General features: G+C 54.9%; 31 protein-coding genes (2 of these 31 only partly in view). 16 read left to right on the top strand and 15 right to left on the bottom strand.

Annotated features, from left to right (window positions below; all coding sequences use genetic code 11):
* Together VN12_RS00705 and metH are read left to right on the top strand one after the other, a co-directional pair.
* Nucleotides 1-1,218 carry the 3' portion of a hypothetical protein gene (locus VN12_RS00705; RefSeq protein WP_240491278.1) on the top strand. It extends 1,050 nt beyond the left edge of the window, so only the last 1,218 of its 2,268 coding nucleotides appear in the window; the start codon falls outside the window, past its left edge; the stop codon is at nt 1,216-1,218.
* 117 nt (nt 1,219-1,335) lie between these two features.
* The gene (gene metH, locus VN12_RS00700; protein ID WP_146675025.1) at nt 1,336-5,040 is read left to right on the top strand and encodes a methionine synthase; all 3,705 of its coding nucleotides are present in this window, start codon (nt 1,336-1,338) and stop codon (nt 5,038-5,040) included.
* Here the strand turns inward: metH and VN12_RS00695 are convergent.
* A complete protein-coding gene (locus tag VN12_RS00695) occupies nt 5,037-5,468 on the bottom strand; it encodes a YciI family protein (RefSeq protein WP_146675024.1) in 432 nt (143 codons plus the stop codon). The two genes, metH and VN12_RS00695, sit on opposite strands and share 4 nt — an antisense overlap.
* A gap of 272 nt (nt 5,469-5,740) precedes the next feature.
* Here VN12_RS00695 and VN12_RS00690 point away from each other — a divergent pair, with 272 nt between their 5' ends.
* The 4 genes from VN12_RS00690 to VN12_RS00675 all read left to right on the top strand — a co-directional run bounded on the left by VN12_RS00690 (nt 5,741) and on the right by VN12_RS00675 (nt 18,259).
* Nucleotides 5,741-7,816 carry a hypothetical protein gene (locus VN12_RS00690; protein WP_146675023.1) on the top strand — a complete coding sequence of 692 codons (2,076 nt, stop codon included), beginning with the start codon at nt 5,741-5,743 and terminating at the stop codon, nt 7,814-7,816.
* A gap of 9 nt (nt 7,817-7,825) precedes the next feature.
* Complete coding sequence (locus VN12_RS00685) at nt 7,826-10,801, top strand: DUF1553 domain-containing protein (RefSeq protein ID WP_146675022.1); 2,976 nt, start codon at nt 7,826-7,828, stop codon at nt 10,799-10,801.
* A 728-nt stretch (nt 10,802-11,529) separates the two neighbouring features.
* Nucleotides 11,530-15,513, top strand: a complete 3,984-nt coding sequence (locus VN12_RS00680; RefSeq protein WP_146675021.1) for an FtsK/SpoIIIE domain-containing protein — start codon at nt 11,530-11,532, stop codon at nt 15,511-15,513.
* A gap of 394 nt (nt 15,514-15,907) precedes the next feature.
* A complete protein-coding gene (locus VN12_RS00675) occupies nt 15,908-18,259 on the top strand; it encodes a KUP/HAK/KT family potassium transporter (RefSeq protein WP_146675020.1) in 2,352 nt (783 codons plus the stop codon).
* Nucleotides 18,260-18,265: 6 nt separating this feature from the next.
* On the opposite strand, the gene VN12_RS25580 is transcribed toward VN12_RS00675, so the two are convergent.
* Nucleotides 18,266-18,409: a hypothetical protein gene (locus VN12_RS25580; RefSeq protein WP_168164123.1), complete on the bottom strand. Its 144-nt coding sequence runs from the start codon at nt 18,407-18,409 to the stop codon at nt 18,266-18,268.
* Nucleotides 18,410-18,425: 16 nt separating this feature from the next.
* Here VN12_RS25580 and VN12_RS00670 point away from each other — a divergent pair, with 16 nt between their 5' ends.
* The 3 genes from VN12_RS00670 (at nt 18,426) to VN12_RS00660 (ending at nt 23,783) form a co-directional block, all read left to right on the top strand.
* Complete coding sequence (locus tag VN12_RS00670) at nt 18,426-20,027, top strand: sulfatase (protein WP_146675019.1); 1,602 nt, start codon at nt 18,426-18,428, stop codon at nt 20,025-20,027.
* Between the two features lie 137 nt (nt 20,028-20,164).
* Entirely contained in the window at nt 20,165-22,126 is a 1,962-nt protein-coding gene (gene acs, locus VN12_RS00665; protein WP_146675018.1) for an acetate--CoA ligase, read from the top strand.
* Between the two features lie 85 nt (nt 22,127-22,211).
* Complete coding sequence (locus VN12_RS00660; RefSeq protein WP_146675017.1) at nt 22,212-23,783, top strand: ThuA domain-containing protein; 1,572 nt, start codon at nt 22,212-22,214, stop codon at nt 23,781-23,783.
* Between the two features lie 661 nt (nt 23,784-24,444).
* Here the strand turns inward: VN12_RS00660 and VN12_RS00655 are convergent.
* From VN12_RS00655 to VN12_RS00630, 6 genes are all read right to left on the bottom strand, one after another.
* Nucleotides 24,445-25,536: an efflux RND transporter permease subunit gene (locus tag VN12_RS00655; RefSeq protein ID WP_146675016.1), complete on the bottom strand. Its 1,092-nt coding sequence runs from the start codon at nt 25,534-25,536 to the stop codon at nt 24,445-24,447.
* A complete protein-coding gene (locus tag VN12_RS00650) occupies nt 25,537-27,870 on the bottom strand; it encodes an efflux RND transporter permease subunit (RefSeq protein WP_168164122.1) in 2,334 nt (777 codons plus the stop codon).
* A gap of 6 nt (nt 27,871-27,876) precedes the next feature.
* Nucleotides 27,877-30,135: an efflux RND transporter periplasmic adaptor subunit gene (locus VN12_RS00645; protein ID WP_146675014.1), complete on the bottom strand. Its 2,259-nt coding sequence runs from the start codon at nt 30,133-30,135 to the stop codon at nt 27,877-27,879.
* Between the two features lie 26 nt (nt 30,136-30,161).
* Complete coding sequence (locus VN12_RS00640; protein WP_168164121.1) at nt 30,162-30,947, bottom strand: hypothetical protein; 786 nt, start codon at nt 30,945-30,947, stop codon at nt 30,162-30,164.
* Nucleotides 30,948-31,125: 178 nt separating this feature from the next.
* Complete coding sequence (locus VN12_RS00635) at nt 31,126-31,992, bottom strand: zf-HC2 domain-containing protein (protein ID WP_168164120.1); 867 nt, start codon at nt 31,990-31,992, stop codon at nt 31,126-31,128.
* A complete protein-coding gene (locus VN12_RS00630; RefSeq protein ID WP_146675011.1) occupies nt 31,989-32,597 on the bottom strand; it encodes an RNA polymerase sigma factor in 609 nt (202 codons plus the stop codon). The genes VN12_RS00635 and VN12_RS00630 overlap by 4 nt, the downstream gene beginning before the upstream one ends.
* A gap of 883 nt (nt 32,598-33,480) precedes the next feature.
* On the opposite strand from VN12_RS00630, the gene VN12_RS00625 reads away from it, so the two are divergent.
* Both VN12_RS00625 and VN12_RS00620 read left to right on the top strand, forming a co-directional pair.
* A complete protein-coding gene (locus VN12_RS00625) occupies nt 33,481-33,702 on the top strand; it encodes a heavy-metal-associated domain-containing protein (protein WP_146675010.1) in 222 nt (73 codons plus the stop codon).
* A 42-nt stretch (nt 33,703-33,744) separates the two neighbouring features.
* The gene (locus VN12_RS00620; RefSeq protein WP_146675009.1) at nt 33,745-36,006 is read left to right on the top strand and encodes a heavy metal translocating P-type ATPase; all 2,262 of its coding nucleotides are present in this window, start codon (nt 33,745-33,747) and stop codon (nt 36,004-36,006) included.
* A gap of 46 nt (nt 36,007-36,052) precedes the next feature.
* Here the strand turns inward: VN12_RS00620 and VN12_RS00615 are convergent, their stop codons facing one another.
* On the bottom strand, nt 36,053-37,489 hold the full coding sequence (locus tag VN12_RS00615) for a terpene cyclase/mutase family protein (protein WP_146675008.1): 1,437 nt from the start codon (nt 37,487-37,489) through the stop codon (nt 36,053-36,055).
* A gap of 193 nt (nt 37,490-37,682) precedes the next feature.
* Here VN12_RS00615 and VN12_RS00610 point away from each other — a divergent pair, with 193 nt between their 5' ends.
* On the top strand, nt 37,683-38,621 hold the full coding sequence (locus tag VN12_RS00610) for a YgfZ/GcvT domain-containing protein (RefSeq protein WP_146675007.1): 939 nt from the start codon (nt 37,683-37,685) through the stop codon (nt 38,619-38,621).
* 31 nt (nt 38,622-38,652) lie between these two features.
* Here VN12_RS00610 and VN12_RS00605 read toward each other — a convergent pair whose 3' ends face one another.
* Nucleotides 38,653-41,523 carry a glycoside hydrolase domain-containing protein gene (locus tag VN12_RS00605; protein ID WP_146675006.1) on the bottom strand — a complete coding sequence of 957 codons (2,871 nt, stop codon included), beginning with the start codon at nt 41,521-41,523 and terminating at the stop codon, nt 38,653-38,655.
* Nucleotides 41,524-41,837: 314 nt separating this feature from the next.
* Here VN12_RS00605 and VN12_RS00600 point away from each other — a divergent pair, with 314 nt between their 5' ends.
* From VN12_RS00600 to VN12_RS00585, 4 genes are all read left to right on the top strand, one after another.
* Nucleotides 41,838-46,007, top strand: coding sequence for a discoidin domain-containing protein (locus VN12_RS00600; protein WP_146675005.1), 4,170 nt, complete (start codon nt 41,838-41,840; stop codon nt 46,005-46,007).
* Between the two features lie 609 nt (nt 46,008-46,616).
* The gene (locus VN12_RS00595; RefSeq protein WP_240491277.1) at nt 46,617-46,943 is read left to right on the top strand and encodes a hypothetical protein; all 327 of its coding nucleotides are present in this window, start codon (nt 46,617-46,619) and stop codon (nt 46,941-46,943) included.
* A gap of 156 nt (nt 46,944-47,099) precedes the next feature.
* Complete coding sequence (locus VN12_RS00590; protein WP_168164119.1) at nt 47,100-50,051, top strand: hypothetical protein; 2,952 nt, start codon at nt 47,100-47,102, stop codon at nt 50,049-50,051.
* Between the two features lie 547 nt (nt 50,052-50,598).
* Nucleotides 50,599-53,751, top strand: a complete 3,153-nt coding sequence (locus VN12_RS00585) for a c-type cytochrome (protein ID WP_168164118.1) — start codon at nt 50,599-50,601, stop codon at nt 53,749-53,751.
* Between the two features lie 78 nt (nt 53,752-53,829).
* On the opposite strand, the gene VN12_RS00580 is transcribed toward VN12_RS00585, so the two are convergent.
* The 5 genes in view from VN12_RS00580 to VN12_RS00560 are tightly spaced (at most 42 nt apart) and all read right to left on the bottom strand, a layout consistent with a single transcriptional unit that may run on beyond the window.
* A complete protein-coding gene (locus VN12_RS00580; RefSeq protein ID WP_146675002.1) occupies nt 53,830-54,144 on the bottom strand; it encodes a hypothetical protein in 315 nt (104 codons plus the stop codon).
* A complete protein-coding gene (locus tag VN12_RS00575; RefSeq protein WP_146675001.1) occupies nt 54,141-55,142 on the bottom strand; it encodes a CheR family methyltransferase in 1,002 nt (333 codons plus the stop codon). The genes VN12_RS00580 and VN12_RS00575 overlap by 4 nt, the downstream gene beginning before the upstream one ends.
* Nucleotides 55,139-56,293, bottom strand: a complete 1,155-nt coding sequence (locus VN12_RS00570; protein WP_146675000.1) for a chemotaxis response regulator protein-glutamate methylesterase — start codon at nt 56,291-56,293, stop codon at nt 55,139-55,141. The genes VN12_RS00575 and VN12_RS00570 overlap by 4 nt, the downstream gene beginning before the upstream one ends.
* 31 nt (nt 56,294-56,324) lie before the next feature.
* Nucleotides 56,325-56,798 carry a chemotaxis protein CheW gene (locus VN12_RS00565; protein ID WP_146674999.1) on the bottom strand — a complete coding sequence of 158 codons (474 nt, stop codon included), beginning with the start codon at nt 56,796-56,798 and terminating at the stop codon, nt 56,325-56,327.
* Nucleotides 56,799-56,840: 42 nt separating this feature from the next.
* Nucleotides 56,841-57,671: the 3' end of a chemotaxis protein CheW gene (locus tag VN12_RS00560; RefSeq protein ID WP_146674998.1), read on the bottom strand. 1,812 nt of this gene lie beyond the right edge of the window; 831 of the gene's 2,643 nt are visible here — the last part of the coding sequence; its start codon lies off the right edge, out of view; the stop codon is at nt 56,841-56,843.

Here is a 57,671-nt window from a genome sequence, read left to right as displayed (position 1 = left end):
CCTGGAGTCGAGGTCGCTTGTTTGTTATTGCACCCATTGCTTGAGAAGCCGGGGGGAGGGAATCGGGATTACATCAGTGAATTTCCGTCGGATCCCGAGGAGCTAGCGCAGTTCGACGTCGTTTTTTTGGGAGACATCGGGATCGCCGAAAAGCAATTGACGGAGGAGCAGTGTCAGCAGTTAAAGGGGTTGGTCGAGTACCAAGCCACGGGGCTTGTTTTTTTACCGGGTAGCATGGGGTATCAGTCGACATTCTTGTCATCGCCGCTGGATCCGTTGCTGCCTGTTGTCCTCGACGAAACGAATCCAACGGGTACGGGCTCGAAGCTAGCGATGCACTTGGAGTTGACCGAGTCGGGACGCAGAAGCTTGCTCACGAAGCTGGCGGACACCGAGGAGGACAATCTACAAGTCTGGTCTGGTTTGCCGGGGTTTCAGTGGTTCGCTCCGGTATTGCGAGCCAAGGCGGGGACAGAGACATTGGCGGTGCATCAAGAGTCCGCGAATGAGTTTGGGCGCATACCGTTGATCGTGACCAAGACCTTCGGTGCAGGGAAGGTCCTTTATATGGGGACCGATGGAGCGTGGCGATGGCGCCGTGGAGTCGAGGACCGTTACCACTATCGATTCTGGGGGCAAGTTGTCCGGTGGATGGCTTATCAGAGAAACATGGCCAAAGGGGAGACGATTCGTTTTTATTACAGTCCCGATTCACCGTCTTTGGGTCAGCGATTGATGTTGAAAGCAAACGTCATGAGCGATGCGGGGGAGCCCTTGTCCAAGGGGACGGTCACCACGAAGATCGATACACCGACAGGGAGATCGACCGCGCTGACGCTTCAGAGCGCGGGGACGGATAGTTGGGGGTTGTTCGAAGGAAGCTATGATGTGCGGGAAGCCGGAAAGCATCGCGTTTTGATCGCATCGTCCGAGTCGTCCAAGACGTTGGAGGCGGAGTTTTTTGTCCAAGGGAGCGCCGAGGAGCGAGTCGGTTTGGCGGCCAAGCCGAAAGTGCTCCAGGAGCTGTCGAAAGTCACGCAGGGAGAGTCCATCTCCATCGATCGAGTAGGGGAACTTGGCGAGCTACTGCTGCGTGTACCAGATCCCCCCTTGGTGACCAAACGTTGGCAGCTTTGGGCTCATCCAATCGTTATGACCCTTTTGATCGGGTTGCTCAGCGCGTTCTGGATCGGCAGAAAGTGGCTTGGAATGCTCTAGTTTTAGGTGAATGGCGTAGCTCCTTCGCGGGTTGGGGATATCAAAGCAAGGCTTTTGCACTAAAATTGTGGCACACTTTGATGGCCCATTTGATCCCTTGAAGATCCATTCCTTCCGATGCTTCGTTCTGAAAACCCAGCGCAGATTCTTCCCAGCCTTATTCGCCAGCGCATCCACATTCTCGACGGAGCGATGGGGACCATGATCCAGCAACTCAAGCTGGATGAGGCGGCGGTACGCGGTAAACGGTTTGCTGGTCATCACAAAGACCTTGCTCGGTTTTCGGACATCCTCAACCTCACCCGTCCCGACGACATCTCCAACATTCACTACGCGTACTTCGAGGCGGGTGCGGATATCGTCGAGACCAACTCGTTTGGTGCCAGCCCGATCGGAATGATCGAATTCGATCTCCCGCTTGAGCTGGTTCGCGATCTGAACTACGCGGCGGTCGATTGCGCGCGGAAGGCTGCAGACCGGATGATGAAGGTCGATCCATCCCGTCGACGATTTGTGGCAGGGAGTATTGGTCCGACCACGAAGCAGCTTGCGATCAGTACGAAGGTGGATGACGCGGCCAATCGAGATGTCACCTACCGCGAGATGGTGGACAGCTACAAGGAGCAAGTAAAGCATTTGGTCGAGGCGGGGGTGGATTTGCTGTTGCCCGAGACAGCGATCGACACGTTGAACTTGAAGACCTGTCTTTTCGCGATCAGCGAGTACTTTAACGAGACCGGGCGGTTGGTTCCGGTGATGGTGAGCGCGACCTTCAGCAACGGGGGAAGAACCTTCGTAAGCGGTCAGACCGTGGAAGGATTTTGGAACGCCATCAGTCACTTTCCGATGTTGTCGGTTGGGATGAACTGCGCGTTGGGGCCTGATGTCATGCGTCCGCATATCGAAGAGCTGGCCAAGGTTTCGAATATCCCTCTTTCCTGCCATCCCAATGCGGGGCTTCCCAATGCGTTTGGGGAGTACGATCTTACCCCTGCGAAGATGGCGGATTACATCGAGGACTTTGTCGATAACGGCTGGCTCAACATCGTCGGAGGTTGTTGTGGTTCCTCGCCTGCTCACATTCGGGAGATCGCCAAGCGCGTGGGCCACAAGACGCCACGTCAGGATCAGGAGCCGATCGTATGGACTCGTCTCTCCGGCCAACAAGCTTGCACGCTTCGTCCGGAAACCCAGTTCACCATGGTGGGGGAGCGAACGAACGTTACCGGTTCGAAAGCGTTTGCCAAGCTTATTCGGAACAACCAATTCGACGAAGCGGTCGAGGTCGCACGGCAGCAGGTCGAAAATGGCGCGGTGATTATCGATATCAATATGGACGACGCGTTGCTCGATGGCGTCGAGGCCATGACCCGGTACTTGCGATTGATCGCTGGGGATTCCGTAGCGGCGAGCGTCCCTGTAATGATCGATTCGTCCAAATGGGAAGTGCTCGAGGCGGGGCTTCAGAACGTTCAAGGGAAAGCGATCGTCAACAGTATCAGCTTGAAGGATGGCGAAGCGGAATTCCTGCGGCGAGCCCGGTTGATACGTCAATATGGAGCGGCCGCCGTCGTGATGGCCTTTGACGAGCAAGGGCAAGCGACCGAGACATCCGAGAAAGCTCGGATTTGCAAACGAGCCTACGATCTTCTGGTGAACGAGGCAGGTTTCCCGCCGCAAGACATCATCTTCGACCCGAACATCCTCACCGTCGCGACGGGTATTGAGGAGCACGACAACTATGCAGTGAACTTCATCGACGCCTGCCGTTTGATCAAGCGAGAATGTCCGGGTGTAAAGATCTCTGGAGGGGTCAGCAATATTTCGTTCTCGTTCCGAGGGAACGACGTCGTGCGGGAGGCGATGCATTCTGCATTTCTGTACCATGCCATCCAAGCGGGGATGGATATGGGGATCGTCAACGCGGGACAATTGGCTGTCTACGAAGACATTCCGAAGGATTTGCTCGAGCGCGTGGAAGATGTGCTGCTCAATCGCCGGTCCGATGCCACCGAACGCTTGTTGGGTTTTGCGGAATCGGTGAAGGGAACTGGCGGCAAGAAAGCGGCTGGCGAGAATTTGGAATGGCGGAACAAACCGGTCGTCGAGCGGCTGCAATACGCCCTCATTCAGGGGATCGATAAGTTCATCGAAGAAGATACCGAAGAGGCTCGTCAGCAATTCGATCGATGCCTGCAGGTGATCGAAGGCCCGTTGATGAGCGGCATGAGTATCGTTGGGGATCTGTTCGGTGCAGGAAAGATGTTCTTGCCTCAGGTCGTCAAGAGTGCTCGGGTGATGAAGAAGGCAGTCGGATATCTGCAGCCTTTCATGGAGAAGGAAAAGCGGGATGCCGGGCTTTCCGAGCAATCGTTCCGAGGCAAGGTACTCATGGCGACGGTGAAGGGGGATGTTCACGACATCGGAAAGAACATTGTCGGCGTCGTGCTCGGGTGCAACAACTATCAAGTCATCGATTTGGGGGTTATGTGTTCGGCTGAGAAGATCATCGAAGAGGCCGTCAAGAACTCCGTCGATGTGATTGGTTTGTCCGGCTTGATCACCCCGAGTCTCGACGAAATGACCCACGTCGCCAAAGAGATGAAGCGACAGGGGTTGTCGATTCCGCTTTTGATCGGAGGAGCGACGACTTCGGCAAAGCATACGGCCGTGAAGATTGCCCCCTATTACAACGAACCCGTGGTACACGTTCTCGACGCATCGCGAAGTGTGGGAGTGGTCGAGAGTCTTTGCGGCGGCTCGAAGAAGGATGTGTTCGTTACCGACAATCTCAAGCTGCAAGCGGAGTTGCGGGCGAGTTATGAGAATCGGCAGGTGAAGCTATTGCCATATGCCGATGCGAAGGCACGGAAGTTCCAAACCGATTGGTCGAGCGCTCGAATCGATCGCCCTTCGTTCCTCGGTGAAAAGGTGCTGCGAGATTACCCGCTTCAGGAAATAGCCAAATACATCGACTGGTCTCCCTTCTTTATGGCTTGGGAGTTGAAGGGTAAGTATCCGAAGATTTTCCAAGACGAATACGTCGGTGGGGAAGCAAAGAAGTTGTTTAACGATGCGCAGGAGATGTTGCACGACGTCATTGCAAAGAAATCGCTGCAGGCACATGCCGTGTATGGATTCTGGCCTGCTGCATCCGATGGGGACGATGTCATTCTTTACACCGACGAGACGCGCAAACACGAGAAGACACGTTTCCACTTTTTGCGTCAGCAGTGGGAGCGGAAGGGGCAGAACGATTTTCGATCGCTCGCCGATTACATTGCCCCCGTCGACTCTGGCAGGGAGGATTACCTCGGTGCGTTCGTGGTGACTGCGGGACACAATGCAGAGGAGTTGGCACAGGCCTACGTCGCTCAGCATGACGACTACAATTCGATCATGGTCAAAGCCATCGCGGATCGACTCGCGGAAGCTTTCGCAGAGTTACTCCACGCCAAAGCGCGTCAGGATTGGGGCTTCGGAAAAGAAGAAAATCTCACCAATGAGCAATTGATCGATGAAGAGTATCGTGGGATTCGCCCGGCCCCAGGCTATCCCGCTTGCCCGGACCACACAGAAAAGCGAATCCTATTCGAACTTCTCGATGCACTTAACCAAGTCGGCGTTCAATTAACGGAATCGTTTGCTATGTGGCCTGCAGCGAGTGTGAGCGGGTTTTATTTCGGTCATCCCGAATCGCGATACTTTGCAGTTGATCGTTTGACTCAGGATCAAGTGGTCGATTATGCCAGACGCAAGGGAGCTTCCTTGCGTGAAGTCGAACGATGGCTTGCACCGAACTTGGGATACGAGACCGCTTAGTTTCCGCCCCTCGATTCCAGCTCCATACGGAGTTGTTCCTCTCGGGCTTGAAGTTCCGGCGTGAATTCAGGCCCGAAGTCGGCGGCATCGAAGATCTTGCGGATTTCGAGTTCGGAGTCCGAGGGCATCGGATTGGGGCATTTCTTCGCCCATTCGATCGCGTGTTCGAGCGAATCCACTTCCCAGATCCAAAAGCCAGCCACAAGTTCTTTCGTTTCGGCGAACGGGCCGTCGATGACAGTGCGTTGATCGCCGGAGAATCGGATGCGAAATCCTCGCGAGGAGGGATGGAGTCCGTCTCCGCTTACCAGGATTCCAGCTTGATGGAGCGCTTCGTTGTAGGCCGTCATTGCAGCCAACAGTTTTTCGTCCGGCATGATTCCCGCTTCGGATTCGGGAGTGGCTTTGACCAAGACAGCGACGCGCATAGGTGTTTCCTTAGAAGGTATTGGGTTGGAGTGGATTCGTATCGGGGTTCGATTGTGATCGAACGGGGGCGATTGAATTCGACACATGCGGGAGAAAAATCCCGTTTTCAATGTGATTCTTGCGGTGGGTGAGTTTGAGCTTTTCGCCTGGAGAAAGAAAGAGAGGAAAGGAGTGGTGAGGGGTGGTTGCGTAGTGTGGACATTTGGTTTGCGACGACGGATAATGGGAGCTTGCCGCGGAAGGTTTTCAGCAAATCACGGGAGTTAACGCCATGCATCGTTCATGGGCTTGGATCGCAACGTTTGGGTTGGGGATGTTGTCGACGGGATGTGGGAGCAGTCCTACTCCCCCAGCTCCTGCCACTTCGACCGCGGCGAGTGGTTCGACGCCTACCGAATCGAGTTCGAGTGGGGGGGCTGCTTCCGGAGGCAGCGAAACGGCTTCCTTGGAAATTTCCTCGTCTGGGTCGGGATACGGCAGCGAGTCGGCGAGCAGCTCCGCGGGGTATCCGGGCGGCTCCTCGGCGGGCGCACAGTCAGGAGGTTCTCAGTCTGGCAGTTCCTCCTATGGGAGTGAAGAGACGGCCTACAACGGAGGTGGGAGCTACGGCGGCGAGTCCGAATACATTCCTCCCGGTAGCGATCAGCCTGGATATGGTGCTCCTGGTTTTGGCAGCGCGGGTGGTGCGGGATATGGAGCGCAAGGGAATCGCGCGGGTGGGGGGCTCTTACCCGGAATGGGAGGAGCTGAGGCAGCGATGTTATCCCGTTTGATGGGGGGAGGTTCTGCGAATGCGGCGAAGAAGCTGTCGTTCCAGGAAAGATCGAAGCTAACCTTTGAGGCAGGGAATTGGAATCGCGCGTACGATTTGCTCAGCGCTCAGTCTCTCTTATCCGATGACGCAGAGTCGATGAATATTGCGGACCTTTACCGTTGGTCCACGGCGAACAAACGTCCAGTGCTAGGGATGAAGATCGCAGTCGGGTTGGTGCTTGACAACCCGAGCAATGCGACCAGCCTGAAGCCGATCGGTACCGATTTGCAATCCATCATGAGCGGTGGTGGAGCAGGCGGTGCAGCAGGTGGTTCAGGGCCAGGATCCATCGGTAGCGAAGGAGGAAGCAGTGGAGGATATGGGGCGGAGGGGGGCATCGCGCCTCCTGGTGCCGCCAAACCTTCCTTGGCTGTGGGTGCCAAACCGCTTACCGATGCAGCAGGAGAGCTTGCGACCCGCGTGATCGAAGCGTTTGGGTCGCACCATTCGGAAGGAAAGTGGACCGTCGCGTTTCAAGAGAGTTCGTACAAAGGGAAACCTCGCATGCCGGGTAACAATATGCCAGGAAGCAATGGTTTCGGAGCTCCAGGCTCCTTTGGCAACTCAGGCAGTGATCTATATGGCGAGTCGGGTAGCGGACCAGGCATCGGCGAGAACAGTGCTTTCGGAGGAGGAGACTTGGGCGGCAGTCAAAGCGGCACCCCAACCCTTCAGCCATTCCGCTTTCAACAGGGGGGTGGGGGACCTGGCGTCGGGTCTATCGCGAGTGGCCTCAGCGGGTTCACAGGCTCAGCCGAGCAAGATTCTGGAGGCGGGAACTTTGGTCAAAGCGCACCGGGCCAGTTTGGCTCCGGCGAGGAGCTACCGGTGGGATCTGGATTTGGCCCCGGTGCACCGAATGGTTTCGGAGGTCCCGGGTTCAATGGCTCCATGCCGGGAGGGCAAGGCTCGAGGATGCCGTCCCCTCAGTGGGTTGCTGAAGATTTCGAGCTTCCAGGGGATGTGACGCCTCTTGGACCATGCTTGGAATACATCGGCTCGGATACGCAAGCGAACTTGATCGCCCGTTCGAAGGAAGGTGGATACGATGCTCTCATGGTCTTTGATGTCGAGATCGTATTGAATCGCAGAACGGGAATCGTCAACAACACGGCCCGAGTCAAAGTCCTTCACATGGCAGAGGATCCGAAAGAAATCAAAGTCATCGCGTCTTCCAAACCGCTGGTGAGTGTCTCAGTTGCGAGGGCGAGATTGAAGAAAGAGGAGGATGGGGTAGAAGACGCGGCGGATTCGGTTGCCAAGAAGTCGGCGGAAATCATCTCCCTCCAGCCTATGCCCGATCGCTTGACCCAGGATGCGGTGGTGAAGAACCGGATGCCGAAGTTGCTGGCCGACACAAAGATCTCGCAGCTTGGAAAACTAGGTGAAGTGAATTTCTATTATCAAAAGGGATTCATCGATGATGCTCAGAGACGGGAATTCTTTGAGGCTATCGCTGGGGCGGAGGCATCCAAGCTTCTTTCCAGCCGTCGAACTGAAAAAGTCGAAGCCATTGAATCTCTTCTCAAGTAGCGGCGAAGCATGAGTGTTCGAGTTCCAAGGGCGGCGTCCAGGTACGGCGCCGTCGCTTTGGCATCGATTGCCATTGTCCTTTTCCCTTGCGATCTCGCGTTGGCGCAGGTTGTAGATCCGCCTGCGTCCGAACCCGTGAAGGTTGATGCGAAGGAGGCTGAGGCCTTTTTCGAGTCGAAAGTAAGGCCGCTGCTGATCGAGAAGTGCCTCGACTGCCATTCTCATGAAACCGAGGTGAGCGGGGGATTGAGTTTGGATTCGAAATTGGATTGGGCGAAGGGAGGCGACTCCGGGCCCGCCATCGATGAGAAATCTCCCGAGAAGAGTTTGTTCCTCGAAGCGATTGCCTATCGAAATCCCAAGCTTCGGATGCCGCCCGATGGAAAGCTAAGCGAGTCCGAACTTGCGATTTTGCAACGTTGGATCAACTCGGGGGCAAGGGACCCTCGCGTTCCGAAAGCGGCGGGGCGCACGCCACAGGTGGGAATGTCGCTGGACGACGCACGATCGCATTGGTCGTACAGACCTATCGCATCGGAGGTGGTGGTTCCTCCAGGAGTCGCTACTTCCCCTATCGATGCTTTTTTGGAACGAACGCGACGAGAGAATGCCCTTAGTGCATCGCCGGTAGCGGGGTTGGAAACCCTTTCGAGACGCGTGCATCTCGATTTGACTGGATTGCGGCCGCTGTCGGATCTTCCCGCCGACGACGTGCGGCGCTGGACTGTTTCGAGAGATCGCGAAGACCGGACTCCATCCGCAGGGGAGATGTCAGGCTTGGGCTCGACGGGAACGGAGGAAGACAGGTACCGTCGTTTGGTCGATGAGTTGTTAGCGTCGCCTCGATTTGGTGAGCATTTTGCGAGGCATTGGATGGATGTGATTCGTTTTTCCGAATCGCTTACCTTGCGAGGATTGGTCTTCGAGGATGCGTGGCGTTATCGCCAGTATTTGATCGACTCCTTCAACGCGGACAAACCGTACGACCGTTTTGTTCGCGAGCAGATTGCGGGCGATCTCATGGACGCTCCATCGGTTCAAGACCGTCAGCAACAATGGATTGCCACCACGATGTTGGTTCTCGGTGATACCAACATGGAGGAGCAGGACAAAAAGCAATTGGAGATGGACTTCATCGATGAGCAAATCGAAGTGCTAGGCCGTGCCTTTTTGGGCCAGACGCTGGGCTGCGCCCGATGCCATGACCACAAATTCGACCCGATTCCCACCAGCGACTATTACGCGTTGGCAGGCATTTTAAAGTCCTCGAAAGGGATCGAGCACGACAACGTTTCGAAGTGGGTCCGCCGGCCGCTACCCTTGCCGGATCACGAAGAGGCTCAATTTCTCCAAGCGGATGCGGACGCCAAGAAGTGGAAGAAGCAACTCGAGACTCTCAAGTCGAAATTGAGTACTCCCGCCACGTCGTCCAGCATCGTGAAACCGAGCGAGTTGCCCGGTCTGGTGCTGGATGAACAGAATGCTCGCCGGATTGGGAAGTGGGTCGAATCCGATTTCGTGAAGCCTTACGTGGGTAGCGGTTATCTGCATGACGACAACGATCGAGGCGATGTGAAATCGATTGTGTTCGAACCTGCGGAAATGGCCCCTGGGGAATACGAACTGCGTATGGCTTACACCGCCAGTGCGAACCGATCCACCCGGACCAAGGTGCGGATCTGGAGCGCCAACGGGGAAGACGTCGTTCACGTGAATCAAAAAGTTGCACCCAAGGTCGATGGCCTTTGGCATTCCCTTGGCAAGTTCACGTTTGAGTTAGGTGGAAAAGCCACGGTAACGATCACCAATGAAAATGCGGATGGTCATGTCATCGTCGATGCCGTTCAATTTCTCAGTGATGGACCCAACAAAGCCAGTGCACCGGTCACACCTCCGGGTACCGCGATGACGGAATCGGAAATCGAAGCCATCAAGAAAGAGATCGCGGAACTGGAGCGAAAGGCGAAAGAGGCGGCAGCATTACTGGCTCAGCGTCCCATGTCGATGGGATTGATCCCTGTGCCTGAGCCAAAAGATATCCCCATCCATGTGCGTGGGTCAGTTCACTCGCTCGGGGCCGTCGTTCCGAGAGGATTTCTACGATGTGTCGAGGTTTCCGACGCGCCCACTTTAGCCGCCGAGAGCAATGGGAGGCTGGAATTGGCCGCATGGATCGCATCCCGACAGAATCCGCTCACGGCGCGCGTTTATGTCAATCGCGTTTGGTATTGGTTGATGGGGGAAGGGCTCATCCCCTCGGTCGATAACTTCGGAACGACAGGTGAATCCTCGGCACACATCGAACTACTCGACTGGCTCGCGACTCAATTTATGGAGCGTGGATGGTCGACCAAATGGTTGGTTCGTGAGATTTTGATGTCGGATGCGTACCGTCGCAGCGCTACCGAGATGCCTGAGCATCAGGCATTGGATCCGGACAACAAGTATTTTGGGCGTCGCCATTTGAAGCGAATGAGCGGGGAATCGATACGAGATACGTTGTTGGGACTGAGCGGATCTCTCGATTTGTCCGTGGTTCTTTCGATGAACAGTCTCAAAGCGGTGAAGGAGGATTATGGCTTCCAGCACCGAGAACGATTCCGAGCTGTTTACGGACCTTGGTTTCGCAATTCGTTACCCACGCTGTTCACCGAGTTCGATGGTCCCAATCCCAGCTATTCGTCGGGCGAGCGTTACGTCAGTACGGTTGCTCCTCAAGCGTTAGCGATTCTCAACAGTCCGTTTACGCGAGAATGTGCCGAGTCGATGGCGAAGCAGCTGGCTGCACCGAACGGATCTGCGGCTCCTGCCGATCGTTCCATCGAGGAGCGAATTGAAATACTGTTCCGCTGGCTTCTTTCCCGATCCGCAACCGCTGGTGAGGTCGCATTAGCTCGTGAATGGATATCGAGAGACACGCCGGACGAGTGGGAGCGGTTCGCATTGTTGCTCATCGCGAGCGTCGATTTTCGCTATCTGGATTGATCTACGCGACGCCGACTGTGCCGCAGTACCTTGAAGATGGATTGCGGCATGAGATCATTGACGGAGCGCGTTTCGTGATCGCGGCCCCGAACTATCCCTTCGACACATCTCGCGCCAGCGGTGTGATCAACTCATGTTCCGAATTGAGATCAGTGGAATGGGAGTGGTCCTTCATCCTTTGGTCGACCGGATGAAAGATTCGGCAGTCGCAAACGCTGGATCGTCGATCCGGGAGAATAATTCCTTGATTCCGCTCTGCATCGCGGTGCTGGTAAACGTAATCGATTACGCGTTCGGATACGGTTTCGGTCGGTTGGTTCCATCGCGAGCCGGATGTCGTCGAGTTGTTGATAGCAAAAGCCCGGTCCGTACGGCTGCGTTTTGTCCGATTACGAGCAGGAGCAGGAACAGGAGCAGGAGCACCGTTTCACGGAGCACGAAGCAAGGGTTTTTGCAATGGTCTGCCAGAAAGGCGTACTTCGTGAAGTCTTTTGTTATTGCAAGGTCGCGAAGACTGTTCCACCGAACCTTCGTGTCGAACTGGGGGCTCAAGGGGTAAGGTAGGTCGGGCCCAACGCTTCTTTTTTGCGCTGCCTTACACACGACTCCTCCACGATCTAGCGGGAGTTCAATGCCGACGCTGCACCGGTTCAATTGGGGTGCTACAATGAAGGAGATGTAGCGCGAGGCTGCTTTCTTTTCTCCTATGCTAGACAGGTTGATTTACCATGACTCGGCCACGTTTGCTCCAGTCACGGTCCGACGGACGGTTCTTTCGTTCGCAAGTGCGAGCCTTGCGAGGACTGCGAAAGCGCGTCGATTTGCTTCGGCAATCTTGGTCGAGCGATACCGAGATTTTGGAGGAAAACCGGAAGCGGTTGATCAACCGATATCTGGAGCAAGAGCAAGCGACCCGTATTCGTCAAGCGGAACAGTCGCACCACAACTTGGAGAGTTGGGATCTGGAGCTTGATCGGGCCTTGGAATATGCCGAACGCGAGTTTCTTGCTTCTGTTGAGAGTGAGAAGAGAACGATTGAGAGGCTCAAAGAGGCGTTCGTTGCTGACAAGCAGTTGCTGAAGAAGCAACGCGATGACGATATCGTGCAAGCGCACCGATCGCTGGAAAGTGCAAAGACCGCCGCCCTGCAATTGCGAGAAAGCATTCGGACCAAGCTGGAGAACGAACGTCGTTATTGGGCCAGTACCCTCGCGGAGCTCAACGAATGGATGCTCCTCAAGACAGGCAAGACGATGGGGGAAGTTCAGGGCTCCCTTCCACTGAACACGCAGGAAGAAATCCAGCAAACGCGTGATTTGCAGCGTTTGGCTAAGACGGTTGAGGAACGCAAACGCAATTTGAGCGATAGCATCGGACGGGTCAAAAGTTTTGCCAAGTCGAAGGGAACAGTCTACCTCGCGTTCCAGGCACTTGGCCCCATTCTCGGACTGGTTTCCGCTGCGATTTGTTGGTGGGTAGGGGTTCCGATTCTTTTTGTCATTCTACTCGCAACGATTGGTTCGCTCGTACTGACCGCCATCCTTCACTATATGGTCAGGCCGCTTCTCGGTCGTGCATTGCAACGATTTGCACCCGAGTTGCACGCACTTCATGCAGAGGTTTTGGAATGGCTCTCGCACGGTGCCAAGCTGGGAGATCAGAACTATCAACGGGATCTTGAGAAAGCCTCGCAAGATCACGTATTGGCGCTCGAGCGAGTCGAGACGCGTTATCGAGAAGGCCGCGCGGCATTGCAAAAGAAGCTTGAGACGGACACGGAGACCACGCGGGCAAATCAACAGCAACGCCGATGGGAGTTGGTCCATCATCGTCGCGAGCAGTTTGACGCGACGCACCGCGAGTGGGAACCGAAGGTCGCGTTGATGCAGCAGCGTTTTCAACAAGAGAACGCGGGGCTGGTGGCGGAACGCGAAGGGGAAGTGCAGAACTTGCAAAACCAGTTTCTCCGAGCACAGCTCCGGTATGCCGACCGTTGGCGGTTGGGAGCTGAGACGGTTTCGAGTTGGATGAGCCGCATCAATGAATTCTTTCGCGAGTCGCAGCCGGCTTGGAGTTCCGAAAGTTTTGTTCAAGGGAACTGGCCACGCGGCCCTCAGAATTTGATTTGGAAGATCGGTTCGAGTCCGCTTCAGCTCCCGTTATCGGAGGCGGCGGCAGAGTGCAGTTCGAAGCTGCGAGCAGAGGGTGAGGAGTGGCCCGTTGCGTTCGATTTGCTTTCGCATGGCGCGCTGGTGCTGCACGGGTCCCCCGAAACCGAGAGCGCGACCGACGGAGTCATCACCAATCTATTGCTACGAACGATTACTTCGTTGCCTGCCGGTGCGATGCGCATGACCGTCATCGATCCGCAGGGGCTCGGAAAGAAAGTTTCTTGGTTGATGTCCCTCGCGGATATCGATCCGAATTTGGTTGGGGATCGGGTGTGGACGCAGCCGCTCCACATCGCCGATCGATTGGCGAATATTGCGAGGTCGTGCGAAGACATCATCCAGCAGAGTCTTCGCGACAAGCATGCTAATCTTTATGAATACAATCTCACGGCAGGTCCCATGGCGATTCCTTATCGCTTGATTGTTTGGGACCAGTTCCCGTTTGGATTGGATGACAGTTCTTGGCAGTCCCTTTGTTCCATCTTGGCCGCTGGAGGAAGGTGCGGTGTGGGGGTCGTTTTGCGGCTCTCCAGCACGCACGTTTGGCCATCGTTTGCGGATCCCAGGAAACTAGAAGAATTCGGTCTGCATTTGGAATTCGAATCCGATAGCGGAGTCGCGCGCGGCCGGTGGCGGCACGACGATCTTCGGCAGGCCCCGATCCATTTCGATCCACCTCCCAATGCGGAGCAAATCAAAGAGATCATGGCCCATCAATTGGATCATGTTTCCGAGCTGGGCCGAATCGTCGTTCCCTTTGATTCCATTGCGTTGCAAAAGGAAGAGCGGCATGAAAGCTCGTCCGCCGAATCCCTTGCGATTCCCCTTGGTATCTCTGCTTCCGGTCGGACGCAGCAGTTGAAGCTAGGTTTTGGCACCGCGCAGCACGTGTTGATTGCCGGGAAGACTGGTTCGGGCAAGTCGTCGTTGCTCCACACGATGATCACTAGCGCTGCCTTGAAGTACTCACCGGAAGCATTGCGATTGGTGCTGCTCGACTTCAAGAAGGGGGTCGAATTTCAGGTCTACTCGGAGGCCCAGGTGCCGCATGCAGACATTATCGGCATCGAGAGCAAGCGGGAATTTGGGGTCAGCACCCTGGAGTACATCGATCGAATCATGCACGCGCGAGGAGAGGCGTTTCGAAGTTGGGGTGTTCAAGATTTACCGAGTTTGGAAAAGAAGCGTCCGGAAGTCCGCATGCCTCGAATTCTCATCGTCATCGATGAGTTTCAAGAGCTTTTCGTTGAGGACGACAAGATCTCGCAACAGGCATCGATGCTCATGGACCGGATCGTTCGGCAGGGGCGATCATTTGGTATCCATCTCGTGCTCGCATCGCAAACGTTGGGTGGGGCCTATTCGCTCCCGCGAACGACCTTAGCGCAGATGGCGGTCCGCATTGCGTTGCAGTGCGATAGTTCAGACGCGATGCTCATTCTCGGAGAAGACAACACGGCGGCGGAGAGACTTCGGTTCTCCGGGCAAGCGATCTATAACGAATCGGGAGGGCGTATCGAAAGCAATCAAGGTTTCCAAGTTGCGTACATCGACAAAGAGACACAGCTGCGCTACCTGCACGAGATTCCCTCGTCGCCGGTTCCGCACGAAGCGACGATCAATCCCATGGGGCGTTGCGTTGTCTTTGAAGGGCATCGGCCTGCGATTTGGGATGGTCCGAGCGTCGAGCGGTTGCTGCGAGACACGACCAAGTCAAGCGATGGAGCCTTCCCTATGATTTTGGGCGATAGCGTCTCGATCGATCCTCCGGTGGTCCATTGGATCCAGCGCAATGCGGGAAGAAACATCGCCGTGGTCGGACCGGACGAACGAGTCGCAGCGAGCATCCTCGCAGGGACGATTCAGGGAGTGGAGTCCCTTCGCCGATCCGCGGCATCGGACGTTGCAGGGGAGACCCTGTCGGACTCCACGTCGAGCGAGTTCATCGAAATGGGTCCTAAGGTTTTCTTATTGAATGGGGCTCGGACGGAAGACGCCTCGCTTCAGGCTGTTCTGCAGCGGTGCACGAACCTCGCGGGCTGCCAACTCGTCCCTACGCGGGAGTTGGAATCGTTCTTTCTGGAGTGCAAAACCGAGTTGGAACGCCGATTGGAGAGGGCGGACGAGCGGCACCCCTTGCAATTGGTGTGCATCGCCAACCTGTCCCGATTTCGAGAATTGCGCAAAGGGGATGAATTCGCGTTTGGGGATGGGGGGGCGAATCCGACTCCCGACGCCATCTTGACCGATTTGTTGAAGGACGGTCCGGCGGTGGGAATGCACATTTGGTTATGGGCAGATTCCGCTGGTACCTTGGCGCGCTGGCTATCGCGACAATCGATGCGGGATCTGGAATTGAGAGTTCTCATGCAAATGAGTTCGAACGATTCCAATCAGTTGATCGACTCCAACGCGGCCAACAAGCTTGAGCCCCACGTCGCTTTGATCCAAGATGAGATGGATGGCAAACCCATCAAGTTCCGGCCGTTCGCCTGGGATACATTGCCAGCATTTGGAAACGAAAAAGCCCCACCCAACTGAGATCGGTCACGCCCGAAATCCGATCTTTCGCTGAGTGGGGCAATTCTTGTGTCTAAAAGGCTCGGTTGGCGGCTATGGCACCATTCCGAAATGTTCGCTACGACATATTGTCGGCTCGCGATATGTTTAGCATTACCTTTTCTCCGATTTTGGCAAGCGGATAGCGGAAGAAATTCTTGAATTCTTTTCTCGCTAGTTGTTCGGTTGCGTCTGGGTTGGTTTGGGAAAGATATGGGGGGTTGCAAGACCCCATCGGTCGGGGATGATTAACTGGAACCGGGAGTTGATATTGTTGTTCCCGGCATTCTCGGCCTACTGATTCGTCGAACGACTTCGACGACGGGGTTGAGCGGATCAGCGAAGGCTCTCGGCGCGGCTTGTTTCGAGAGGTCGAATGGATCTCGTTCACCGCTTCGGTACGCCGTTCCTTTTTGGACCTATCGACGTGGACATTCCAGAAGAAGACAGTTCCGGCTCATCTGTTTCCCCTGCCTCTCCCACCTCTTCGACTTCGTCCACACCGGTAGCTTCTACTGCTTCCGCGAGTCCGGACAACGGGCATGCGTCGTTCAACGCGCATTCTTCTTCGTTGTGGACCAAGATTCGCGAAGCGGCTGGAACAGTCTATGGCGATATTGGTACGAGTGTTCTCTATTGCGTGATGGAGCTGACGCGAGAGACGATCAAGCTCAAAAACCATCATCTTCCCCATGAGGAGGTCGCGGTCATGATCGCGTCGGGGGGAACTGGATTGATCACACCTTCCGAAGCGCTCGGCAGTTTGAGTCTTGTCTTCTGGGCCTTGATCTTCCTCACTGTCAAATACGACTTGCTCATCATGCGAGCCGACAATCGAGGGGAAGGCGGAACCTTTGCGTTGTGGGGATTATTAAGGGGCTATACCGGTAGGATTTTTGGTCTGGGTGCGATTGGATTTTTGGTCGTCACGGCGGCGGGGATGCTCGCTGCGGACGGAGTGATCACCCCTGCCATCAGTCTGTTGGGCGCGTACGAACCTTTGGGTGAGCAGTGGGCGGTTGTCGCGACTCTCATCAGTTTGTTTGTTCTCTTCAAGCCACAATGGCGTGGTACGAGCAAAGTGGGGGGATTCTTTGGTTGGTTCATGCTCTCCATTTGGTTTCCGTGGATTGCGCTCAAGGGACTACCGTGGATTTTTCGTAATCCCGAGGTCTTTCAAGCCGTCAATCCGATGTACGCCTTTGACTTTGTAACGAGTTTCCCGACTCTGGGTGTGTTTGCCATTTTTGGCGTTGTCGTCTTGGCCATCACTGGGGGGGAAGCCAAGTACGCCGACATCGGTCACTTCATGCGAAGGACGGATCAAGTATGCTGCGAAGGGATGAGCGTGGCTCCCGAGATTTCGGGGAGGCGTCCGGTGATGCTCGCGTGGTATTCGATCGTGCTCCCCTGTTTGTTGGTGAACTACGCCGGTCAAGTCGGATACTTACTGGAGCAGGGCGTTCCATCGCGCTGCAACACCTACTTCGCGCTCACGCCGCACTTTCCAGGGATGGACGGAGTAAACCAATTTTTCTACATCTTCGACTTGATCGTCGCCGCATGTGCCGCATTCATCGCCTCCCAAGCGCTCATTACCGGCATGTTCTCTATTGTGAAACAAGCCATTGCACTGGGTTTCGCACCGCGCCAGTTGGTCCGGTATACCAGCCACGAGGCTGAAGGACAGGTTTACATACCCTCGGTCAACTGGGCTTTGTTTACCGGTTGCGTCGTCGCGACGATGATGTTTCGCACGGCTGGGAATCTCGCATCCGCGTACGGGATTGCGGTGACCGCGACGATGGGTATCACGACGATTACGTTTGGCTACGTTGCGTACTATCGTTGGAACTGGAAACTGTGGTTGGTTTACTTGGTGTGCGGTCCCATTCTCGCCATCGATCTTTTGTTCTTCTGCAGCAATTTGATGAAGATCGCCAGCGGCGGTTACTTTCCGATCGCGATCGCGGCCGTTCTGGTTGTCATCATGCTGACGTGGCAGTGGGGGCGAAAGCAGATGGCTCGGGCCTTTTATGATTTCGGGTTTCGCGAAGGGAAGAAGATCGATTGGTTGGTGATGCTTCGCGAAAAGGTTGACGAGATCCAAATCGCGATTAACGAGAATCTCCCTTTGGCTAGGATGCTCATTCAAGGTCGACGACGGCTGGTCGAGAGCGATCGCGCCGTCGTATTTCTTTGTTCGCAACCGATCCGGACGCTCGATGATTACACACCCGTGACCTTGCGAGTTTTCTTGAAGAAGTTCGGGGTGCTGCCTTCCAACATCACGTTGTTTCACATCCATCAAATCTCCACGGCGACCTTCGACGATGCACGTCGCTACGAAGTCATCAAGCTTGGAAACGACATTTATGCAGTAAACGTCACCTATGGTTATATGGAGCAGACCGACATCCGCGGGGCCCTGCAAGATCTCCGTCGTCGCGGGTTGATCGACATCTCGGCGGAACGATGGATCGTTGAAGTCGGAGAGGAAGAAATCATCAGTCAACCCGACTTGCCTTGGTGGCAGGCCCTTCGTGTGCATTTGCTCCGACTGGTTCTCCGGCTTTCTGCCCCTGCGCACAAGTATTACGGACTCACGTATGACGCAGGTATTTCCAAAGAGCTCATTCCCATCGTATTCGGAAAAGGTGGGGTTCGAATTCGATTGCCCGAATTGGAAGTGAGCGAAGAGACCCAGGCTACTTGCTCGTCGAAATAGCTGCAGTCACAATACATCCGACATTTCCGCTGCTATTCCGACTCCGAGGAGTTGCAGTTCGGGTGCCCTTTGAACTGCAAATAGGATCGTTCCTGTTAGATAACCTGCTTGGCCCGAGCAGAACTCCAAACCGCATACGAGGTTTTTCATGTTCGGATATCGGCGAATGTTTTTGTGGACGCTGTTGACTCCCTGCGTCGTGGCGTTGCTACCCGCGGTGTCTAAGGCGGAGAGACCGAATATTCTTTTCATCTTCTCCGATGACCATGCGAGGGCGGCAATCAGTGCTTACGGCTCGCAGGTCAATCAAACGCCTCACTTGGACCAGCTGGCGACCAAGGGAGCGAAGTTCTTGCAGTCGTTTGTGACGAATTCCATTTGCACACCAAGCCGCGCCACCCTTCTCACCGGTCAGTATTCGCACCTCAATGGTGTTCCGGTTTTCAATCGGTTTGACGGTTCGCGCGATCACGTTGCGAAGCATTTGCAAAAGAATGGCTACCACACCGGGATGATCGGCAAATGGCATTTGGGATCCGACCCCACTGGATTTGACCGATGGATCGTTTTACCAGGCCAAGGTTCCTACGTGGATCCCGCCTTCGTCACGCCCCAGGGGCGTGTGACGATTGCAGGCCACTGCACCGAAGTAACGACAAAGCTGGGTTTGGAGTTTTTGGAGAATCGTCCCAAGGACAAGCCTTTCTTCTTGATGCTGCATCACAAAGCACCGCACCGTGCTTGGGATCCCGATGAAAAGAACAAGGCGTTGTTTGCTGGCAAGGAATTCGTCGAGCCCAAAACCCTGTTCGATGATTACAAGACGCGTCCAGCCGCATTGCCCGAAAACCAGCAAACGGTCGCGAAGGATCTAACCCGCCGCGACTTGAAACTCGTACCACCGGAAGGATTGACTCCGCAACAGCGCAATGCTTGGCTGAATGAAACGCCCATGCGTTTGGAAGTGAACGGCAAGATGCTAGAGGGTGAGGATTTGGTTCACTGGAAGTATCAGCGATACATGCAGGATTACCTGGCATGCGTCCAGGGGGTTGATGATTCGGTTGGACAAGTCATGGAGTATTTGAAGAAGAACGATTTGGAAAAGAACACCATTGTCATCTACACGTCGGACAACGGTTGGTATTTGGGAGAGCTCGGAATGTATGACAAGCGTTTCATGTACGAGCCCGGTCTTCGAACTCCCTTATTGGCAGCAGGTCCTGGAATTCGATCTGGCATTGAACCCACAGCTATGGTGGCGAATATCGATATCGCTCCGACCTTGCTGGACCTGGCTGGTTGTGAGATTCCCGAGTTCATGCAAGGTGTTTCGTTCAAGTCACTGTTGCAGGGCGAGACGCCCGCCAATTGGCGCAAGACTGTGTACTATCGCTACTACCACTCCCCAGGGCACCATAACACGCAGGCCCATTACGGTGTGAGAACCGAGACGCACAAGCTTATCTACTACTGGAATAAGAAACTCTATGAAATGTACGATTTGCGGGTCGATCCTAATGAACAAAACAATTTGATGTTCGAAGGGGAAGAAAAACTCTCGCCTGAGAACAAGAAGGTGTTTGCCGCGTTGAAGGTTGAGATCCAGCGCCTACAGACCGAGTATCGAGACGAGGGGCAATACGCCAATCAAGCCGATTGGCCCAAGGGGGGCGTCGACGGACCGTTTGAAGGTGTCAAACCGTTTGGACGCAAGACGGTGGAGGAAGCTTTCTCCCTCACCGCGTCCCCAGCGTTGACCAAATAAATCGCATCGATGGAATCGTTCGCGTCGAGTATCCCATCCCGTCATTCTTGGGATGGGATTTGACAGCATGCAGCGGCTCGAACAGAATCTTCGAAGCTTAACGCCCCCTTTCCCTCCACTAAGCCTAGAGTAACGCAATGGAAGACAGCTCCGCCGGGCAAATCGATAATGTCATGCACGAAACACGTGTGTTTCCCCCAAGTGCGGAGTTTGCACGGAAAGCCCACATCGGCTCCATGGAAGCGTATCGAACGCTTTACGATGAATCCGTGGCCGATATCGAAGGCTTTTGGGGCAAAGAAGCGGTTGAGCATCTGCATTGGTACAAGCCGTTTGACAAAGTTCTCGATTGGCAATCACCTCATGCGAAGTGGTTTGTCGGCGGGCAAACCAACGTCTCTGCGAATTGCTTGGATGCGCATTTGGAAGCGGGTCATGGAGATCGGGTTGCATTCCATTGGGAGGGAGAGCCTGGTGAGAAGCGAACCCTTACTTACCGCGATGTGCATCGCGAAGTATGTCGATTTGCAAATGGGCTGAAAAAGCTTGGTATTCAAAAAGGGGATCGGGTCAGCATTTACATGCCGATGGTTCCTGAGTTGCCGATCGCCATGCTCGCATGCGCTCGTATCGGAGCGATTCACTCTGTTATTTTTGGTGGCTTCAGCGCGGAGGCGATCGCGGATCGGAATAACGACGCGCAAGTCAAACTGCTCATCACGTCCGATGGCGGGTATCGTCGAGGCAAAGTCCTTAATTTGAAGGAGACCGCTGATACGGCGTTGGCAAAAAGTCCTTCGGTGCAACACTGCGTTGTATTGAAACGCACGGGGCACGGAGCGCCGATGCAGCCGGGCCGCGATGTTTGGTGGGACGATTTGATTGCCGATGTACCCACCGATTCGCCCGCCGAATCGATGGACAGCGAAGATCCACTGTTCATCCTCTATACCAGTGGATCGACCGGTAAGCCGAAGGGAATTCTTCATACAACCGCAGGGTACAATCTGTATGCCAAGCGGACGTTCCAGTGGGTGTTCGATCACAAGCCTGAAGATATTTATTGGTGCACGGCCGATTGCGGTTGGATCACCGGTCACTCCTACATCGTCTATGGACCGATGGCAGCGGGGGCGACACAAATTCTGTACGAGGGGGCGCCGAACTGGCCTGAAGAAGATCGATTCTGGGACATTATCGAGCGGTACAAAGTAACCATTCTTTACACCGCCCCTACTGCGATCCGCGCCTTTATCAAATGGGGAGATCATCATGTCGAGAAGCATGATCTTTCCTCGCTTCGTCTGTTGGGGAGCGTTGGGGAGGGGATCAATCCCGAGGCTTGGATGTGGTATTACAACAAGATCGGTGGTGGTCGCTGCCCCATCGTTGATACTTGGTGGCAAACCGAGACGGGAGGAATCATGATGTCCCCGCTCCCCGGCGCGATTCCTTGCAAACCTGGCTCATGCACGCTTCCGCTGCCCGGGATCGTTCCTGCCACATTGAGCGATTCGCTCCAGCCGGTCGATGTGCACCATGGCGGCATGCTCTGCATTGCCAAGCCGTGGCCCGGTATGCTTCGAGGTATTTGGGGTGATGACCAACGCTATGTCGAGCAGTATTGGACTCGCGTTCCCAATCATTACTTGACCGGTGACAACGCTCGTCATGACGAGGATGGCTACTATTGGATCATGGGTCGGATCGATGACGTGATCAATGTGTCGGGGCATCGATTGAGCACCATCGAGGTCGAGAGCGCATTGGTGAGCCACCCTGCTGTGGCGGAAGCAGCGGCTGTCGGTCGACCGGATGACATCAAGGGGCAGGCCATTGCGGTCTTCGTCAGCTTGAAAGATGGAGTCGTTAGCGATTCTCTCCGCGATGAATTGAAGAAACACGTTCGAAAGGAAATCGGAGCCTTGGCCGTGCCTGACGACGTTCGCTTCACTTCGTCGCTTCCTAAAACGCGGAGCGGCAAAATCATGCGGCGATTGTTAAGGGACATCGCTTCCGGGAAGGAAGGGATTGGCGACACCTCCACCCTCGAGGACTTTAGCGTTCTCGCGAAATTGCGCGGCAACGAGGAATCGTAACACGGGACTTGCACCACACCCTGGTTTGGATGGTTTATACTGGCGGGATCCTACCCCGTCGGTTTCCTTCCAAGGCGTGACAAGCATGCTTCCTACCGTTGTTGCTTTCTTTCTGCTCGGCTTTCAAACCGCTTCCCCTCTCTCACTCCAGTTGACGCGACAGGTCGAATCCGCTGAGGGATCGGGGCGATACCACCGTGTTTCGGTTCAACAAAATTGGGAACCGAAAAAGACGGCTCTCATTTTGTGCGATGTCTGGGACTCTCATCACTGCCGTCGGGCCGTATTGCGGGTTAATGAACTCATTCCTCGCATGGAGGAAACCGTCAAGTCGATGCGAGACCGGGGCGTGACGGTCATCCACGCCCCCAGCGACTGCATGAAGTCTTATGAAGGACACCCCGCGCGTCAACGAGCCCAGAAGATTGCCAAGGCGGATCGGTTGCCGGAAGGGATTCGGGAATGGTGCTATCGCATTCCTGAGGAAGAAAAAGGAAAGTACCCCATTGATCAGTCCAATGGCGGCGAGGATGACACGCCGGAGGAACATGCCGCTTGGGTGCAAGAGCTTGTTCGGATGGGACGCAATCCGAAGGCTCCTTGGTTGAAGCAGCACGAAGGATTGACGATCCAATCCGAGTCCGATTTCATCAGCGACAAGGGGGAGGAAATCTGGAGTATTCTCGAGGCAAAAGGGATCGAGAATGTGATCCTCGCGGGGGTTCACACCAATATGTGTGTGTTAGGCCGCCCCTTTGGCTTGCGAAGGATGGTGCAAACTGGAAAGAGAACAGCCTTGATCGCCGATCTGACCGACACGATGTACGATCCGAACTGCGAACCGTACGTCAGCCACTTCACCGGCACCGATCTTATCATCGACCATATCGAACGCTATGTTTGTTCGACCTTCACGAGCGATCAAATCCTGGGAGGCAAGCCGTTTCGATTCCAAGCGGATACGCGGCCCACGGTCGCCATACTGATGGGCGAAGATGAGTATTCGACCGAGAAGACCCTTCCGCCCTGGAGCATCCAGCAGCTGGGCAAGGAGTACCGATTGCGATGGATCTTTGGCAGTTGTACCGAGCCTGCTGTGGTTCCGGGTATCGAGGCGATCCGCGACGCCGATGCATTGCTCGTCAGCGTGCGACGACGTCCGTTGGTTGCAGAATCGCTGGCGGTCGTGCGCGAGTTTGAAAAGTCGGGAAAGCCGATGATCGGCATTCGAACGGCCAGCCATGCCTTTTCACTTCGAAAGGGAGAGACCGCTCCGGGGGTCGCAAGCTGGCCCGAGTTCGATGCAGAGGTTTGGGGTGGGAGTTACACCAATCACTATGCGAACGATCTCGCGACGACGGTGTCGCTCGCGTCGGATATCTCGCACCCCATTTTGAAGAGCTGGGAGAGCCAACCGAGCAAGAGCTATGTATCCAAAGGTTCGCTTTATCAAGTCTCCCCGTTGAAGAGTGGGGCAAAGCCTCTTTTGATCGGCAGGATCCCAAATGGCAATCAAGAGCCGGTGGCTTGGACGTTCCAGCGGGCGAACGGTGGCCGCAGTTTCTACACCTCGCTGGGTCACGTTTCCGACTTTGAGCAACCTGCCTTTGCCCAGTTGCTCAAGAACGCGATCGATTGGTCCTTGCGAAAAGATTAGCCTCCCCTACCCCCACCCCCACTCGTGCTCGTGCTCCCACTCGTGCTCGAAGAACCCCCAATCGAACCGACCGAGTCGCTGCCCCCAACGATGCGAGTTCGATCTTACTCCGATTCCTTCAACCGAGCGAAGCCGTGTCGGAGGCCAACCGAGTAGGAGTACGATGATGACCAGGAGCACCGCGATGCTGCGCACCCGCATGTGGCTTGCCTAAGAAAACGTACCGATTTATTGATTTTGACAGCGGGCGACCATTCGCTAATTCTGTCTTTCCTGTCGGATGCGTTCGGAGTTTGGGTTATTGAATCCAACCCCTTGCTTCCACAGTTGATCCTGTTTATCGTCGCCAAGAATGCTATCGAACCAGGACTTCACAGGATGCCAACGTACGTCATACGTCTTGTTTGGCTTTTGCGAGTGAGTCAGAGTGCACCCACCAGTTGAAAGAGCCAAAAGGCACAAAAGCGAGTTAACGTTTCGTAATAAGGTTTTCACTCTCATGACCTGGCCGATACCGCATCCAGAGATGCCGCTGCAATACCGATTCTGCAGACCCCAGGCAACGCATAAAGTGACACCTAGTGAAGGGACAGCAACTGCTGGAATGGACAAGTTGGGATAGGGACGGAAGCCAAGGCTATTGGTTGTAAAGGAACAACACCTAGGGGGAAACCGGTTTTTTTGAACGGACAGATCGGGAGCCGAATAAATAGAAGAGCGCTGGGGTGACGATCTGATCGAGGGCGGTGGAGGCGATCATTCCACCGAAGAGGACAACGGCGAGAGGATAGAGTATTTCCTTGCCCGGCTCCCCCTCACCGAAGAGAAGGGGGACAAGCCCAATAAAGCTGGTCATCGCCGTCATCATCACCGGGGCCAGCCGTTCCAGACTGCCGCGAATGATCATCTCTTTTCCGAAGGGCATCCCTTCGATGTCCATCAAGTGCTGATAGTGCGAAATCATCATAATCCCATTTCGACTAACAATCCCGATGAGTGTGATAAAGCCGACCCAGTGAGCGAGCGACAAGTGCGTTGACTGAATCCATATCGAGGGCCATTGGGTCCAGGGATGCTCGGCGAGCTCGGCCATATCGGGGCGATTCACAATGAGAAGCGCGACGACCGCGCCAAACGCGGCCAAGGGGATATTCGCGATGACTTGCAACGCGGAGCGATGGGAACCTAACGCTTTGATGAGCAGCAGGTAGACACCCACCGTGCTGAGCACCGCCAGTCCCCATAAGCGAATCGTTGCCTCGCGCTGGGCCTCGAATTGACCGCTAAAGTCGAGATAGTATTCGCCAGGCAATGCCCGCAAAGACTCTTCGATAGGTTGCAGTGAAACCCGAATGTCGCGGACGACGCTCGCCAAGTCGCGTCCTTGCACATTGCAAAAGACAGCCACTCGTCGCTGGACATTTTCCCGATTGAGGACATTTGGTCCGGTGGTGTCGAGGATTTCGGCTACCTGCGATAGCGCTACCTTCGCACCGGACGGTGTTTCGAGCAGTGTCTCTTCGATCACACTGGGATCGCGGCGGGATTCTTCGTCGTACCAGACAACCAGCCCAAAGTATTTGTCTTCCTCGATGACTTGCGAGACCACATTCCCTTTGAAGGCCGTTTCGAGAACCCGGGCGACGTCCCCCGGAGCAAGCCCATACCGGGACGCCTCTTCGCGTTTCACCCGCATTTGCAGCTGCGATATTTCGATTTGAGGCTCGATTTGAAGATCGACGACTCCTTCGATCTACTGCATGCGAGCTTGGATGTCATAGGCAGCAGTTCGCAGTTCACGCAAATCGTTGCCAAATACCTTGACCGCAATTTGGGCCCGGATACCCGACATCATATGATCCAGTCGGTGCGAGATCGGTTGCCCAATATTGACGGCTGCTCCCGGAATACTGGAGATTCGATCGCGAAGGTCGGCAACGACCACCTCCGGCGGTCTACCTCGGTATTCGTAGCTCCATAAGTGCACAATCGGAATAGCGCGTAGGATTGTAGGAAGCCAACCTTCTTTCTCGCGTTTGTGTTCGGCGAAGCGAATCTCGAATTCGGTGTTATTGACCCCTTCGGCATGCTCGTCGAGTTCGGCCCGCCCCGTGCGCCTCGCGACGGACAAGACTTCTGGTACCTCCAAGAGGATGGACTCGACTCTGCTCGCAACACGTTGGCTTTCCTCAAGTGAAGTTCCTGGCTCAAGCCTCAGATTGACCGTGGCGGTTCCTTCATTGAAAGGAGGTAAGAATTCACCTCCCATCCAAGGCAGTGTAAGGGAACTGAGCATCACCATCACTCCCACGATGGAAATCACAAACCGCGGACGATCCAAAGTCCAACGCAGCAGTCGTTCGTCGGCGTGCTTGAGCCAACGCATCAAGAGTGGCTCACGCTTGTTGGCGAGGAAGGGAGCTTTCGGCAATAGGAAGCTGGCCAATACAGGAGTAAAGGTCAGGGACACAGCCAAGGAGGACATCAAAGCCACGATGTACGCGATACCAAGCGGGGCGAACAATCGCCCTTCAATGCCCGACATCATGAACAGGGGGGTGACGACCAGGACGACGATCAACGTGGCGTAGACGATCGAATTCCTAATCTCGCTCGAGGCAGAGAAAATAACGTCGAGAGAATCCTTTTGCGACGCTAGAGGCAACTGTTTGTTTTCGCGAAGTCTCCGATAGATATTCTCGACGTCGACGATGGAGTCATCCACTAAATCGCCGATAGCAACGGCAATTCCCCCGAGTGTCATTGTGTTGATCGTGATATCGAAGAGATAGAAGACAATGATGGTCAGCAGGATGGATAGGGGCATGGAGGTCAAAGAACTGACGCTCGTCCGAAAATTCCCCATCAAGAAAAAGAGAATAACCACGACCCAAATTGCGCCATCGCGAACCGCTTCGCTGACATTCGCAACGGCGGCTTCAATAAAGTGACTTTGACGGAAGATCTCCGATTCGATTTTCACATCGGCGGGCAACTCTTTTTGCAGGGATGCGAGCACGGTGTCGATCCGTTGGTCCAACTGAATCGTGTCGGCATCGGGTTGCTTCTGGACGGTGAGCATCACAGCAGCACCTCCGCGAAATTCGCGGTAGGTCAGAGAGCTAGCAGGGGCGGTTTCGCCGCTTGGCTCGAGAGAGGGGATTGCCGATTTGCTAGATTCATATCGATCTGGATGAAGGACCGCGAAGTCGATATCGGGTTCGATTTTGACAATCGCAGAAGCATCACCCCGTTTGACCGGCCCCCCTAGCCGCACGTCCGCAACGTCGCCGATGCGAATCGGTATTTGATCGCGCCACACGATCGGAGTAGCTGCAATTTCCTCGAGCGTAAGGGATTGGCCTTGGATGCGAAGCAATGATTCTTTGTCCCCGCGATTCATAACACCGCCCCCTGCCAGCACATTTGCCTTCGCTGTCGCATCGGTCAGCTGCTCGAGGGTTACATTGCGAGCAGCGAGCTTGGAGGGAGTCGTAAGGACTTGATATTGTTTAAGAGTGCCGCCCATCACGGAGACTTGCGATACGCCCTCGACTGCGAGCAGTCTATTTCGAACCGTGAATTCTCCCAAAGTTCGAAGCTCCATGGCTTTCGCGTCGGCCTCTTCTTGGGTCGAAGGAGTCGAGTCACTCCGCAGCGCGATAAGCATGATTTCACCCATGATGGATGAGATCGGTGCTAAGGTTGGGGTGGTACCAGGAGGAAGTCGGGATTGGGCCAGTTGCAATTTCTCATTCATGATCTGGCGGTCGATGAAGATGTCGGTACCCCAGTTGAATTCGACCCAGATGATCGACAATCCGATCGCTGACGAAGAACGAACGCGTTTGACACCCGTCGCACCATTGAGGAGCAATTCGATAGGACGCGTTACCAAGACCTCGACCTCCTCGGGAGCGAGACCGGGTGCTTCGGTCATGATGGTTACGGTAGGTCGATTCAAATCGGGGAAGACGTCGACCGGCATGACTCTCAGAAGCGAGCCGCCTACGATGGCCACCAGGAGGGACGCGATCGCGACGATGGTGCGATTATGGAGCGAGAAGCGAATGATTCCGTCTAACACGTTGATCTACCTCAAGGATGCGTATGCGGTTTGCAAATCACGGCCACCTGACGTGATGACCGCCTCCCCTTCGCGAATACCGCTGAGAATCTCGGTGAACAAGCCATCAGACCGACCTGTTTCCACGCGCCTCCGCTCGATGTAACCTTTTTCCTTCTCTACAAATACAAACGTATGAAGTCCGTCGCGAACCAAGGAGGATTTAGGAACTGCGAGGGTGGTGGCACCCTCTCCCATCGAGATGGCGACCGAAAGAAGCATCCCTGACTGCAAAGGGAGGGATTGTGCCTCCGGACTGGGTGCGAGCCATATCCTTTGCGTTCGAGTCGATGCGTCGACGAGTGGTCCCGTGCGCGTTACGATCACTGGTACCGATATCTCGGGATTGGAGAGCATCGTTGCAATGCCCTTGCTCCCTGGACGAATGGACCCGGACTCGGAGGCCGCGACATGAGCTTCGATCCAGACCGAGTCGAGATTTTGGACTTCCACGAGCGGTTGGTTGGCGACGACCGTCTCTCCCAGGGTGCTAACCGTAGACGAGATCTTGCCATCGATGGCGGAGCGCAAGGGAAGGTAATCCCAAACTTTTCTTTCGTTGACGATTGCATCGATTTCAGAGTGGGAGAGCCCGATGGTGGCGAGTTGGCGCTTCAAGCTTTCTGCGCGGCCCCCCCACTGCTCCGCTTGGGATCGGGATTCGATTGCGACACGGAGCGACACGGCATCACCCTTTAGTTCTTCGAGTCGCTCCGCGCGATGGCGCGCGAGCGATGCCTCGAGCGACGCTGTCAGTAAATCGAGCTGAAGTTTATGGAATTCGGGAGACGCAATCTCCATCAGCAGCTCGCCAGCACGAACCTCGCGGCCAGGACTGAGAGTGTGGGATCGGATGGTCCCGTCGAGCTGGGACGAGACGATACTCCTGCCCTCGGGAGGTAAAGTGACTGTGGCGGGGAGTTGAACCGTACGTGCAATAGGCTTGGGGGTGACAGGGATGGTCGCTATTCCCAGCCGTTTCTGCTCGTCTTCGGAAAGTTTGAGGACTCCTAGAAAGAACAAGCTCGACAACTCATGACCTCCCACGACCACCACGCGGTCCCCCGGATAGATGTCACCCTGCTCCACCTCGACTCTTGGGTGCAACGTATCGTTCGCCGCGAGTCTTCGCTTTCCGAGCTTGACGATTCGTTTTCGGTATTCCGATGCATTCCTCGTGGATGCCTCTTCCACGAAGACGTAGGATTGCAGACCGTCGCTATAAACAGCGCGTTGAGGGACCGTCAGGGTTGCATCTTGCGTCGACGTGTGGATCGTCGCTCGACCCACAAGGCCAGGAACGATCTCGGGGAGCGCGACGGTCATCCAGGCCCAAATGAATTGCGTTTGTGGATCCATGCTCGCATCGATCCGTTCGATTGTCCCCTCGGAGGTGATCTTCGAATTTAAGATTTGGAGTTTCACGGGTTGACCGACCGCGACACGAAACGCATGCTTCTCCAGCAATTGCATGCGCACCCAGCTGGTATCCGTATTTACAATTTCGAAGAGATGTTCGAAGGCTTCGACGTATTTTCCTTCGGAGAGATCCGTGTGGATGATTTGCCCTGCGATAGGTGAGCGGATCTGGTGTGTGACTTCTAGCGTCTCGTCGGGATTGGAGGCGTTCCAATTCATTCCCAGGGTGGCTGCTCGGATGCGAGCGATCTCCAATCGGTTCACGCTTTGTTGGAGTGTATTCTCCAGGTCTAATAGACGCTGCATGGGGACGGCGCCAGCGGAGGCAGTGGGGCGCGTGATCTCCAAAAGCCGGTTATTGAGGGCCGTTTCCTTTTGGGCTTGGAGAAACTCCAGTTTGATCGTTTCCAACTCGCGACTGCTCAGTTCCGCAATTACTTGATTGGCCGAGACGAAATCACCAGGCCGGACAAGAAGCTTCGAGATGCGACCTGACAGCTGTGCCGAACCGACCGCTTTCGCTTGCCAAGGAGCGACGGTGTCCGCGTACACTTGCAGCGCAGACGCAACGGTTCCCAATGTAACTTCCTCGGAACGAACCCCCAGAGTTTCTCGGGCTTGCGCGGAGAGGGTGATTCGCCCTGTCTGCGTGTCAACCTGAACGCCTTTCGAGGGGAGAGGTTGATGCCCTTCGTGTCCAAGCAAACTCGCGGGAAACACAAGGAGGGAGAAAGTGACGAGCAGGCGCCATCCTCTTCTCCTCCCATGGTTGGACTGCTCATTCCTCGGAAACGCTCCGCTTGTCATGGCTTCTATTCCTTTCAATCGCGGAATTACTTTTTGACAAACGTATCTGGATCCGGCAACGGTTCCGTCGACGATTTGGCTGACTTCAAGAACTCGTCGACGCAGAGAGGGCAACAAAATTGATAGGACTTACCATCGATAGTCCACGAAAACTTTGGGTTCGCTTTCGTTTCTGTAATCGGACAAATACGATCCCCCGGTTTGGGGTTCATATCGTGTGCTGACTTCAGTCCCTTGAACTTCTGCGAAGCGGTCGTGTTTCCGTTCGCTTCGATATCAGCCGCCGTATAGCGACCGCCAGGGGTGAGATACAATTCCTTTTCTTCGCCAGCCGCCATCTTCTCCGGCATCTCGGAACCGGCCCCATGCGCATCCACGCCGGAGACGAAACCTAATCGGAATCGCTCTCCTTCGATTCGGATATTGGGAATCGTGATATCCAGTCTCTTTCCCGTCATGTTGTCTGGTAGCTGACCGACAAACAACGAGGTCTTCCCTGCAGCGTCTCCATCCTGAGGAGTTGGGGCAAACGAAATCGGCTTCGAATCAGTATCCCCTACTGCTTTGACAAACCCCTGGAGGGTCTGGCTATCTACTTCGAAGATCCGACTTTCGTCTTGCCCGAGCGTGCACAGGCGAATGGCGCCCGACGAGTCAATGACCGCTTCGACATGATAGCTGTCCCGTCCGAGGGAGACCATTATCCCTCCATGGGCACCCGGTTTATGCCCGTGATCGGTAGGGCTCCCATCGCCATGGTCAGGGTTGGAAGAGGTGCTTGGTCCACTGGACTCGCTTTCCTTGGTTGACATGGTCGAGGCGGTTTTGTTGGACGAGGTTGTGGGTTCGCAACCTGACAAGAAAACCATCGCAAGCGATGCGGTGGGGAGGAGTGTCCAGCATAGTGATTTTCCAAATTTCATGGTTCTTTCCTTTGGGATGTCGTGGTTTCGACATCGAGTTAGTGCCTGGGGTTTAGACATAGGGAATTCAGAGCTGAATGGACGTGATCCAGCGCTGGACTGCGGTGAGATCGGTTGCTCCGAGCAAGGTGAGACGGCGATTCTCGTTTTTCCAACTAATGGCAAGGTGGCCGGAGGACTCGACAATCTTGCACGTTTTTGCACCGCATTGCGTTTGGATCGCAGGAGCATCGCCAAACCAAACCGGTTGTTCTTCTCGATGTTCCAAGACGATAAACGCGGTGCCGTCTTCTTGTTGACAAAGTGTCGCTGAGCATTTGCAACAAGGCATGTTCAATACATGGTTTGAAACGAGTTTGAATCCATTGGGGATCGTCTGGAACAAAGTAGGTTCGAAGCCGAGAGCCTGTTCTGTCTCTTCCAAACCCATCTCCTTCCCGTCGTAGCGATTGACCAGCAAATCGATCGTTTGTTGGGGTGACGTGCTGGCCAACGCGAGAATATCGCGGAAGTCGACAGCGAGTCCGTGTTGGTCGTGGGCTAGGCCCTGGCGTTCCGGATCCTTTTCCGAGAAAGGTCGCAGGGCCAAAAACAGAATGGCTATCGAAGCAGCGAGCGCCAGGAGGAGCGGGCTCCAAGGCACGTTCTGCAGTCGACGAAATGGTCCCCATGAAGATCCGATCGACGACGGCCCTCTGACGACTTTCGCCGACGAAGAATCGAGTTGGCAAGTGATACGATCCCAGATGGCATCGGTACTTACCGGCGGATTCGAGGCTTTTATGCATGTTCCCATCGAACGGTAGCCCGCGAGGATTGTCTGGCAATGCTCACAGCCAGCCACATGCGCATCGACTTGTTCGTTCGACGACAAATCCAATTCATGATCGATGTAGTCCGATAGATGGTCTTCTACCCATTTGCAATGCATCATGATGGCTCCCATCCCAGTTGCATTAATGAATTCTTCAATTCGCTTCTGGCTTTGTTCAAACGCGAACCAACCGTTCCTTCGGGAATGCTGAGGATTTGGGCGATCGACGTATAACCGAGACCATCCACTTCCTTCATGTGCAGAAGAGCTCGTTGTTCGCCCGAGAGCGTCTTCATCGCATGTTCGAGCAACTCCGCATCTTCGGTTGCTCGATTCGGATGGGAGTGACTGACGGTCTCACCCATTTGCGCTAATTTTTCCAAGCGCGCTTCATCGCGTTTCTGTTTTCTTAGGTGTTGCAAACTCTGATTCACCGCCATGCGATGGGCCCATGTTTCCAAAGAAGATTCAAAACGAAATTGGCTGAGTCTCGAAAACAAATGAATGAAAAAGTCTTGCGTGACATCGTCTGCGTGGTCCGCTCCAACAATGCTTCGAACGACTCGGTAGATTCGTACGGCGAGCAAGTCATAAATCTGCCGTTGGTTTTGGCGATTCCCTTGCGAAGCCAGACGGATGCAAGTTCTCAATTCGTCCTCGGGCATCACTGTCGACCGCTCGGCTTGATGCGAGGTCTGCTCTTTGGATGATCTTGAGGCACTCATTCTTCACTCCATTTCACCGAAAACTTCGATCGAGGGACCTGCAGTCGCCCTGCGATAAGGTTGTTCGAACCGGACCGATCACGAAGGGCGAAGCCAACGGATTAATAGCTATCGCTTTGCGAGCAAAGAGGTCGCTCCGGCACACCTAGGCGAAGAAAGGGCCATAGATTGCTGTTGGTTTCAACAACTGCGGAAACGTTCTGCTAGGCGAGGCAAAACCGATGGAGAAGGTCGATTAGGTCGTCCATTTGTAGGCGAGCGCCTGCCAAGAAATTCCGTGACTCCGCAGCGGTGGGAGAGCGCCTTGGACTACGTGACTCGATGCCGCACGAGTGCGGGAGGAGAGGTCTTCAAGGATCGCCCAAGATGGAGAGGTTTCGGTTGCCGTGCCTCCCTCCGAAGGACGGTCCGCTTCAAGGGCATGTTCAACGCAATCGCATTGGTTCGCGTCGTTCGACTTGAAACCTTCGACGGGTGGAATGGGGCGCGGATCGTTTGCCGGACAGGGCTGGGGAGCCGCCGCTGCGCATCGTGGGCACTTGGGAGCCGCGGTCTCCGATTCGATCGATGTCCCTGCCGAGGCCCAGCCATCGAGGAGGGAGCGAGACAGACAGCAGCACGAAACCCCACCAAAAATCTGGCCGAACGCAACCGCGATCAGCAACAGAATTGACGTGGGGAACGAGGACATAAGTATCGCCTTTTTGCGTATTTAGACTGGGAGATTCAATTCTTGGATGGTCGACAGAGGGTGTTTCTTCATTTCTATTCGGAACTAATTCGAAGAAACCGAGCGGGAGCGGCATCCAACCCGTCGAAGCATGCGATTCTACGGGACGCATCGAACAAGTCCACTCACCCCCATCGAATCCGGAGCAATCCTATGAACGAAAACGAGCAAACCAAGGTTTTTCAAATAGTCGGAATGACTTGCGGCCATTGCAAACGTGCCGTCGAGTCTGCTATTCAGTCTACACAGGGCGTTCGTGAAGTGCGAGTCGAGCTGGACGCGGGCAAGGCCACCGTGACGGGTCGATTTCCCGACGATGCGATCGTCGCCTCTGTGGAAGACGCGGGATATACGGCAACATTGTTGAACGCCTAACGCTCATTCTTTTCGTAATTTTGAGTAGGGGGAGCCGTAGGAATGAAGAGGACAGAGCCCATCCTGGAGATCGGTGTCGAAGGCATGACCTGCGCCGCTTGTGTGCGTCGTGTGGAAAACGGTTTGAATAAGCTACCCGCAGTTCAGCATGCCACCGTGAATCTAGCGACCGAACGGGCGCTGGTTCGTTTCGACCATCCACCTCTAGAAAGCGATATCGCTGCGATTCGTGCGACGATCTCCAAGCTGGGCTACGAGCCTGTCGATTTGAAATCGAAGCGCCCATCAAGTGCAGAGACTTCCGAAACCGATACCTTGTGGAGGATGACCGTGGGGGCGTCCCTCTTTGCGATCCCAACGGTCGTGTTGGCGATGGCCCCTATGCTTTCCGATTCGGTGATGAATTGGATGATGCGTTGGCTGACAATGGAGCAGTGGAACTGGGTCATGCTTCTCCTCACGGTCCCGGTGCAATTTTGGTTTGGACGTCGATTCATGCGACTGGGCGCAAAGAGTCTGCTCTCAACGTCTCCGGACATGAATGCACTCATCCTGTTAGGAACCATGGCTGCATTCTTGTTCAGTGCGCTGGTTACCGTCTTCCCGAATTGGTTTCCTGTCGCGTCACGCCACGTTTATTTCGAGGCGTCTGCGGTGGTCATCACGCTTGTTTTGCTCGGCAAATACTTAGAAACGAAGTCGCGCCATCAAGCATCTGATGCGATGAAGGTCTTGCTCAAACTCGTTCCCAAAACCGCTACGGTTATTCGCGATGGTCAATCCATATCGATCCCAGCGGAGGAGGTGCAACTCAACGATCTGATCGAAGTGCAACCAGGGACCGCGATTGCAGTGGATGGGGTCGTGGAAAGCGGCAGTACCTATATCGATGAGAGCATGGTTACCGGCGAGAGCGTTCCGGTGGCCAAGGTGGCAGGAGATGCAGTGGTCGCTGGCACTATCAACGGGAGTGGGAGCGTTCGCTTTCGCGCGACAGCGGTCGGTGCCGAAACGACGCTCGCGAAAATTGTTGCGTTTGTGGAATCGGCCCAAGCATCGAAGCCGCGAATCCAAGGGATTGCGGATCGTGTCGTCGCTTACTTTGTTCCTGTCGTATTGCTCATTGCAATCTTCACGTCGCTCGCTTGGCTATTCCTGATGCCAGGGGGGGCGGTCGATCAAGCGCTCATTCACGCGGTGGCCGTTCTCATCATCGCTTGTCCGTGTGCAATGGGATTGGCCGTCCCAACAAGTGTCATGGTGGGGACCGGGAAAGGGGCCCAGCACGGTATCTTGTTCCGCTCGACCGACGCGATCGAGTCACTCAGTCATGTAGAAATGGTTGCCTTTGACAAAACGGGAACCCTCACGGTTGGAAAGCCCCAACTCTCGAGATTGCACGTCCTACCTCCTTTTGATGAACCGACCCTCCTCGCTGAACTGGCACTGGTAGAACAACGTTCTGAGCATCCCCTAGCGCACGCCATCGTGGAAGCGGCTGAGATGCGAGGACTTCGATCCCCAAACGAACTGGTCGACTTTCAAGCGATCGCGGGTGCAGGGATCGACGCGAGGTTGTCCAACGGCGACCGAGTTCGAATCGGCTCAGAGCGATTGATGCGGGAGCACGCCATGGACGTAGGGCCCTTGGAAGATGCCGTCGCCGATGCGATGGAGCGTGGTGAAGGTTACTTTTTCGCCGCCATCAACCAGAAGCTTGCTGCATTGATCGTTATTTCCGATCCGATCAAGTCGACGACACCGGCAGCGATTGCGAACTTGAGGCAAAAGGGTTTTCGCATCGCCTTGATCTCAGGTGACAACATTCGAACTGCGTCGACGATTGCGGATCGATGTGGAATTGAACCGAGCATGGTCTATGCGGAGGTACGACCCAACCATAAGGCGGAGGTGGTCCAGTCGATCAAGCGAGAGGGCGGTCGAATCGCGTTCGTGGGAGACGGATTGAACGACGCTCCGGCCTTAACCGTTGCCGATGTGGGGATTGCGATGGGGACCGGTACCGACCTTGCGATTGAAAGCGCGGATGTGATTGCCATGTCGGGCGACACTTGGCTCGTACCTCGTTCGATCCAATTATCCCGAGCGGTCATGTCAAATATTCGGCAGAATCTCGCATGGGCATTTGGATACAACGTCCTCCTCATTCCTGTTGCAACCGGGTTGCTACAGCCTTGGACAGGTTTGAGCCTTTCTCCCATTGTCGCCGGAGCGGCGATGAGTCTATCGAGCTTCTTCGTCGTGACGAACGCGCTGCGCTTACGATCGATCCGACTCGATTAGATTCGGGTTGGGAATCGAACAGAAAACTGCATTGGAGACGTTCGCTTTAGAGGCGAAATTCATTGGTGGAGGTCTCGTAAAGAGGCAGGTAACGGTAATAGACCTCCAACGTCAAGCAACACATGGTGGTGACGTAAATACGCCCTCCTTCGCGATTGAAGGGATTGCCGGTCCAATACCAGCTCCCTGCCATGTGGCCTTGTTGCACCTGGGTGCTAACCAGGAGCTCGCGCATGATGAAATTCCAATTCTCCCAATTTTTTCCGCCACCATGAAACATAAATTGAGTGGCGTAATAGTTGTAATAGACATCGCTGGCGCTAGGCCCCTTCTCTGCAAGGTATCGGTTGGCGCGAAGAATCGATCCATCGGTTAGCGAGTACCCTCGGAACAAACGGATCAAATTACCGATCGCCGTCATAGATTGGGTCGGCTCGCCACCCGCATAATTGAACAGATAACCATTGCTGCAGCTCTCCTTTAAAAACAAATCGCTGAGCCGAAGAACTTCCATGGGGACTCGCAGTTTGGCAGCCGACGCACTCTTCAGCGCCAAGATCTGCCAACCGACGACCGAGAGATCGCCAGGTTGGCCGGGGTGATACCGCCATCCTCCTCGTTTGTGTTGGGCGGAGATGATGAAGTTGATGGCGCGCTGGCAAGCTTCCCGGAGAGAGTCGTCTCCGCCCATCTGCAGAGCCTCGCAGATGGCTAGTGTCGCAATCCCATGTTCATACATTTGCGACTTGGCGGTCTCTCCCAACCAATAGCTTTGAACGGTCCCGTCTTTCTCCTTCAAATTCTGAACGAGGAAATAAAGTCCTCGCGAGACCGTGTCTCCGTATTCCGGGGAGTTGGGGGTGTGGCCGGCCCCTAGGAAGCAAAGGAGTGCAAGTCCGGTGGCTGCGATTTCATGTTGATCCAGATCACGGCATCCATCGGTGCAATTGTTTTGGCAAACATCGAAGCCCATAGACCAGGAACCGTTGTTCTTCTGGTGCGCGGCGAGGTAGACCAAGGCCGCGTTAACGGCCGCTTCACTTTGCGGGGTCGCCCCATACTTTTGAGCTGCGGACTGGCGATTTTGTGGTTTGCGAGACTCGATCGATGTCTCGAGAAAGCCCCCCGCTCCCAACACCTTCGCAGAGCCGGAAAAACGAACTTGATCCGAGAGAGTCGTCTGGGATTGCGGGGCATTCAGTTCCCCGGTTTCTAAACTGATGGGGGACTCGGTCAACAATGTGCTGGTCGAGATATCGTCCAATCCGACGCCCGCCGTCGCATCGGAGGGGGCAACGGGCTGGATCTCTACCACCTCGACCTCTTTACCGACCTGCTCCGTGTCGCCGGAGAAAATGGTGAACCGCTCTCCTATGCCTGAACCAGCGATGGTCCAGATCGCCAATAGAATAAGCAATACCAGATGCAGAATAAAACTGCACAAGCTAGCGATCCACTGGTTTTTCGGGCCGTTGTTGCTCACGGCATTTCCTGATGGGTTAGGGAGAAGTTCACCCACAAGACGTCTGGGATGCTTCGCATGCCGAATCGTGCACCCCGACTGCAGTGAGGGGGGCGTTCGACAGTTGACATTTCAAATTACGATTGTCGTCTCGTGCAGGATGCGTCACATTTTACGATTCTAACACCTGCTCCTCGGTACGTGAAAGTCAAGCATGTCAAAGCTCTGGAAATTGGGAACCGGATCGATCGTCGAAATTCGGGGCAAAGACCGAAGCAAAGTGTTCAACAATTTGGCCACACAGGATCTTCGAGAACTCGCGGTAGGCCAGTCCCGCGAGACGTTCATCACCGATTCCAAGGGGCGAACCTTTGGACATGGCCTGGCGATAGGACTGCCCGAGTTCCATCTCTTTGTCTCGGTTCCCGGTCAAGCGGAACGCTTGGTTCCGCATTTCGACCGGTTCATCATCATGGAGGATGCGACGATCACCGATCGGAGCTCGGCGTTTACGCTGTGGCTGGCTGCCGACGAGTCCATCCTTCCGAGACTGGGCATCGATCTCCCCGCGGCTCCATGGCCCGATTCGTTCACAACCTTTTGGAACGGGCTCCCCGCCCATTTGGTGCGTGCTCCTTGGGCTGGGCCAACGTCGCGATTGCTGCTGTCCGAGTCCCCAGAGCTACCGACGAGTTGTGATCCGTCCCTGCATGCAGAGCTCCTCCTCAGCGATCTTGATCATCGGTCCGATTGGGAAGCGCTTCGCATTCAAAGCTTCTGGCCTTGGTATGGGATCGATCTGGATGATAAGAATTTTCCGCAAGAACTCGATCGCGATACCTCCGCGATATCCTTTCGAAAGGGTTGTTACCTAGGACAGGAAACCGTGGCGCGATTGGACGCGCTCGGACAAGTGCAAAAGAAGCTGGTGAAATTGGCCATCTCCGGGGACGGGTCGATCGATATGAACGTTCCAGAAGAAACGAAGCTTCGCAGTGGAGATAGCGAGGTCGGACAACTTCGCTCGTACGCCCCGCTCAGCCCAGGTGCAGCGGTTGGTTTAGGCTATGTGAAAAGAAGTCACTTCACACCGGGGACCGAACTGCGGCTAGGGACACAAGGGCATACCGCAGTGGTAATGCCCAGGGAGTAAGTCGACGGCGCGCGTCGCGGGGGGAACGGGATTAGTCGACGGGCAATGCGCGTCGCCAATGTTCCATCGTTTCGGGCGAGATTGCTCCGTAATCGGACCATCCTGCATCCTCGGTGTATCCTCCAATCTCCGCTCGGCGCGAAGCAAGCGGTAATACTTGGAGTATGGATTCACCCCAACGATACCGATCGATCGTTTTGATGTCCGCATTAGATTGCTCGCCCGCGAGAGCCGCTTGGAGTCGCTCGACATCCTGCTGCGCGTAACAATAGGCTTTGAGTCGGACCGACGGAATAGGTTGCCCCGCATGGGCTTGGTCACCCGAACGATTGGGGTAGAACAACGAGCATTCGTCAGGCCCTTCCCAGGATTTGGCCGTCCCTATGGTTTGCCAGGGCAATATGCCATCGCCCCCTCGCAACCAGCTATCCCAAGCCCAAGCTAGCGTCTGGACATTGTTGGTCCCCAATGGATTCGCGGATCCATAGATCATGACCAGTTGATCGTCGGCGCATTTGCGATCCAAAACGAGTCGTCGATATTGACGGAATGCGGTTTGGGAAACCACGTTGTAGCGCATCAAACCATCGAGGGTAGTCCGTTGCCATTGCGGACGCGAAACGTCGCAGCGATAGAATAAATTCGAATCTCGCACAGAAGTGGAAAGTCCCTCTGCAAAGGCTCTTCCAAAGTAGCGTAGTGCCAAGTAATCCTGGAAGTTGGCAGGTTCATCCAGCAACCAAGGCGACGACCCACGCGACCAGCCTCGTTTCTTGAAGTCGACTTTGTTGTTCAAGAAAACGTGAAAGCGAGTTTGCAGCCAACCCTTCTCCCGAATGTGCGCTTCGCAGGCTTGAACGGCCTGTACCCAAGCGGCTCGGTATTCCTCGGTAAAGGCTTCGTCGGCCCAATAGCTGCCATTGTAATGTTCGTTGATCGGCAACGGCCAATTCTCGTGCATCGGCAGGTAGAAGCAATCCATTGGGACTTTACCTCGAGGCAAATCCGCGAACGCTTCGCCTGTGAAGTACTTTTCGAAGCGAGCATCCCATTTGCTCCAATCCCAACCGGTCGAAGCCATGTCGGGAGCCAAACCACTCGCCATCCGACCATTCTGAAAGTAGGGAACGCGATTCAGGACCACGCGATGCCGATGTGCCATCCGATAGTAGTCCAATTCGTTGGCGGGCAAGTCGTAACAGTTCATCTCCGGTAAGAAACGCATTTCCTTAGGAGTCAGCGCAGAACGAACCTGAACTTCCACTTTCAGCGTCCGCGATTTTCCATCCGACTCCACCTGGAGGTCCATTCCCTTCGTTCCAGGGATTTCCCCATCGGGGATATAGAGCTCCAGAAGCCAAGCTCCCAAGTTGGGGGACCGGTCGGATAGCGGGAGAGCTACCTTGGTGTCTGACATTTTGCTCGTATCGATCGGCATCAAAGGATCGGGAAGCCAGCGTTCTCCCGACGGAATGTAATCCACTTGGTAAAGTTCGCATCGCCATCCTGGGGGCAGTACCGCTTTCCACTGCAGCTTCGGTGCAACAGGAGATTGGATGGCCAATTGCACCCCAATCCAATCGCCGCGGCTGCCGTCGAGCCGAATGAGTCCCTGCGATGCATCCCAATAAATGTTCTTAGCTAAATAATCCGTCCGCTGGCTTGGGATCAACTCGGCAGTCGGCGCGACGAATTGATCCAGTGGATGCACCCAAGTAAACCGTGACTTTCCAATCGATTCCGCTTGGCTCCAAAGAGCTTCCGCGTCCTGGGCCTTCTTCGATTGTTGGAGCTCGTTCGTTTTCACTAGGGACATCCGGAGTTGCTCGGCGGTTGGCGATGGAACTGCATTGGGACGACCTTTCCAATCGATCGACACGGGATCGCTCCTTTTTCCATCGCGATTGACGGCCACCAAGGTGATGCGGTGGTCCTCCTGCCAACTCCAGGGCGGATTAAACGGATCGACGACGATGGCGTACGGCCGAGGTGATTTACGAGGTGATTTATCCGTGGAGCGAATAAAGAATTTTGAAAGTGGTTTACCATCGACAGTAGCTTCGCAACCCATGGCCGAATCGGAATCGGTTTTCCAAGTCAGTTTGGTACGAGGTTCCGATCCGGTCGGGGGAACCCAGGTCACGTTGGTAGGAGATGGTGGGGAGGGAGCCGCAACACCAGGAGTTGTTTCGACGAGCAAGTAGGGAGCATTTGCACGATTCGAATCCTTGCTGAAGACAGTTCGATTGGGGAAGAGTTGAAAATCGAAGCTCTCTCCGTCACGTTTCCAAGTCGATCCCGTGTCATCCATGATGAGCCAACCGTGACTCAAGCCCGCGGTACAAGCCTCCACCAAGCTGACCGGGACATCGAAAACCATCCAACCCTCGGCTTCTTCGCGTGGCGTGAGGGAGTGCCATTGCGTCCCTCCTGAACCGAGACTGACCGAGGTGATATCGCCGTCATTCCAAAGTTCATTGGGATAGATACGATGAGAGAAGGTGGATTGCCCATCGACGATTTCATAATTCTGTGCAGTCCCCTCCACCCAATCGGCTGCGAGAGTACTGAGAGTGATCCGGTCGATGGGAATGTCGCTTGCCCGTTTCAAATAGAGCCGAGCCCGCGAGATCGCATGCCCGCGGAGGGATGCAAAATCAAAATCGATCAAGGAGAGCTCTTGAATCGATTTTAATTTGAGTCGCGAGGCACCACCGTTGGCCCCTTTCGATTCGTTGCCAGCATTGGAGAGCCACGTATCGCGTGTTACCGGCAACCGTATTTCCTTAGGCTCCGCCGCCAACGACTCAACGGCTAGTAGCAGGAAGATGGTGAGGCAAGCCAGCCCAACGGAGAAGAGAATCCGAGGGTACTGCAGGTTTGAACTAGTGGGTGAATGCATGGCAGTTCCGAGCAGTCGGAGGGTGGGAAGGGAAGTGGAGGGAGGGGAGATCGAAAGGGCATTGTAGATTCCCCTCTGGCATCTTGAAGTGCGGGGGGCGAGTGACGCGGCCTCGTTTTTGGTTTAATATGTCTCTATGGGTTCGTTCGCCATCCTATGTCGAGTCAGAGGGGAGGATCGTACCCGTTCGTCTTCCCCGCCGAGACAACGCCAAGTCTCAACTCCCGTCTCAAAAATCGGTTTGAACGCAACCCAATTTCGAAACACTCCTCCCTTCGCAGCCTGAACCGAGGGGATTTACTTGGTTGAAACATATGAAATCCATTCTCAGCACCCTTCTTGCCCTTTCCCTTTTGATCACATTCCCCAGCCTGGGGCTTGGTCAGACCAAAGAAACCAAGCCGATTCGAGCATTGCTCATCGCGGGGGGCTGTTGCCATGACTATGCGAAGCAGCAGGAGGCTCTTTGCAATGGGATTCAAGCCCGAGCAAATGTGCAAGTGGATGTTTATTGGACGGACAACTCGACTACGGCCCCGATGCTTCCTCTTTACAGCAAGCTGAATTGGGCTGAAGAGTACGACATCATCATCCACGATGAATGCGCCGCCGATATCAAAGACCCGGCGTTGTTAAATCGAATCGTTCAAACGCACCAAAAGATTCCTGCAGTTCACCTTCACTGTGCCATGCACAGTTTCCGTGCCGGTAACGATGTCTGGTTCAAACATCTTGGATTGCAATCGACGGGACATGGACCGCAAGAACCGATCGAAATCGAGTTTGAGATGCCCAAGCACCCGATCACGGAGACCCTTACGAACTGGACCACGATCCGCGAGGAGCTTTACAACAACGTCAAGATGTACGATGCCGTTCCCTTGGCAGTCGGAAAGCAAAAAGTGGGACGAGGAGACAAGGAACGCGTCGACCACGCGGTTGTGGTTTGGATTAATGAAAAGCAGGGAGCTCGGAGTTTCAGCACATCGCTCGGCCATAATACGGAAACGGTCGCCGACGCTCGGTATCTCGAATTGGTAACCCGGGGACTCCTGTGGGCTTGCGATAAGTTGAACGCGGACTATCTCAAACCGTTCGAGGGGGAGAACAAAGTCACGTTTATCGACAAAAACAAGTTCTCCAATAATGCTACTCCGGGAGTCGGCAATGCCCCTAAGGATGCGACTTTGGTCAAGGTCACCGCGTCGAGCGTGCAGGATGGGAACCCAACCCATCATGTAGTCGATGGGAAGCAGGACACCCGCTGGTGTGCCGATGGTCCATCCTATCCCCAGTCGATTCAATTGGAATTCCAAGATCCCCAAACGGTACAGTCCATGGAGATCGCTTGGGAGATGCCATCTGGTATTTACAAGTACCGAGTGGAGGGATCGGAAAATGGTACCGATTTTAAATTGCTAATCGACCAATCGACCAATTCGAAACCACGCGTTGGGAAAGAGGAATTCAGCTCTCCCACTGCACTTCGATTCCTCCGAGTCACGGGGATTAGCAGCACAGGTGGCTGGTGCAGCATTCGCGAGATCCGAGTGCAAGGGGCGGCTATCAAGTCGCTGTGGCCTGCAGATCCTAAATCTCCTGCTGGCAAGTTTACGGCACTGCAGGGGGACGAATACGCCAAGAGTGGAAACATCGTGCCTCGCATTGAGAAAAGAACTCAGGAGGAAGAGGCCGCCATCTTGAAGGATGTTCAAGTCGCGGACGGTTTCGAGGCAACCCTTTTTGCGGCACCCCCAGCGGTAAACTATCCTGTTTTTGTGGCAGCGGATGTCGACGGGACTTTGTATGTGAGCTCCGATGGAAATGGGTCGTTGGGACGCGATCCGATGCGCGGCCGCGTGATCCGGTTACGAGATACCGACAACGATGGACGCGCTGACGAGACCAAAGTGTTCTGTGAAGTCGACGCGCCGCGAGGATTGGTCTGGGACAAGGATCGACTGTATTTGATGCATCCTCCTCACTTGAGCGTCTTCATCGACCGCGATCGAGATGGAGTGGCGGACGAACAAAAAACGCTCGTAAAGAATCTCGCATTTGATTACGACAAACGCCCAGCGGACCACACGACCAATGGGCTCAGCCTCGGAGCGGACGGATGGTTGTATATCGCAGGTGGAGATTTCGGCTTTATGGACGCAGTGGGAGCGGACGGCACTCGCCTCTCCCATCGCGGCGGAGGCGTGATTCGCGTACGCCCGGACGGGACTGGATTGGAAATCTACTCCACCGGAACACGCAACATTCTCGAGGTAGCGATTAGCCCGGCGATGGAGATGTTCGCGAGAGACAATACGAATGATGGTGGCGGATGGGATGTGCGACTCCATCACTTCACCGGAAACGACGACCATGGTTATCCACGTCTTTATAAAAACTTCAGCGACGAGTGCGTCGCTCCCCTGGCGGACTACGGAGGAGGTTCGGGGTGCGGTGCTGTTTACATCGACGAACCTGGCTTTGGAAAATGGAATCAAGCTCCTTTCACCGCGGATTGGGGAACCAATGCGATCTATCGCCACTCGGTGAAGCCCCAGGGGGCGACCTATCAAGAAGTCGCGACGCCTGAACCGCTGGTCAAAATGACGCGTCCAACCGACGCCGATGTCGACGGCAACAGCCGGGTATATGCGGCGAGTTGGAAGGGGGCCAATTTCAATTGGAACGGACCCAACGTCGGTTACATCGTTCGGATCCAACCCAAGGGATTTCAACCGGAGCCGCTTCGGGACTATGCCAAGCTCAACAACGACGAGTTGGTTCAGGAGATGGAATCCCCGAGCTATCGTCGGAGGATGGACGCAAGCCGGGAATTGGCGAGACGCGGAGACGGTCGCCACTCGCAACTCCTTTCGAAGGGTGTTGCGTCTCGCAATGCAGATCGCCAACGGGTCGAGTCGATCCAAACGACTGCCAATGCTCAGACGATTCTCCAAGCACTGGGCCATGCAGACCCTGTGATTGTCCATACCGCCATTCGGACCCTGGCCAAGCAGAAGCAAATCGATGCTTGTTTGGCTGCCCTGGAACAAGGGACTGCACCATTGCCTCCCTTATTGCGATCACTCGCAATGATGCACGATTCTCGAGTCGTCGATGCTGTGATTGCAAGATTGGCAAAGGAGACATCGCCGGAGCGACGCGAGCTCCTGCTGGGGGCTCTTTGTAGATTGCATTTCGTGGAAGGGGAATGGAATGGTGATTCCTGGGGGACCCGACCCGACACGCGAGGTCCTTATTACCAACCCGAGACCTGGGGCGAGTCCAAGAAGATTCTCACAACTCTCCGTTCTGCCCTCGCAGCTGCTGATTCTAAAGAAGCGGCGTTTTTGATCGAGGCGATGGAGAAGAATCGCATCGAAAACGATGAGGGGCTGGAGCGGATCATTGAAATTGCAACTCGCGACAGCGCAGCGATTCCGATCGCGGTCGCAAAGCTTGCGACGGCCAAGGAGATCCCAGCCAACGCCCTCCCCCTCTTGCTGGCTGCTTCCAAAATGGAGGGACTCGCAAAGCAACCCCTGAGTCAGGTCGTGATTGCTTTAGCCCGGATTTCGCATCCGGAGTCGTTCGAGGCAATGATTCGTTGTATGGAGCGATTGGATCGCGAAGGGGGAGACAATGCGCTGTCGGAGAAAGCTCGCGATGCGCTGTTGAATTCTCCTACTCTCGGATTGCAAATACCACGTCTGCTGGAGCTTGCCAACGCAACCACCGGCCCGCTCGGCACGATTGCCGATTCCGCCCTTCTGCAATTGGCCAGCAAGAGTCCGAGTCCGGAGGTTCAAGCGGCCGCACAAAAGGGACTGGAGGAAGCGTGGGGCAACAAAGCTCGGAAGATTCGATTGATGCGAACGGCCGGAAGGCTTGCCAGCCATCATCTCGATGAAGAGATCCTGGCGGCCTGGAAGGATCCCGATGCCGAGGTGGCGAAAGTTGCGCAGAACATTTCCAATCGATTGAAGATCAAACCGCGACCGGAGGACAAATCGCCAAAGCTCGCATCGATCAATCCTGAGGAAGCGCTCAAAAGCGTGGTGGACATGAAGGGAGATATCAGTTTTGGAGAGCGACTGTTCACGAAAGCCAAATGCACGCAGTGCCATACCGTCCGGCAAGATGAAGTGCAGAAAGGTCCCTACCTCGGCAATATCGCGCGTACCTACAAGCGACCTGAACTGGCAACCGCCGTTATCGATCCGAGCAAATCGATCGCGCAAGGATTCATTACCAACATCATCCAAACACACGACGACGAAACAATCACCGGATTCGTTACCAACGAACAAAACGATCGTGTCGTACTGAGGGATGCTCAGGGCAAAGAGTTCTTGGTCATGAAAGAAGATATCGCAGCCAGGAAGACCTCGACGGTCTCTTCGATGCCGACCGGATTGCTGAACGAGTTCACCGTTTACGAATTCGCATCCATTCTCGACTACCTCGAATCGTTGACCAAGTAGAGCGATGCTCGGAATGCAGATCAGTGGGGTCGATGTTTCAACCTCGTCCTTGACTCAAATAGCCTTTCGGGCAGCTCCTTGCGAGCTGCTTGTTCGAGTCACTCCTGATAACCAGGAGCAGGCGTTGAAACTGTTTAGGGAAAATCAAAGCGGCTTAAGCGGATTGCGAGTCCAAGGGGTTCGGGGACAGATCGCCGTCCCCGAGATCGCCGTCCCCCTGATCGCCATAAGCTCTGTTCCTTATCGGCGACATCAAGAATTGCCGGTTTGAGATCCATGGCGCGATACACCGTTTCGAACTCGCTTTCCGCGGTACGAAGGCGTGGGTGTCGACAGAACAAAAAAGCCATACCTCTTCTGTGGTTTGCGTGTTGCCAACGCAGATGGGATATTGGATTGGGCCCCCAGCGTTGAAATGGTTGCATCGACGAGTCATTGTTGGAGGAGAGTTTGGGGGGAGTTGGCAATACGGGCAATTTCTGAGGATGGGACCGAAGGGATTGTATTTGGCGACAGGGAATGTTCGATGAAGACGCTATTGCTGAGGAGTAGACCACTGCTCACCGAGAAGGATTTTGCCAGCAATTAGCACATTGGAAGGACCCAGTCATGAAACGCGGCATTCAAGCCCTAGTTCTCCTTGGTATCGCAGTCGCTTCGTTCAGCGGTTGCAATCTTATGGAACGCCGCCATTGCCGTAGCTGCAATGGTTGCAACAGCCCCATCGGATGCCGACCTTGCCCAATTGGTTGGCAACGGGGCGGAACCGATTATGGAAATCACCTCAGAGGTGGTCACTTTGCGGGCCATCAAGCCTATGCAGCTGACAATCAAGTTGGCTCGGGGGTTCCATCACCAGCGGTTGCCTATCCGTATTACACCGTACGTGGTCCACGCGATTTCTTCGTAAACAACCCACCTAGCATCGGACGATAGTCGCTCCATCCGAAGGGAACGACGCGGGGGCAAATTGTGGGATGGACCTTGGGATTCGGTCTGCAGACGCTATCCTATGGGTAGCGTGAGCGGCGAGGGTGTCGGTGCTTCGCGCCCTCGTTTCGTCACCCGTTTCCCCCGTCGATGGTATCGCACATGCAACGGTTCGAGCAGTGGTGCTCCGAGCATCGACTGGCGCTCTCTCCCAAAACAGAGGAATTGTTGGGGAGCTGGTATCGTCGAACTGAGTCTTACGGGATGGAGAGCGTGCTCTTCCCGCAACTGGGCGCGATCCTGAGCCAATTTCCCGGCTTGGAAGAGGGTGTCGAGAAGCTGCTTCGATTCTTGGATAACACTCGAAGCCCCCGCTTTTTTCTTTCTTTTCTGGAACGGGACCCCGATGCCTTACCGGTCCTGATTCGGATGCTCGCGATTCGTTCCTCTTCGACCGAATGTCTCATCCAGGATCCGGATTCATTCGACTGGTTGAGACTCCATGCAGGGAAGTCGACGAGCGCGGAGCATCTGCGCGACATTCTGGTGAATGAATTGCGTGGCCTGGAGGAAGAGCGAGACTGGCTCCCCTCCATGCGGACATTTCGGCAGCGGGAAACTCTGCGTGTCCTGGTCGGATTCGTTCTTCAAGGGGTGTCGAGCGGCGAAACGATGAACCAGCTGGCCCAGATTGCAGATGCGGCCGTGCATGGATGTTTAACCGTTGTGGAGATGTCAATTCAAAATCGTCGCAGGTCGATCCCCTCTCTCCTATCGCAGTTCAGCTTCTTGGCCGTAGGGGATTATGGATCGGGGCTCATCGATTTCATTCAACCACTCGAGATGCAGGTCCTCGTCAATCGGTCTGCGAGTCTCTCTCCGTCCCCGTCACACGCGAATGACGAAGAACTGTCGCGACTGCTGGCTCGATGGAGTTATTGGATGACCCATCCAAATGGATTGGCTTATAGCATCGACACCACGGGTCTGCTTCCGATTCCATCGCCTGGAGCATCATCGCCTCTCTTCGATCCGAGAACGTGGATTCATGAGATTGAAAGGGACGGCTTAGCCATCAACCGATTGCCCTTGATCTCAACTCGATTGGTGGCGGGAGATCCGTGGACTGCATCGCAAGCGGTCGAGGAGGCATCCTCTTTCGTGTTCCAAAGGTTTGCATCCGATGCCGACGAAGCCGAATTGTTGGCTGTCTCACGGCACAATCGTCGTCGACCCAAGCAGTCTTATGGCATCGAACCAAACACTGCACCGTCGGCCCGTCTGCTGCAACTCTGGCGAGAGTGGAATGAACTCCGTTTCCAAGTTGCATGGCAACCGCTGCTGGGGGAGACCAAAGAAGGTGCGACCGGCCCTTTGGGCGAGACCGACCGGGACGCACAGGAAGGAGTCGAATCAAAAATGGAGTCCCTCCGACGAGATCTCTTATTGACTCAGATTGAAGAAATTGACTTTCCTGTGTTTCGATTGGCATCGACCTCCACCCCGCCGTCGGAAAGTTCTTCCCTCCCTGAGGGAGTTGAATGGGTGCATACGAGCGAGTGGGATGAAGTCGATTTGATTTTGGACCCAAAACCTTCGGTGGAGTGGTCCTGTCAAGTGCTCTCGAAGTATGGATTCAGGCATCGCACGGCGGCCATGCAGCATTTGCACGAGCTGGCTCGGGAAGACATTCGGCTCCTCTCCACCAAGCGATGTCGCTTCGCTCTTTCGAACATCGCGAAATCGCTTTTAGAAAAGATCCATCGCACACCCGATCCTGATTTGACCTTGGAAAACCTTTGTGCGACGACCCGTTCGATCGGTGGAAAGGGTGTTCTGTGGGAGCTGTTTCTTTTCCATGAAGCCAGCATGGAGTTGTATCTTCGGTTATGTGGTGCGAGTCCGTATTTGGTGTCGATTCTTCTTCAGCATCCGGGGATGATCGATGAACTTCTCGATTCCCTGATGTTGTCGAAACTCCCGACTGCGACACAGTTGAAGGCCGTCGTTTTGGAGATGTGCCGAGGTGCGGAGGATATTCATTCGATCCTAGTCTCGTTCAAGAACGCAATGCACCTGAACGTAGGTGTTCGCGATTTGCTTGGCAAAGACGAGAACCACGCGACCCATCGCGCTCTTTCGGCCATCGCCGATGCTTGCGTGGAGCGGTTGATCCAATCGACCCTCGAATCGCAAGTGAGAAAGCTCGGAGCGCCTCGACTTCCGAACGGTGAGGATTGCGGGTTCACATTTTTGACACTCGGCAAGTACGGAGCTCAGGAACCTAATTACCACAGCGATTTGTCTCTTCTCTGTTTTTATGAAGCGGAGGGAACTGTGGTTCCGACAGGCAATTCGAGTTCGCAAAGGCCTATTTCGCATTTTGATTTCTTCAATCAGTTGGCTCAAAAGGTCAATCAGCAACTCAATCGCCTCGGTCCTACTGGAAGATTGTACGAGTCGCACGTCTTCAATCTTTCCTTGAGCGAGCGAAGCCCGATGGCTTGGTCGCTATCCAGTTTTGTGGACCATATTGAGCGTCATTCCATCGCGGCTTTTCAACGATTGCGATTGGTGCAGGCGCGTTCTCTGGGCAGCCATGATTCCTTTGGAGCAGAGGTGATCGCAACGATCCGCGGGTTGCTCGCTGACGGATCCTGGAGCGATACCGATCGACGCGTGCTAGGAGAAGAGCGACGTCGGTTGGAAGAGACCGCTTCGCCTCGCAATTTGAAGCGTGGCTATGGTGGGACGCTTGACGTGGAATGGCTCGCGCAATCGTTGTGGATTCAGCACCTCGCTTCCCATTCGTTTGAAAAGCAATTGGCACCCAGCACCTTTGAGATTATGGCTCAACTGGCGGCGAGCGGAGTTCTTATGCCAGAAGAAGCGGCACGGTTATCTGAGAGTTATCAATTCCTGCGTAGGATCGAAACCGGATTGCGATTGATGAATTTGTCGGCGCGGCATGATCTCCCTACCCATCAAGATGAGTTGAACCGCTTGGCATATGTTCTGCGGATGGAGGATGGGGGGAACATCGAGGCGCTCTGCGCAGAGCATCGCGAACGAATCCGGGAGCAGTTTCTCAAGCACTGTTCGAACGTTCTGTAGCTGGCGACTCGCGATTGCGCAGAGGGAGGTTCTCGCCAAGGCGCAACGGCGCAGAACAGGGGGCGGGAGGTTTCTCGCCAAGGCGCAACGGCGCAGAACAAGGGGCGGGAGGTTTCTCGCTAAGGCGCAACGGCGCAGAAGTGGGGTGGAAGGGGGCTCTCTAAGGCGCAGTGGCGCAAGACTGGGGAGGGAGAGGGATAGGATGAGCGGCTAACGAGATTTCTTTTTCATCGTTTAAAAGTCCGTCGCTGCCGTACTCACCCACTCTGATTGCCCCTTCTTTCATCGGTTCACCTAACTCTCCTCCGCTTTCCTTGCGTCTTGGCGCCTTGGCGAGACCCCTCCCGCTCCCTGGTTTGCGTCTTGGCGCCTTTGCGAGAAGAAGCAGCACCGCAAAATTGGTCACTCCCATTCGTTATCGAACGACGAATCTTCAATGACATAGGCCGCACGGCCTCGGCGTGTCCTATCCAAACCGAACGCCCTTTTTGCTATGATAATCGCTCCGTTTATCCTCGCCTCCCTCCCACCCTTGCAATCTCCCTCCATGTCAAAAAGAGCTCTTTTTCGTCTCGCTTTGCTTTCGTTGGTTGGTTTCCATGGAAACCTAGTCTCGGCGCAGTCCTATTCCGCACGTCCAGAGATCGCGGCGAGCAATCAGGATGGTCCCTCCAGCAAATCCATCGACATCGACGCGATCCTGAAACACGGGAGTGCACCGAAGTGGATATGGGGCGAGAATCAAGACGGAAAGTATGTGTTAAGCAAGACTTTTTCTGTGACCGAGGGGACCCAGGGATACGTCATTGCCTCCTGCGACAATATCGTATCGATCCGAATCAATGGCAATGCCGTGGGGCAGAGCGACAGCTGGGAAGTCCCATTGGAGAAGGATATCTCCAAGTTCCTCGCCCCCGGGGAAAACCGTATCGAAGCGACCGTCGCGAATGCGGGTGGCATTTCGGGTTTTGTGTGCAAGCTCGGTTTGATCGATTCGAAGCAGTCTCTGAAATCGATTGCGTCGGATGAGAGCTGGACGGTCGCCACGTTAGAGGGAAAAGAAGGGAAACTGAAGATTGTTTCCGCCTACGGTGAAGGGCCTTGGAGGCGAGTGCTCGACCGTGCGGGAGGGGCCTCGCAACGGGACTTTCAAATTCCACCTGGATTTCAGGTGGAGCGACTCTTCACCGTACCTCGAGAGGAACTGGGATCCTGGGTTTGTATCACGCTGGATCCAAAGGGTAGGATCATTGCGAGCGATCAGGGGGAGAAGGGCTTGGTACGGATCACTCCATCGCCAATAGGGTCAAGCGAGCCGACGCGCATTGAGAAGCTCGCCGTCGATATCACATCGGCACAGGGCCTGCTGTTTGCCTTCGACAGCCTGTATGTGTCCTTGAATGGAAAAGGTAGCGGACTCTACCGACTGCGAGACACGGATGGGGATGATCAGTATGACGAAAAGACGCAGCTCGCGACGTTTCGAGGAGGCGGGGAGCATGGTCCTCACGCATTGCGGCTCTCACCGGATGGAAAGTCGATTGTCGTCGCAGCAGGGAATCACACGCTTCTTCCCGCCGATCGGATTCTTCAATCTCCTGTCGCACGGATGGGCGGAATTCGCGAAGAGCCACTTCGCGCTTCCTTGCCAAACAATATGACCAGTCGCATCGCGCCGACTTGGGATGAAGATGTTCTCTCCACGCGGCAATGGGATGCCAATGGTCATGCGACGGGGATTTATGCCCCAGGGGGATGGATGGCCCAATGCGATCCCGATGGGAAATCGTGGGAGATTCTCAGCGTGGGGTACCGAAATCAATACGATTTCGACTTCAACGCAGAGGGGGATATGTTTGTCTATGATTCCGACATGGAATGGGACATGGGTACGCCGTGGTATCGTCCGACACGCGTGGTTCACGCGACATCCGGGAGCGAGTTTGGCTGGCGAAGCGGTACTGCGTGCTGGCCCACCGATTTTGTCGATAGTCTACCTTCCTTGGTCGACATCGGCCCTGGCTCACCGGTCGGTGTAACATTTGGTTATGGTGCTAAATTTCCAGAGCGTTATCAGCGAGCTCTCTATCTCTGCGATTGGACGTTTGGAACGATTTACGCCATTCACATGGAACCGGATGGATCGAGCTATCGCGCGACGAAGGAAGAATTCCTTTCGCGATCCCCATTGCCTTTGACCGATGCTGTCGTCGGCAAGGACGGCGCGCTTTATTTCACCGTGGGAGGGCGCGGGACGCAGTCGGAGCTGTACCGCGTCACCTATGTCGGAACGGAATCAACGAGTCCATCGGATCCCCGTTCCGAAGCCGGAGCGGAGCTTCGCAAGATTCGCCGTGATATCGAAACGTGGCATCGGGAGCCGCGTTCGGGTGAGGCTTTTCCTGTCGAGTATTTAGTAGAGCACTTGAGCCACCGCGATCCCACCATTCGGTACGCTGCGCGCGTGGCGCTCGAGCGCGTCGACGCCGCTACTTGGTGGGGTAAGGCGTCGCGAGCAACGTCCGTCGATGGCGTGATACAAGCCTGTTTGGGAGCCGCGCGATCCGGTGCAGCGTCGCTTCGAAGCGACATTCATTCCACGCTCCAGCAACTAGAATGGGGAAAGATGAGTCCAGCACAGCAGAAGGATTTTCTTCGCACCCTGGAGGTCGTCCTGATACGCCTCGGGTTGCCGGGTGGAGAGGTTCAGGAAGCTTGGACCAAGAAACTGGAATCGTTTTTTGTTCCTTCCGAGGACCGAATCCATCGCGAGTTGTGCGCATTGCTCGTCGCGTTGGACTCGCCGAGAGCACCAGCGATGTTTGTCCCGTTGCTCAGTCAGAAATCAAACCTAGGCGTGGACGTTGGTAAAGAACTCTTGGAGCGAAACCGAGGGTATGGTTCATCGATTGCGTCGATGTTGGCCAATCAGCCTGACCTTCAGCAAATGCACTATGCGTTTGTTCTTCGAGAACACAAAACCGGATGGACCCCATCTTTACGACGAGCGTACTTTGAATGGTTTCAAAAGGCGCAACGTTGGAGTGGCGGAAACAGCTACCAAAAGTTCTTGACCAATATCAGTAACGATGCGTACGCAGGCTGCAGTGATACCGAGAGATTGGCGATTGAAGCCTTGGGGCTGCGAGCTCCGGCGTTTGTGGCGAAGGAGATCCCAAAGGCCAAGGGACCGGGCAAAGAGTACACGCTCGACGGTGTCGTCGCTTTGACCGAGCGAGGGATGCAGGAACGTGATTTCGAGAATGGGAAGAAGATGTACGCTGCCGCTCGATGTGTCGTGTGCCATCGTTTTGCAGGAGAAGGGGGAGCAACCGGTCCCGATTTGACGCAAGTCGCTGGGCGATTCAGTCCTCGCGACTTAGCCGAAGCGATTCTCGATCCGAGCAAAGTGATCTCCGATCAGTACAAAACCGTCGTCCTTAGCACCGAAGATGGAAATATCAGTGGCCGAATTCTTTCGGAGTCGGAGACCGAATTGTTGGTACTCACCGATCCGGAGGATTCCACCAAGACCCAGACGATTGCTAAGAGCGAAATCACCGGCCAGAAGACCTCTTCCGTCTCCGTCATGCCGAAGGATCTCCTCAAAGAGCTCAACGAAGATGAAGTCCTCGATTTGATGGCTTATTTGTTGAACCGAGGAGATGCAGGAGCCCGCGTCTTCAAGAAAGCGAAATAGTTTGGAGTCAGGCCGCGCACGGACCCAGGGAGCTGCGTACGGTTCGCCCATGACCCTAAGGTTATGGCGAGCTGTTCGTTACCGCAGAGAGTACTGGGTGTAGCTGTTTTGATGACCGAACTGCCGATACCAATGTTTGTTGGGTGAAGGTCCGAACCATCCGTAAGCGTAAGGTTTCACGGGGCGGATGGTTTGGGGCGCTTCGGTGCGAGGTTTGACTTCGTGGTGATGGCTCGACGGTTGGCTGAGAACTTCATAGTGTAGCGTTGCTGTTCCCCACAAGGCTTCGCGAGGCGGTTCGGTTGCGAAGCCAGAGAGTGCCAGTGCTGCCCACGCGAAGGCCGCAACGAGACACAATGAAACAGGGCGGCAAGGCAGGTCTGTTTTGATCATCGGGTTACCGTTCCAGTTCCGAAGCCAGTTCCTGTCCCAGTTCTAACGGGGGGAGGAATTTTCGATGGTGTGGAAGGAAGATTCGGCAACCGGGTTGGTCGGCTGGAAGGAATCGCTGCGGCGCTTCTCACCTCAGGCGAAGCGGAGGATGGCTGTAGCGATTGCATCGTGAGATGGGGTTGATAAAACGCACCGCGGCAGTGGGACTGGGGTTTGAATTCTGGTCCGCAATCGAAGAGTGATTCCGAGACTCCCACAAACAGATAACCGTCCTTCTGCAAGATCGGGAGCATTCTCCGAAACAGATCGATTTTTACACGCTTTTCAAAGTAAATAGCGACGTTTCGGCAGAAGATAATGTCGAAGGGTTCCTGGAATTGAAACGGATGCAGAAGGTTTAATTCTTGATAGCGGATCAGTCGCAGGATGGAATCGGCGACGCGATACCCCTCTGGATGGGGCTTCATGTATTTCCCGACGAAGTGAGCCGGAAGTCCGCGTTCGATATCCAGTCGCGAGTAGATTCCTTTTCTGCCTTTCGCTAAAGCCTCTTGAGAAATGTCAGTTCCGAGAATCTGAATATCCCACCGAGCGATGTCAGGGATCATTTCGTGGAGTACCATGCCGACCGAGCAAGCCTCTTGCCCTGAGCTTGCTGCGGCTGACCAAATACGGAGTTTGTTCGAATTCCGTTTCTGCTTGCGATCCAACAGCTCCGGAAGAGCTTTGAATTGGAGAGCATCGAAGATACTCGTGTCTCGAAAGAAATGGGTTTCGCGGGTTGTGATCGCTTCGATCATCGCTCGACGAATCGCTTCGCCTTGGCTTTGCTTCGCTTTGTCGATCAAATCGATTACAGAGTTAGCTTGGAATCGTTTGATCAAGCTGGCGAAGCGAACGTCGATCAAATAGGCCTTGGATTCCTCGAGCGCGATACCGCAGAGTTCCTCGACATAGTCAAAGACAATTTTGATTTGCGTGGATGTTAACGCGTTCATTTTCTATCTCTCAGCAGTTCGCCAATTCTTGTAGCCATCATTGGTAAAGGAACCACTTCGGAGGCTAAGTGATTGTCGACAATTTGCCTGGGCATTCCGTAGACGACGCATGTGTCCGCGGATTGGGCGATGATATGAGCCCCGGCTGAATGAAGCATTCGGGATGCTCGCAATCCATCGCATCCCATGCCCGTCATGATGAGGGCCAGCGTGCTCTTTCCGAAGACGGAATGAACGGATTCGAAGAGGCAATCGACGCTCGGTTTGCTCGGAGAGTCGTATTCTTCATCGGTGATTTCGATGCGAGGCATTCCACCCGACTTCACAATCTTCATCTGCTTTCCGCCTGGGGCAATGTAGGCGTGTCCTGGCTCGGGGCGTTCTCCATGAACTGCCTCGGAAACGCGGATCGAGCAGAGCTGAGCGAGATGTTCAGCAAGGCTCTTCGTGAACATCGCAGGCATATGCTGGACGATGAAGATAGGAACCGGAAATTTGGCAGGCAACCCGGGTAGGACGACTCCAAGCGCGGCGGGACCGCCGGTGGAGATCCCAATACAAAGGCACTCAAAAATCCCTTTGCGTGTCACGCTTTGCGAGTGGATCGGACGGGGTTCAACATGGTGCATCGATCTGTTTGGTTCCCGCGTCGGGCCGGGCAAAGTCGAGCGGACGACCGTGTTAATCCTGGTTTGATTGGAACGTACGAGAGCGCTCTTCGCGAGACTTCGCACCGTTTCAACTTGTTGGAACAGTTGCATTTCCAGGGACTTTCGATTCGATTGGATGTCGTCTCCTTCCGGTTTAAAGATCATATCGAGGGCGCCGTTGCGCAGGGCTCGCATGGTCTGTTCCGCGCTTTGGGGTGTTGGGGAGCTCACCATAACCACATGCGTATCGAGTCCCCGTTTTCGGATCTCCTCGAGAGTTGACAGACCATCGCGACGAGGCATGTTGATATCAAGTGTCACAAAGTGGGGTTTGAGTTTTTCCAGCATGCGCAGGCAATCTTCTCCGTCGAAGGAAGTACCAACCACCTCGACGTTTGGGAGTTTGGTCAGCGCGTCGCTGATAAGTCTGCGATAGATGGGCGAGTCATCGGTAACGAGAACACGGATGGGCGCGCCGGTAGCGGCAGACAATTGCTTCATGAGGCGAGATCCAGGTAGGTTAGTGGTCGGGTTAGGCGGCGCTGCGAGCCATGTTGAGGGAGGTGTTGAGCAACTCCTTCGGTTCGATCAGCATCACCAGCCCTTTTTCCGATTGATAGACGCCTCGAATCAGTCGCGATTCCGTCATCGAGAGATTCGAGGGTGGCGGTGCAATGTGCGCATTTTCGATCGTGAGAATATCGGCGACCCCATCCACCCAGAGCCCAAAAACCTCTCCTTCGTATTTCAGGATCAGGTTCCGAGAAAGCTTGGATGGCTCACCCGCAGGTAGACCCATTAGGATTCTCAGGTCCAGCATGGTCACGACTTCACCTCGCAAATTCATCACTCCTCGAACGCAAGGTGGCGAGAGTGGAACACGTGTTAAGTTGACGGTTCGATTGATCTCTTGCACGTAGGAGATATCCAAGCCGAGGACGGCCCGGTTGCAGAAGAATGTCGTGTACTGAACGGCTTTGGAGCTGGATAGGATGGGATTGTTCATGATTACCTCGTCGGCGACCTTTGTTGGCACGCAATAAGAACCTTAGACTGATGCCGCTGCTAGACGCTTCACAGCATCGATCAGACGCGCGGGATCCATTTTCACTTGGTATTCGTTGATACCGGCCTTGGTACCACGATCTCGATCATCATCTCCTGCGAGGCTGGTCAGGGCGATGATCGGCAATCGGGATGTGGCGTCATCCGCTCTCACCGCTTTGGCAAAATCAAGTCCATTCATGCGGGGCATTTCGATGTCTGTGACAATCACATCGATCTCATTTACCATGGATTGGAGACTTTCCCAGGCATCTAGTCCATCGACCGCACCCACGACCTTTATTCCTTCGCTTTCGAGAGTTCGTGTCACGTGATTTCGGAAGAAATCGGAATCTTCCGCGAGCAACACCGAGGGGGGCTGGATGGACTTTCCGGTTTGGGTGGACGGTTCGGATTGGAACCAATCTGCATAGCGAATTCGGACTAGCTCGATGAGATCCAGAACTCGGGTCGGGGAGTCGTCGACGATAACCGTTCCGAGAACACCGGGCTCTCGGAGCGTTTTCGAATCGATCAGCATTTCGATATCGCGAATATCTCGAAGGGTTGGTGCGGCCAGCCCGATCTCTCGGTCTTGGATTTTGAAGATGATCACAAACAAGTTCTGTTCTTCTTTATCCGGATACAACGCCGAGATGTTCTGTTCGAGTCGCAGTATGGGGAGCGATGCTCCGCGATACACGAGAATGTTTTGCCCGCCTACCACGCGAATCTCGGATGCCCGAATGCGTTCGATTCTGGCTACCATAGCCATCGGGATGGCAAATTGATCGTCCGGATGATTTGCGAACAGCAGCAATCGGTGAACTTCGGA

This window comes from Pirellula sp. SH-Sr6A, from assembly GCF_001610875.1.
Lineage (GTDB): Bacteria > Planctomycetota > Planctomycetia > Pirellulales > Pirellulaceae > JBKCUI01.
This window is presented reverse-complemented; position numbering and strand designations above follow the sequence as displayed.

What these genes read in the sequence shown, in the direction of transcription:
- VN12_RS00605 (WP_146675006.1), bottom strand. Translation starts at nt 41,523, where the DNA reads ATGCATTCACCCACTAGTTCAAACCTGCAGTACCCTCGGATTCTCTTC.
- VN12_RS00620 (WP_146675009.1), top strand. Translation starts at nt 33,745, where the DNA reads ATGAAGAGGACAGAGCCCATCCTGGAGATCGGTGTCGAAGGCATGACC.
- VN12_RS00635 (WP_168164120.1), bottom strand. Translation starts at nt 31,992, where the DNA reads ATGATGCATTGCAAATGGGTAGAAGACCATCTATCGGACTACATCGAT.
- metH (WP_146675025.1), top strand. Translation starts at nt 1,336, where the DNA reads ATGCTTCGTTCTGAAAACCCAGCGCAGATTCTTCCCAGCCTTATTCGC.
- VN12_RS00625 (WP_146675010.1), top strand. Translation starts at nt 33,481, where the DNA reads ATGAACGAAAACGAGCAAACCAAGGTTTTTCAAATAGTCGGAATGACT.
- VN12_RS00685 (WP_146675022.1), top strand. Translation starts at nt 7,826, where the DNA reads ATGAGTGTTCGAGTTCCAAGGGCGGCGTCCAGGTACGGCGCCGTCGCT.
- VN12_RS00600 (WP_146675005.1), top strand. Translation starts at nt 41,838, where the DNA reads ATGAAATCCATTCTCAGCACCCTTCTTGCCCTTTCCCTTTTGATCACA.
- acs (WP_146675018.1), top strand. Translation starts at nt 20,165, where the DNA reads ATGGAAGACAGCTCCGCCGGGCAAATCGATAATGTCATGCACGAAACA.
- VN12_RS00675 (WP_146675020.1), top strand. Translation starts at nt 15,908, where the DNA reads ATGGATCTCGTTCACCGCTTCGGTACGCCGTTCCTTTTTGGACCTATC.
- VN12_RS00640 (WP_168164121.1), bottom strand. Translation starts at nt 30,947, where the DNA reads ATGTCAACCAAGGAAAGCGAGTCCAGTGGACCAAGCACCTCTTCCAAC.
- VN12_RS00575 (WP_146675001.1), bottom strand. Translation starts at nt 55,142, where the DNA reads ATGAACGCGTTAACATCCACGCAAATCAAAATTGTCTTTGACTATGTC.
- VN12_RS00565 (WP_146674999.1), bottom strand. Translation starts at nt 56,798, where the DNA reads ATGAACAATCCCATCCTATCCAGCTCCAAAGCCGTTCAGTACACGACA.
- VN12_RS00690 (WP_146675023.1), top strand. Translation starts at nt 5,741, where the DNA reads ATGCATCGTTCATGGGCTTGGATCGCAACGTTTGGGTTGGGGATGTTG.
- VN12_RS00670 (WP_146675019.1), top strand. Translation starts at nt 18,426, where the DNA reads ATGTTTTTGTGGACGCTGTTGACTCCCTGCGTCGTGGCGTTGCTACCC.
- VN12_RS00645 (WP_146675014.1), bottom strand. Translation starts at nt 30,135, where the DNA reads ATGACAAGCGGAGCGTTTCCGAGGAATGAGCAGTCCAACCATGGGAGG.
- VN12_RS00585 (WP_168164118.1), top strand. Translation starts at nt 50,599, where the DNA reads ATGTCAAAAAGAGCTCTTTTTCGTCTCGCTTTGCTTTCGTTGGTTGGT.
- VN12_RS00695 (WP_146675024.1), bottom strand. Translation starts at nt 5,468, where the DNA reads ATGCGCGTCGCTGTCTTGGTCAAAGCCACTCCCGAATCCGAAGCGGGA.
- VN12_RS00595 (WP_240491277.1), top strand. Translation starts at nt 46,617, where the DNA reads ATGAAACGCGGCATTCAAGCCCTAGTTCTCCTTGGTATCGCAGTCGCT.
- VN12_RS00610 (WP_146675007.1), top strand. Translation starts at nt 37,683, where the DNA reads ATGTCAAAGCTCTGGAAATTGGGAACCGGATCGATCGTCGAAATTCGG.
- VN12_RS00570 (WP_146675000.1), bottom strand. Translation starts at nt 56,293, where the DNA reads ATGAAGCAATTGTCTGCCGCTACCGGCGCGCCCATCCGTGTTCTCGTT.
- VN12_RS00580 (WP_146675002.1), bottom strand. Translation starts at nt 54,144, where the DNA reads ATGATCAAAACAGACCTGCCTTGCCGCCCTGTTTCATTGTGTCTCGTT.
- VN12_RS00660 (WP_146675017.1), top strand. Translation starts at nt 22,212, where the DNA reads ATGCTTCCTACCGTTGTTGCTTTCTTTCTGCTCGGCTTTCAAACCGCT.
- VN12_RS00630 (WP_146675011.1), bottom strand. Translation starts at nt 32,597, where the DNA reads ATGAGTGCCTCAAGATCATCCAAAGAGCAGACCTCGCATCAAGCCGAG.
- VN12_RS25580 (WP_168164123.1), bottom strand. Translation starts at nt 18,409, where the DNA reads ATGAAAAACCTCGTATGCGGTTTGGAGTTCTGCTCGGGCCAAGCAGGT.
- VN12_RS00680 (WP_146675021.1), top strand. Translation starts at nt 11,530, where the DNA reads ATGACTCGGCCACGTTTGCTCCAGTCACGGTCCGACGGACGGTTCTTT.
- VN12_RS00590 (WP_168164119.1), top strand. Translation starts at nt 47,100, where the DNA reads ATGCAACGGTTCGAGCAGTGGTGCTCCGAGCATCGACTGGCGCTCTCT.